The sequence below is a fragment of the Moorena sp. SIO3B2 genome (genome assembly GCF_010692525.1).
Taxonomy (GTDB): Bacteria; Cyanobacteriota; Cyanobacteriia; order Cyanobacteriales; family Coleofasciculaceae; genus Moorena; species Moorena producens.
In genome coordinates this window covers 1-40,656 of the sequence record NZ_JAAHHE010000003.1, presented here as the reverse complement: position 1 = coordinate 40,656, position 40,656 = coordinate 1, and the positions used below count along the sequence as shown (strand labels likewise).

General features: G+C 43.9%; 36 protein-coding genes, 1 tRNA gene and 1 pseudogene. 20 read left to right on the top strand and 18 right to left on the bottom strand.

The genetic code is table 11. The annotated features are described in order from the left end of the window. The first annotated feature begins 161 nt into the window (after positions 1 to 161). The 6 genes from F6K38_RS01405 to F6K38_RS01380 all read left to right on the top strand — a co-directional run bounded on the left by F6K38_RS01405 (position 162) and on the right by F6K38_RS01380 (position 6,464). The gene (locus tag F6K38_RS01405) at positions 162 to 521 is read left to right on the top strand and encodes a hypothetical protein (RefSeq protein WP_044494318.1); all 360 of its coding nucleotides are present in this window, start codon (positions 162 to 164) and stop codon (positions 519 to 521) included. A gap of 151 nt (positions 522 to 672) precedes the next feature. Beyond that, positions 673 to 993 (top strand): hypothetical protein, encoded by a 321-nt coding sequence (locus tag F6K38_RS01400; RefSeq protein WP_009149003.1) that lies wholly within the window; start codon positions 673 to 675, stop codon positions 991 to 993. Then, a complete protein-coding gene (locus F6K38_RS01395; protein ID WP_131827113.1) occupies positions 969 to 1,148 on the top strand; it encodes a hypothetical protein in 180 nt (59 codons plus the stop codon). Before F6K38_RS01400 ends, F6K38_RS01395 begins: the two co-directional genes overlap by 25 nt. A 1,092-nt stretch (positions 1,149 to 2,240) precedes the next feature. Further along, positions 2,241 to 3,233, top strand: coding sequence for a catalase family protein (locus F6K38_RS01390; RefSeq protein WP_202799236.1), 993 nt, complete (start codon positions 2,241 to 2,243; stop codon positions 3,231 to 3,233). Between the two features lie 35 nt (positions 3,234 to 3,268). Continuing rightward, positions 3,269 to 5,179, top strand: coding sequence for a LodA/GoxA family CTQ-dependent oxidase (locus F6K38_RS01385; protein ID WP_009149006.1), 1,911 nt, complete (start codon positions 3,269 to 3,271; stop codon positions 5,177 to 5,179). Between the two features lie 103 nt (positions 5,180 to 5,282). Then, a complete protein-coding gene (locus F6K38_RS01380) occupies positions 5,283 to 6,464 on the top strand; it encodes an FAD-dependent oxidoreductase (RefSeq protein ID WP_044494350.1) in 1,182 nt (393 codons plus the stop codon). Positions 6,465 to 6,557: 93 nt separating this feature from the next. Here the strand turns inward: F6K38_RS01380 and F6K38_RS01375 are convergent. From F6K38_RS01375 to F6K38_RS01350, 6 genes and pseudogenes are all read right to left on the bottom strand, one after another. Then, positions 6,558 to 7,477, bottom strand: a pseudogene (locus tag F6K38_RS01375) (IS1634 family transposase); the annotation flags it as partial. A gap of 850 nt (positions 7,478 to 8,327) precedes the next feature. Beyond that, the gene (locus tag F6K38_RS01370) at positions 8,328 to 8,963 is read right to left on the bottom strand and encodes a GTP-binding protein (RefSeq protein WP_009149018.1); all 636 of its coding nucleotides are present in this window, start codon (positions 8,961 to 8,963) and stop codon (positions 8,328 to 8,330) included. Between the two features lie 392 nt (positions 8,964 to 9,355). After that, the gene (locus F6K38_RS01365) at positions 9,356 to 9,727 is read right to left on the bottom strand and encodes a roadblock/LC7 domain-containing protein (RefSeq protein ID WP_009149020.1); all 372 of its coding nucleotides are present in this window, start codon (positions 9,725 to 9,727) and stop codon (positions 9,356 to 9,358) included. 261 nt (positions 9,728 to 9,988) lie between these two features. Then, positions 9,989 to 10,543, bottom strand: coding sequence for a protoglobin domain-containing protein (locus F6K38_RS01360; RefSeq protein ID WP_009149022.1), 555 nt, complete (start codon positions 10,541 to 10,543; stop codon positions 9,989 to 9,991). 648 nt (positions 10,544 to 11,191) lie between these two features. Further along, on the bottom strand, positions 11,192 to 11,743 hold the full coding sequence (locus tag F6K38_RS01355) for a GTP-binding protein (protein WP_267872075.1): 552 nt from the start codon (positions 11,741 to 11,743) through the stop codon (positions 11,192 to 11,194). A 214-nt stretch (positions 11,744 to 11,957) separates the two neighbouring features. Beyond that, positions 11,958 to 13,061, bottom strand: coding sequence for a saccharopine dehydrogenase family protein (locus tag F6K38_RS01350; RefSeq protein ID WP_009149024.1), 1,104 nt, complete (start codon positions 13,059 to 13,061; stop codon positions 11,958 to 11,960). 615 nt (positions 13,062 to 13,676) lie between these two features. Between F6K38_RS01350 and F6K38_RS01345 the strand changes: the two genes are divergently transcribed. The 5 genes from F6K38_RS01345 to F6K38_RS01325 all read left to right on the top strand — a co-directional run bounded on the left by F6K38_RS01345 (position 13,677) and on the right by F6K38_RS01325 (position 23,495). Next, entirely contained in the window at positions 13,677 to 14,273 is a 597-nt protein-coding gene (locus F6K38_RS01345) for a helix-turn-helix transcriptional regulator (RefSeq protein WP_009149026.1), read from the top strand. Between the two features lie 740 nt (positions 14,274 to 15,013). Further along, the gene (locus tag F6K38_RS01340; protein ID WP_009149027.1) at positions 15,014 to 16,372 is read left to right on the top strand and encodes a chloride channel protein; all 1,359 of its coding nucleotides are present in this window, start codon (positions 15,014 to 15,016) and stop codon (positions 16,370 to 16,372) included. 157 nt (positions 16,373 to 16,529) lie between these two features. Beyond that, positions 16,530 to 16,799: a nitrate/nitrite transporter NrtS gene (nrtS, locus tag F6K38_RS01335; protein ID WP_009149028.1), complete on the top strand. Its 270-nt coding sequence runs from the start codon at positions 16,530 to 16,532 to the stop codon at positions 16,797 to 16,799. Between the two features lie 157 nt (positions 16,800 to 16,956). Beyond that, the gene (locus tag F6K38_RS01330) at positions 16,957 to 17,778 is read left to right on the top strand and encodes an aminotransferase class IV (RefSeq protein ID WP_287251202.1); all 822 of its coding nucleotides are present in this window, start codon (positions 16,957 to 16,959) and stop codon (positions 17,776 to 17,778) included. A 488-nt stretch (positions 17,779 to 18,266) separates the two neighbouring features. Beyond that, the gene (locus F6K38_RS01325; RefSeq protein ID WP_287355921.1) at positions 18,267 to 23,495 is read left to right on the top strand and encodes a PAS domain S-box protein; all 5,229 of its coding nucleotides are present in this window, start codon (positions 18,267 to 18,269) and stop codon (positions 23,493 to 23,495) included. A 174-nt stretch (positions 23,496 to 23,669) separates the two neighbouring features. Here the strand turns inward: F6K38_RS01325 and ftsE are convergent, their stop codons facing one another. From ftsE to lpdA, 6 genes are all read right to left on the bottom strand, one after another. Continuing rightward, a complete protein-coding gene (gene ftsE, locus F6K38_RS01320) occupies positions 23,670 to 24,341 on the bottom strand; it encodes a cell division ATP-binding protein FtsE (RefSeq protein ID WP_009149044.1) in 672 nt (223 codons plus the stop codon). A 242-nt stretch (positions 24,342 to 24,583) separates the two neighbouring features. Then, positions 24,584 to 25,363, bottom strand: a complete 780-nt coding sequence (locus tag F6K38_RS01315; protein WP_044494355.1) for a WecB/TagA/CpsF family glycosyltransferase — start codon at positions 25,361 to 25,363, stop codon at positions 24,584 to 24,586. Between the two features lie 517 nt (positions 25,364 to 25,880). Beyond that, positions 25,881 to 27,035: a pyridoxal-phosphate-dependent aminotransferase family protein gene (locus tag F6K38_RS01310; protein WP_009149052.1), complete on the bottom strand. Its 1,155-nt coding sequence runs from the start codon at positions 27,033 to 27,035 to the stop codon at positions 25,881 to 25,883. Positions 27,036 to 27,446: 411 nt separating this feature from the next. Continuing rightward, the gene (locus tag F6K38_RS01305; RefSeq protein WP_009149053.1) at positions 27,447 to 27,731 is read right to left on the bottom strand and encodes a DUF5340 domain-containing protein; all 285 of its coding nucleotides are present in this window, start codon (positions 27,729 to 27,731) and stop codon (positions 27,447 to 27,449) included. A 66-nt stretch (positions 27,732 to 27,797) separates the two neighbouring features. After that, on the bottom strand, positions 27,798 to 28,685 hold the full coding sequence (trpC, locus tag F6K38_RS01300) for an indole-3-glycerol phosphate synthase TrpC (protein ID WP_009149054.1): 888 nt from the start codon (positions 28,683 to 28,685) through the stop codon (positions 27,798 to 27,800). 140 nt (positions 28,686 to 28,825) lie between these two features. Then, positions 28,826 to 30,256 carry a dihydrolipoyl dehydrogenase gene (lpdA, locus tag F6K38_RS01295; RefSeq protein ID WP_009149057.1) on the bottom strand — a complete coding sequence of 477 codons (1,431 nt, stop codon included), beginning with the start codon at positions 30,254 to 30,256 and terminating at the stop codon, positions 28,826 to 28,828. A gap of 634 nt (positions 30,257 to 30,890) precedes the next feature. On the opposite strand from lpdA, the gene F6K38_RS01290 reads away from it, so the two are divergent. Continuing rightward, positions 30,891 to 31,427 (top strand): jacalin-like lectin, encoded by a 537-nt coding sequence (locus F6K38_RS01290; RefSeq protein WP_009149063.1) that lies wholly within the window; start codon positions 30,891 to 30,893, stop codon positions 31,425 to 31,427. 847 nt (positions 31,428 to 32,274) lie between these two features. On the opposite strand, the gene F6K38_RS01285 is transcribed toward F6K38_RS01290, so the two are convergent. Together F6K38_RS01285 and F6K38_RS01280 are read right to left on the bottom strand one after the other, a co-directional pair. Continuing rightward, a complete protein-coding gene (locus F6K38_RS01285) occupies positions 32,275 to 33,054 on the bottom strand; it encodes a TrmH family RNA methyltransferase (protein ID WP_009149067.1) in 780 nt (259 codons plus the stop codon). Between the two features lie 17 nt (positions 33,055 to 33,071). Beyond that, positions 33,072 to 33,155 (bottom strand) — tRNA-Leu (locus F6K38_RS01280). A 320-nt stretch (positions 33,156 to 33,475) separates the two neighbouring features. Here F6K38_RS01280 and murA point away from each other — a divergent pair. After that, the gene (gene murA / locus F6K38_RS01275; RefSeq protein WP_008188237.1) at positions 33,476 to 34,873 is read left to right on the top strand and encodes a UDP-N-acetylglucosamine 1-carboxyvinyltransferase; all 1,398 of its coding nucleotides are present in this window, start codon (positions 33,476 to 33,478) and stop codon (positions 34,871 to 34,873) included. Between the two features lie 98 nt (positions 34,874 to 34,971). Here the strand turns inward: murA and thyD are convergent, their stop codons facing one another. After that, positions 34,972 to 35,889: a thylakoid membrane protein ThyD gene (gene thyD / locus F6K38_RS01270; RefSeq protein WP_008188239.1), complete on the bottom strand. Its 918-nt coding sequence runs from the start codon at positions 35,887 to 35,889 to the stop codon at positions 34,972 to 34,974. Between the two features lie 106 nt (positions 35,890 to 35,995). Then, positions 35,996 to 36,382, bottom strand: coding sequence for a photosystem II reaction center protein Psb28 (psb28, locus tag F6K38_RS01265; protein ID WP_287265417.1), 387 nt, complete (start codon positions 36,380 to 36,382; stop codon positions 35,996 to 35,998). Between the two features lie 409 nt (positions 36,383 to 36,791). Here psb28 and F6K38_RS01260 point away from each other — a divergent pair, with 409 nt between their 5' ends. The 4 genes from F6K38_RS01260 to F6K38_RS01245 all read left to right on the top strand — a co-directional run bounded on the left by F6K38_RS01260 (position 36,792) and on the right by F6K38_RS01245 (position 38,201). Then, complete coding sequence (locus F6K38_RS01260) at positions 36,792 to 36,980, top strand: hypothetical protein (protein ID WP_044494793.1); 189 nt, start codon at positions 36,792 to 36,794, stop codon at positions 36,978 to 36,980. Positions 36,981 to 37,142: 162 nt separating this feature from the next. Then, positions 37,143 to 37,337: a hypothetical protein gene (locus F6K38_RS01255; protein ID WP_008188242.1), complete on the top strand. Its 195-nt coding sequence runs from the start codon at positions 37,143 to 37,145 to the stop codon at positions 37,335 to 37,337. Positions 37,338 to 37,494: 157 nt separating this feature from the next. Further along, entirely contained in the window at positions 37,495 to 37,644 is a 150-nt protein-coding gene (locus F6K38_RS01250) for a hypothetical protein (RefSeq protein ID WP_154659913.1), read from the top strand. Beyond that, on the top strand, positions 37,641 to 38,201 hold the full coding sequence (locus F6K38_RS01245) for a Uma2 family endonuclease (RefSeq protein ID WP_008188244.1): 561 nt from the start codon (positions 37,641 to 37,643) through the stop codon (positions 38,199 to 38,201). Before F6K38_RS01250 ends, F6K38_RS01245 begins: the two co-directional genes overlap by 4 nt. Before the next feature lie 506 nt (positions 38,202 to 38,707). Here F6K38_RS01245 and F6K38_RS01240 read toward each other — a convergent pair. Further along, entirely contained in the window at positions 38,708 to 39,214 is a 507-nt protein-coding gene (locus tag F6K38_RS01240) for a PIN domain-containing protein (RefSeq protein WP_008188245.1), read from the bottom strand. Next, positions 39,211 to 39,456 (bottom strand): UPF0175 family protein, encoded by a 246-nt coding sequence (locus F6K38_RS01235; protein WP_008188247.1) that lies wholly within the window; start codon positions 39,454 to 39,456, stop codon positions 39,211 to 39,213. The genes F6K38_RS01240 and F6K38_RS01235 overlap by 4 nt, the downstream gene beginning before the upstream one ends. Positions 39,457 to 39,612: 156 nt before the next feature. Here F6K38_RS01235 and F6K38_RS01230 point away from each other — a divergent pair, with 156 nt between their 5' ends. The 3 genes from F6K38_RS01230 to F6K38_RS01220 all read left to right on the top strand — a co-directional run. After that, positions 39,613 to 39,786 (top strand): hypothetical protein, encoded by a 174-nt coding sequence (locus tag F6K38_RS01230; protein WP_154659914.1) that lies wholly within the window; start codon positions 39,613 to 39,615, stop codon positions 39,784 to 39,786. 190 nt (positions 39,787 to 39,976) lie between these two features. After that, positions 39,977 to 40,147, top strand: a complete 171-nt coding sequence (locus F6K38_RS01225; protein WP_287265415.1) for a hypothetical protein — start codon at positions 39,977 to 39,979, stop codon at positions 40,145 to 40,147. After that, a partial coding sequence (locus F6K38_RS01220) for a hypothetical protein (protein WP_287355919.1) occupies positions 40,144 to 40,656 on the top strand: 513 nt, incomplete at its 3' end. The genes F6K38_RS01225 and F6K38_RS01220, both read left to right, overlap by 4 nt.

Genomic DNA, 40,656 nt, shown 5'->3' with positions numbered 1-40,656 from the left:
CTATGGTCAACGGAAAAAACTAATATAGTTCATGACGGCTCAGAGACCCAAAGGGTTGAAAAAATTGCTAAATTTTTAGCCAAAGACCCTTTCGCTATGAAATATTTGAGGGTATGTACTAATAATGAAGGTGGTGAAACCAACTGTGGAACCTGCCCTAAATGCGTGAGAAGCTGCCTTTACTGATTTCTGGAAATTTAGAAAAAGCTATAACTTTTCCAGATAAATTACCCAGTAATTGGAACAGAATATTGCAAATTCAAGATACTCATGATCTAAGTCATGCTGTAGCAATTTTGAAGCTGGCGAAAGACGTTAATGCCGAACCAAAAATAGTAAACGCTCTTGATAGCAAAATAGAAAATGGTAAAGCCTATTTATTTTGCCAAGGCAAAACTATTGCTGGAGTAGTAGCTTCAATACTTCACGTTTATTTTATTAAGAAGCCATTTGATTTGGTCAAACAACCAATCAAAGACATTCTAAATAGCCTAAATTTATATAGCGCAAACCAGGGCTGAATGACACCCTGGTTAACCAGGGCTGTTTCAAAGTCGGACTCAAATGTGCTTGGTGGGGAGGTAACTTCTCAATAACCGCTGTGGGTTCAAACAGATGGGTATTGAGCTTGCCCCCCTTGTCAAGAGTGCATAAATCTGGTTCAAAAAAGATATGATTGAAAACCCCGTGCAAGTGAAAGATGACCAACTCAGCGACCTTCATGAGGTCGAGAAGCTGCGTGTGCTTGTCGGGCAACAGGCTGAAATGATCGCAGCTCTGGACAATAAAAATAAAGAGTTGACCAAGCGCATCGGTGAATTGGAGGAAGAGTTACGAGGGAAAAAAAAGCTGAATAAAAAGCCCCAACTAAGTGCGAGTAAGCGTGGGCGTAGGCAAGCAGCAGGAGCAACAGCACGGAGATCGAAAACGTCCGCGCCTCAGCTAAAGGTCGTAAGAAAGCTCGCTTCGTGGTGGACACCGAATGGAAAATAGAACCGTATTTAGTGCCAGACGGGGCAAGATTTAATGGATACCGAGAATATGATGTTCAAGAGCAATGCCATGAACGCAACAACATCCGCTTCTATTTAGCCGAATATGTGTTGCCCGATAGTGGGGTGATCAGCGCTCAATTACCACCACAGTAACGCAAGACAGGGCATTATGGGCCAGAACTGGTGGGATATATCTTGCACGAGTAATATCACAATCGAGTCACGCAACCGCTGATTCATGAGCAGCTATTGGAATGGGGCATCGAGATATCAGTAGGTCTTATCAATTTTAACCACGGATACTTCAGTTAGTCTAGGGTTCGCGAGCCGCATATGCTGGTGCTCGAAGCGTACGCACAGTTTGGGGTTAGCGTACGCACAGTTTGGGGTTAGCGTACGCACAGTTTGGGGTTAGCGTACGCACTGAATAATTTACCTAGTAAAGGATACAGCAATTTCTGGAAAGTACTTGACAAATTACTCTTTTGCTTAACTTGTCACCAATGCCCATTACCCATTACCCATTACCCATTACCCATTACCCATTACCCAGATTTAGTACAAATGTTCGGCAAAAGTGACATGCTCCCGATATGAGGTTTGATATGAGGTTTATGAGGTTTGATATGAGGTTTATGAGGTTTGATATGAGGTTTATGAGGTTTGATATGAGGTTTATGAGGTTTGATATGAGGTTTATGAGGTTTATGAGGTTTGATATGAGGTTTGATATGAGGTTTCATATGAGGTTTCATATGAGGTTTTATATGAGTTTTATAAGTTTACAAACACTTGTGATTAGAGTTAATCTTTATATTAAAGGAAGTAAAATTTCCTTTATTGAAGACAATTACGAGTTGTAAAACAAAAAGACCATTGTAGGAGATCACCTAAGATAGTTATGGGTAAGACATCTTGTCAATAAAACTGGCGTAGTTCTTAATAAAATAGACTTAGTATGCTTATTGATAATGCACTTTGTAAATATAGTATTTGCATATTAACAAAACACTATATTTACAAAATAAAAAGATGTTAAAAATAAAAAAAATGCGTTTTACCTACTAAAATATTATTTTTTTTATTGGCAACCCGTAACTTAGGTTACATAAAATATAAGCATCTCGATTATAATCTTGTAATGTTACAAAACGAGGTTTCATTATGCGTAAACCCCCTAGTTATGATAGTGTGAAGACTGCACCGACGTGCAATTGCGAAGAAAATCCAATCGAATGTCTCAAAATGATGTTTGTTGACATGGTGCAAATGGGACGGATTGAAGAGGGCCAATGTCCCGCCCGTCGCCCTGTTTTTCTGCGCTTGCATGGCGTTGCTCACGGAAGCTTAGAAGTTGTTTCTGACTTACCCGAAAACTTGCAGGTTGGTCTATTTAACAACCCCGGAAAAAGCTATCCAGTTTGGGTTCGTTATGCCAGCGATATACCCGATGGCGTACCCGACCTGAAAAGTACAGTGGGGATCGGGATTAAAGTTTTTGACGTTGAGGGAGAAAAAATACTTACTCCCGACGAACATGCTCCTACCATGGACTTGCTGTTGCAAAACATAGATATCTTTTTTGTAGATAATGCTAAAGATATGTGTGAATTTACACAAGCTAGTTTTAGTGGTGAAAGCGAACAATGGTTGAAAGAGCACCCCGAAACAGCAGAAATTCTTGAAGAAATGGCAAAGGAAGTGCCTTCTGTCCTCGAAACCAATTTGTGGAGCGCGATGCCCTTTCATTTTGGAGAGAATGATTTTTGCAAGTACAAATTAGTGCCAGAGGTCGTTCCAACTGGGCCCGATCCCGATTACGGCGACTCCAATTATTTACATGCGGATCTAGTGCAGCGACTTCAGAATGGGGAAGCAAAGCTGAAGTTTTTCGTTCAGTTGCGCACTAACCCTGGAACAATGCCCATTGATCGCGCAACCGTTCGCTGGGAGGAATCACAATCGTCCCCCATTCACGTTGCTACACTGGTTCTTCCCCAGCAAGATATCACCGCCCGAGGACAAGCAGAATATGGTGAAACACTATCCTTTCACCCGTGGCGCACCCTGAAAGCACACGAACCTGTTGGTTCTATTGCAGAGGCTCGGAAGGTTGCCTATCAAGCTTCAGCAGAGCTTCGACGCAATGTCAATGGCGAACCGATTGGAGAACCACAAGTAGTGCGCCCTGACACCGTTTGGCCGCCAGCGTCACAAGGGTGTCAACCTAATCAGTGAAACAAACAATACTAAAACTAAAGGAGTAACTAAGTATGGTAACAGATCAAACAATCGTTCGCGCTGCCATTTATCCTGGAATTGGAATTGCCCGCGTGGGAAACAGTACCGCTGAAGGTGAAGAAGGCTATTATATTGGACCAGAAGTTACCGATCCGGATCTAAAGGGTGTAAATAACCGTGATGACAGCGGAGCTATTAAACGTCAAGCTGCTCGATTCCGAATTTATGGTTACAATGCTGCCGGTGAAGTTGTTAAAGAACTTAAATGCACTGATACAAATACAGAGATCAAGTGGACTGTACATCTGGCGAATCGCAAAGCCCAATGGTATAAATTTGTCGTTGCCCTCGATATTCCCGAGTGGAACAATGTACCTTCCGAGCATCGCAACCCAGACATAAAAGGAACAGATCGAGAACAATTCGTGATTGATCCGGGCTCTCGCACGATTCAGGGCAATGATATATCAGGAGATGAGTACAAGTTTGACAGTGGCAAATTTATGGTCACTAGGACAGTGCCCTTAGGTGAGTTACGAACGGATGATGCTGGACGTTTGTTGGTCTTAGGGGGTTTTGGTAATTCCGGTTCGCCAACAGGCGCACCTATCTACAATCTAGATGATCCTGCTGGCTTTCTCAATCCTAATGAATGGTACGATGATATTTCAGATGGGCCTGTCACAGCCACGGTAAAAATTAATGGGGATCCTATTCCAGTGGAGTCCAGTTGGGTGGCTGTTGCTCCGCCTAACTATGCTCCTGGTATCGTTAGCTGGCGCACTCTCTACGACTTACTTGTCGATACCTATGTAGAATGTGGCTGGATGCCCATGCCGACAACAGCATCTTTTACCAAGGATATCTTGCCTGTGTTGTCGCGCCTGTCAAATTTACAGTGGGTCAATAAAGGGTTTGCCACCTTGTTTGGTAAAGGGTGTCCTATGGATTTTAGCGATCCTGAATTGATTCAGAAATTGGCTGACAAACCGGTATCAGAAGAAGACGATCTATATCACGAGCTACGGCAGATTGTATTTAACACGTTTCGTCCAAGTGAGACCGAGAGTACTACTCGCAGTTCCTGGCCATGGATTTACGGTGATGCCTTTGGTAGTGCCCCTGACAGCTCACCCCGGAACAATCTGGCTTTATCAAAAGTGCGGATGGAGTTGATGAGGTTGTGGGTTGAGGGCAAGTTTGAAAATGACTGGAATAGCTATACACCACCGAGCTGCCTAGATAATGTTGAACTCCAAGAACAGCCAGCAATGTTGGACAAAGCGGCTCTCCATTTCTGCTTAGCAGATGCTTTTCATCCGGGCTGCGAGCTGACATGGCCTATGCGTCACAGTACCATTTACTCAGCACCGTTCCGAATTCGTCATGCTGCAAATCCTACCAAACAAGATTACGGTAAGGTACTGACTCAGGATATTGTTCTGCGACCTGGAGGACCACTCTACACTCAAGGACCGGGAGACTTAACTCGATGGATGGGTATTCCTTGGCAAGCGGATACAGGTTTCTGTCGCTCGGGCTACGAGTATGAATACGACCCTTACCTGCCTACATTCTGGCCAGCTAATGTCCCCAACCAGGTTCTCACAGAAAAAAATTATGAAATTGTCGTCAGCGACACAGGGGAAGACGAAAAGCTCAAAGCTTTTTACACCCGAGAGCCCTGGCTGCGTGCGTTGCCATCAGACACGGTGGAGGCGATGTTATATATGGTTGAGCATTTTGCCCAACTGGGGATTATCGAACTCCGCGACGGCTTGGATAGTGATCCTAATATCCCATCAAAAATCTTTGTAGAGTCGCGAACTCTATTGGCAGCTTCGGAAACGGCTCGGTTAGCCCTGCCCCTAAATATCCGACGTGCTGGCTGGGCTAGTGTCGAGCAATTGGAGGCATTTCGGAGGGTTCGACTGAATAGGTAGGGCTTGCTGAATAAGTCTTGTGGTAGGGAGCAGGGAGCAGGGAGCAGGGAGTAGTTCCGGAGTGATTATCTATACCCTAGGGACATTTTTTGAGCGCATAAAAATGAAACTTTCTAGTGAATATGATGTTGCCATTGTCGGTGGAGGACCTGCGGGTTGTGCTACTGCTCTGGCTCTGAAACAGCAAGGAATTTCTAAAATCCTGGTAGTAGAGTCGGGTCGTTATGAAACTATTCGCATTGGCGAGAGCATTCCACCAGATACCCGTCTTCTTCTGGGTAAACTGGGAATATTGGAGGATTTTCTTCAGGAAAACCACGAGACTTGTTTTGGTAGTTGCTCTTCCTGGGGAGATGACGGACTGGGCTACAATGATTTTTTGCGTAATCCCTATGGTAACGGCTGGCATTTAGACCGGAGGCGCTTCAATGCTTTTCTAGCCCAGAAAGCGGTGGAAAGGGGAGTAAAACTGCATTGCGGGACGAAAGTTCGGAATTGCGATCGCATCCCTTCCCAAGGCTTCCAGTTGCAACTTGTGGGAGAGGACAAACAAACACGAGTGATCACTGCGAGTTTTCTTGTAGATGCCACCGGAACACGAGCCAGTCTGGTAAGAGGTTTGGGAGCCAGAAAGCTTTTTCTCGACCAACTGATTTGTGCGATCGCTTTTTTCGAGCTTCCCCCTTCCTGGCATTTTTCCAAACTAACTCTGTTAGAGGCGGTAGAATATGGCTGGTGGTATGTAGCCAAGCTCCCCAACAATAGGTTAGCAACGGTAGTAGCTAGCGAACCTTCAATTATCAAAGAAGCTCGATTGCACCGGATGGAGAACTGGCTGACCTACCTGAAAGAAACCAAACACATATCAAAAGAATTGGTTGATTGTTGTGCGATCGACAACCTTTCAGTCTCTTCGGCATCCCAGGCAAAAGCACAAGAGCCAATGGTTTGCACTGCGCCTTCATTCCGGTTAGACCAAACTACTGGAGATGGCTGGCTAGCTGTAGGAGATGCGGCTTCAGCTTTCGATCCGATTTCCTCCCAGGGTATTTATAAGGCTCTGTGGGACGGTTTGAAGGCGGCGAAGGCCATTACTTCCTATTTGCATGGAGATAGTAGGGGTCTGGAAGAGTACGAATCTCTCATTACCTCTCGATTTAATAATTATTTAACTCAGCGCAATTACTTCTACAAAATGGAACGACGATGGCCTGCTTCTCCTTTTTGGCAGCGACGCCAACAAAGAACTGGTTTGGAACAGGGTAATTTACTTGCTGGAGTTTAGATTAGTTACCGGTGCGCAACTGTTGAACTTCCTCTTTTTAGCCTACATTCCGCAGGTTTGTCAGACCAGTAGATAATATTGATGATGCTGTTGAATTTTTTGTTCAAGGTGTTTGAGGTCAGCTTCTTTTCTGGCTTCACTTTCGACCACCAGCCATAGCTGTTTGATCTCACCATAGGTAGTACAAACACAAGCTATAGGATATCCTGTTAATTGAGCCTGATTGAAAGCCTATTCAGACAACTGCTCCATTAACTGTTGAGCTGCTTTGATAGTTGCCGGGACTCGGCTGAGCCATTGGAGATCTCTCAACGATTGAAGGTTCTCCTCACTGTAAACCGCAGCATCGGCAACAAACAAAGCTTCACACTGCCATTGCTCCGGGAACTGTCTGATCAGTTGGGCAAAAATGGCTTGGTCTGGTTCATTGCGATCAGAATCTCGTAGGTATAATGGTAGATCAGCAATCCCCACTGCACATCAAATCCACCATGAATTTTTTGAGGTCAGGTCGATGGTCATAAGGAGTAACCATGAGTAATCGTGATTGCTGCTGGTTGTTTCTATAAAGAAGATCTCTTGGTCTGATCGCCTCGATCAACGTGAAAGGAACTTGAATCAAGGTGTAGACTCTGCCGATTTACCCCAAACTTAGAAGCCGCTTCTAGAGCTACTTTGACAAATAATTGAGTGAGTCGAAGTTCATAGAGTTGCTCTAAGACTCTTCCAAGACGGTCATCAAAGAGAAGCTTTGGTTCAATCCCCTCTCCCAAAATATGTTCGGTGGCTTTCCCTACAAAAAATCTTTCAAACAGGTTTTGGGGGGCACTAACTAAGCCCTTACCATTGATAATCATGGCTTTTAGCGCTACTGAGGCACTTAACTTTTCTTGAGGGTGGGTTCCTAGTTGTTGGTTAATTTGTTCTACTAGTCCCATCTGGTCAATGATACCTGCCACTAGGCCACAGTGGTCAAGATCTTGTACTCTTATTGAAGATGCTACTGATTTCATGCTTCAAAAATACCATAGTTTTCCTCTCCTACCTGCGGAATGTGGGATGTAGTTAAAGGCTTGCTCAAGAGTGGAAGAAATACAACAAATAACCATTGCTTCATAGAGTTTGCCCTTCTTCGCAAATAGTGAGATTTTAAAAGTTTCGGGAAGGTATTAAAAGCGTAGTTGCTCAATAGTATTGATAGCATTTTCCAAAGCCTGTTGAGATGTTGGTAGTTGACCTTGATGCTGCTACGTTAGCGCCAGTCCGTAGAGAGATTGCTATTTAGTTTCTGGTGTTTCAAACTCCTCAGCCTGGGCAGGGCTGTTTCATTTTCAATTTTTCGGTTCGCTGAAGCTCCCGAGTGGGAGCGGTTTCGCTCCTATTTTTCTATTATTAAACCCAAGAGTATAAAAAAACGGTGATTTGCTTACCATAAGACGCTTTGAGCCCCTCACCCAGGAATTTTAGGGTCGAGAATGAAACAGCCCTGCTCGGCCTAGGGGGGTGACATGCAAGCAGAAATCCTTACTGGGTAGTCATTTCAGTCCATAAGTTACAAAAGGTGGGCTTGACCTTGGCGAATTTAATTCGCCAAGGTCAAGCCCACCTAAAAGATACATGCTTTTTTGGGCTGATATTGGACATAGTTATAAGGGTTTGAGCTTCCAGAAAGCGATGCAGCAAGGGAACAGGGGGTTTCCCCCACTCGCGCTTTGCATCAAGACAATGAATCGAGGGTTAATTTCCAACTGTATCTTCCCTGAGCTCATTGGCCTCAAAGCCTTATATAGTAAGCTTTTTATGTCTCATGTTACCCCCTCAGTGCGCAATAGCTTAAGCTGATAGCTGATAGCTGATAGCTAACTAACCCCCTGATAAAAACTGGGGCTTCGGCCAATGATATTGGTTCTTAACAGGTAGCGGAGCTGCCTGACTTACCTTTTCTTTCCTAGCACTTTCAATAACACTCCCTTGGCAAAGCATCTGAGCCATCAAAATCATTACAGTTTCAAATACTGAGGTCTTATTATTGGGATTAACAGCCACAATTGGGGGTTGATTAGGATCGCCGATGTATGCCATGCGCATCATAATTTCCTCTGGAGTCCATGCCCCTGAAACATCAGTATGAGTCAGACCAATAATCATTGGAATAGTGACCCGCTCCTGCATAAACGATAAAATCTGACGAGCACTAGCAAAATCACTGCTTCGATTAGCTGCCATTAATAAAATATAGGCGTGAGCTCGGCGAATCAAAATATCCCACATAAAATCAAAGCGAGCTTGACCAGGAGTTCCATACAGGTGCAAATCCAAGTTTCGATTTAAGGGACGCAAACCAAAGTCTAAGGCAACGGTCGTTTTTTTCTTAAACAATGATGTGGCATCCGTAGCCGTTCGTTCTGTTTCAATAACCGCACCTTCGCTGAATGTTCTGACAAAAGTAGATTTGCCAGCCCCTATTGTTCCCGTTACTACAATCCGTATACTGTCCATTGGATTATGCTTCCCTAGCAAATACTACAGGTTATCAACTGTGCCAGTAGGTTGGGGTGAATCAAGGTAATTTGTTGACGATTGATGGTTGATGGTTGACGGTTGATGGTTGACTGTTAGTGGTCAACCTTGAACAAAAAATACCTTACATTGAATTTCACACACCCACTGACGTTATACCAATAATCCAGAATGCCTTGGCCGTAGGCCACGCTACGCGAACAACAATTTTTAAAAAAATTTACCATTTAATAATGGGTAATGGGTAATTAATCCTAGTCTTTAAATTAGCCATTACCCATTATCTATCACCCATTATCAATGACTATCAATTACTATAGTTTATCCCTTTTATCAACTATACTATTAGTATAGTAATACCCAGAAAATTACTATAGCAACATTGGTTTTAATTCAGCAAGAGTTCGTTTAATTTCTAACATCAATACTCCCTGCTTAGCTGCTTTACTAGCTAGAACCAGAAATACCGCTTCTTCACCACAACTGGTCAAAACGCTAAATCCCTCTTTCCCCTCAACATAGATCCGGTCAATGTCACCTCTAGCCAGTTCTGAGCCAATTCGCTCACCCAAGGAAAGCATAGCTGCAGACATGGCTGAAACCCGTTCTTCATCCATTTCTCCAGGCAGACTAGATGCTAACGGTAAACCATCGGTCGTGACTACAGCTGCTCCCTGAATATCAGCAGTGGATGTAACAAAATTATGGAGGATATACCCCAATTTTTGAGAATTAATCGCCATTGTTCCCTTACTCCAATTGCAGAATGTGTAATTCGGTTAGTTTGTGTTCCTCGAAACTGATAGCTGATATTTAAGTAGGAGTAGTGCCAATTTTCCAGAACTTATAGACTATTGATTTAGTTTCCAACAAAAACGACACGTAATCTAGCAATCCTATCGGAAACGTGAACAGTTACAGGTCTTACTCAGGACTCATAACTCTCCGAGTCAGAACTATTTTCTTGAGATTTATTGTTCACAAATGATTTAGGATTGCTATAGTTACATAGAGCTAGCGCCAGTACTAATCAGACGTCTAAATAGACCCTCTGTCCAGCCAGTTTCTTTGAGAACCGCTGCCGAACTCACTTCTACATAGGCTTGCTCAATGAAGGCTAAATCAATCATGCAGATCCGACTGAGGGCATCCCGCAAGGCTTCATCTTTACTATCAGTTTTTATCCGGTTAGTAAATGCCTGCACTACAATTGCCATGGCTGGGACGACATGTTGAGGAGCGATACCAATTTTCACATGTACCAAACCTATACGCCAACGACGTTCAGCATAGGCTTTTCCCCAGTCATCCATACCAGTGAACATTTCGTAAAACCATTGCACAAAGGTTACCCGTAGGCGCTCCATACGACCTTCCTTCTCTTTCATAATGGCATCCATTTCTTCATCATTACCTAAGTAAGTATAGAAATGATCTGCCATTTCAGAAGCAATTTCTTTTCCCCAATCTGCGTGTGATTTCAGAAGCGCTTTGTCTTCACTGGTCAAATTGACACGCTTTTCCATCTTGGTCATAAATTCCTGGGGATCTAAGCTCATAATTACTCCGATACAGGTTAAGCTAACTCTAATTGATTACTTGAATGTTTAGCAAAGCACCCCGATTTAATTTTAGATTATTCCAACACTATAGCAACATTTGTTTTTAAATATTATTATCTGAATAGATAATTTTGGACTAAAATATAATCCAGTATTTTAGTTGCATTTTAGCTTTTTAAATTTATAAAATAAAAGATTTACCAGTTTTTTTTGTATAGTTTTAGTGAAGTTTATAGTTTGGGTTTACCAGAATTTTAAACTATTCACTTCATCTATCGTTGAATGTACCTATAACCTAAACTCTTGGATGTTTAGTAGTTGATACTACATTTATAGGTAAACTCTATAACGTTTACTTACTAACCTTTTCAGAAAGTGATCCGTTCAATCCGGATCACTTTTTTTAGTGACGCTAATTAATGATTTATGTAGTTTTATAAACATAAATTACAGAACATGGCAATTCTTAGAAACGATAATCCTTGGGGCGAAGTATTCGGCTAGCAAATTTGGGAGCAAACCAAGAATTTATGTGCGAATGCTTAGCCCTGACAAACGTCCTTTCTTTTATGGGTTTCGACCTGACAGGGGTTGGTCACTTATTTGACAGTTATTTGAGCTGAACTGTACTAGCTACTGGCTGGTCTAGGAATCTAGGAGATCCATCAAAAGCACCAAAGCCTCAAGCACTGAGGTTCGCTGATTGGGATTAAGTATTACAGTTGGGGGTTGATTGTGAGGGTTGCTATAACCGAGAGTTCTGATAATTTCCTCTGAAGCCATTGCCCCTGGACAATCCATATGGGTTAAACCAATAATCATCGGAACATTTACTCGCTCCTTCATAAACAGGAGAAGCTCACGAGAGTGGTTCAAACTGCTGGGTCGATGAACCGGGACCAGTACAATGTAGGCGTGAGCTTCACGAATCAAAATATCCCACATGAAGTCAAAGCGAGATTGACCAGGAGTACCGTAGATATGAACATTTAGATTGTTACCAAAGGTAAGGCTACCAAAGTCAAAGGCAACGGTAGTTTTTTTCTTTAGCAGAAGTATTTCGTCGGTGGCTTTACCTTCTATTTCCACAGCTTCAAAATTACTTGCTGTCCTCACAAAAGTAGATTTGCCAGCTCCTACAGTTCCGGTTACTACCACACGGATACTTTTCATGGGATTTACTCCACCAAGGCTAATTAATACTGAGTAGATTTCTGTCTTAGCAAATTAGAAAGGGAAATTTGGCGGCGTAAGTCCTGTAATTTGAGTTATAGCAGTCGCCAGGGCAGTTAGGACATGACAAAAGTCTCACACCCTTTGTAAGCGCAAGAGTTTGACTTCTGACAAATGACTTCTGACAAATGACTTCTGCTATAAAGGAGGGTTATCAAAGCGAATTTGGTATCAACACTTAACCTTCAACAGTATTAATCTCAAGTCCTCGACTTTGTATAGTTTGCTCAAATAATGGCGTAGACAGGGCTTGTTCCACCGGCCAAACTCCCGGTTTATTGAGTTGACCAGTAAGCATCAGTTCAGCAATACTACCAGTACCGACCCCAGCAGCGACAGCAGTATTCTGATGGACTAAGGTTGAGCCAGCACGGGCTGATTTACCATCTTTGTAACCAGTAACCTCTGAGCGAATGGCAACACCAACGCCACTAATGCGATCGCTTACATCGGTCATGATGTGGCTGACATGGGACAAAAACTCGATTCCAGCGGGATTTTTCAGCCAAGATGAGGGGAAGATATGGGCGGCTATCCAGGTCAGATGATTATAAAAATCGGGAACTGAGCCAAATTTAGTGATGACGGTGTTAACAGGGAATGAGTCCACTAAGGTCAAGGCTTCTGGCATATCAAACCAGTAGACACCAGCTTTACCATAGGGAGCAGGGAATTGGATGGTTTCCCTTACGCTATAAGGTTTCACGGTTTGCCACTGATTATCAATCCAAGCTTCAAACGGTTCTTGCAATCCTAGGAAAGTAGTACGCATCACCGTCACTCCAGCACCACCAGAACCGGCAACTACATAGCTGAGGTGAATCCGTTCTGCAACATCTAACTGTTCTACATCGTGACGCACCATGCTATTGGAGATACCAGGAAAAATGCCAGAATTGACAATAGCGGTGACACCAGCAGCAGTAGCTTGTTCACGGAAGGCTAAGGCTTTACGGGTAAAAGCACGGTTGTCACTGACATCGAGATAGTTAACTCCTTGTTCGATGCAAGTGTTTAGGACAGTAGCGTCTCGGTAGAGAAACGGACCAGCACAATGGATGACTAGGTTGTGAGATGCGATCGCATTTCTTAACCCCTCCTGATCAGCTAAGTCTAGAGGGATAAACTGCACGGGGGGCTGTAACTGTTGTGGCAGACCTAGGTCAAGTTTACCCTGACGTCCGGTAATCGTAATTTTCGCCTGAGTATGGGCAAGTAAGTCTTGCGCTACACTGTTCCCGATGCGTCCTTTGCCTCCTAGGATTAAAACCTGGTCTGTCATTAGATTATGTCTGCTTGAATACTGATCGCAGTTCTATCTTACGGTTGCTAGTTTCACTTAATGTCATCATTGGATTCAAGTCTAATTGAATTGTGTCCATTGGGTTTTACTAAAAGTAAATTTTTGAACTCTAGGGATCCCTGTAGGAATTGTGATAATTTTTGATGCCATATTCCCTACGGTGCGCTTACAGTCGTCGAATTAAATTCGCCACGGGTCGCACCGCTCCCTACTCCCTACTCCCTACTCCCTACTCCCTTTAACACTATAGCAATTTTCAGGTATTGAAACGTAATAGAAGTCAGTCCGACTTTGGGGAGATTCTTTGCTATCTTCCCCATCTTTCCCATCTTCCCCATCGCCATCTTCATCAATTATCCCGATGTTGTGCAAACCCCTTCAGGGGATAGGCTTCACCTGCGCCATTTAGTTAAGTTTTGTTACAAAATTGCGACATCCGGCATAAACGGTAAGGCTTAATCCTGATAAGTATTAAAACCCTTAAAACTAGCAACTAACTACACTTTGCCGTAAATAACCTAGCTCCCCCAAACTGATCAGTGGGAAATCCCCTCGCCACAGACTATCCAACTTCTTTTAGAATAGGTCTACAAGATGAATACTATCACTAACTCTTTAGAAAGAGCCAATACTCAAGCACAACAGTTAGATCAGGTTTTATTACAAGGGATACTGGAAGGATTTATTGATGGCATTTTGATTCTGAGTACAAAAGGAAAGATACTTCATGCCAATGAATCGGCTCGTCTTCTGTTGGATAAACTCACACCAGACAGTAAAAAATCTAATTTGGTGCCTAAACAAATCTGGCGTGTCTGCCAAGCTTTGAAGTACAGTTTTAAGTCCTATCATTCTCAGGCAGTTATTATAGATTCTTATCTTACTACGAGTCAGTCAACTCCTGTTCGGATACGAGTTCGATGGCTCAAATTAGAGTTATCCAAAGAGCCTTTTATTTTAGTCACTCTTGAAGACCAACATCAATCCATTCAAAATCTAGTGCTTGCAGAAGTTTACCACTATGGTTTAACTCCTCGTGAAGCAGAAGTCTGGTTACTGCGTCGAGTCAATTACTCCTATAAAGACATTGCCGCTAAGCTATTCATTACCCTCAGCACAGTGAAGAAGCACATGAAAAATATTCATGCTAAACGTAAGCTGACAGCCGTCAGCTGTCAGCTGTCAGCTTAAAATAAACCTCGAACGGTCGAATTTAATTCGAGATTAATGAGAATTGAAAGGGGTGCATCTCAATGCATGCAATTAGGCAAAAATTCTAATAAAATCTCCATACTTCCCACACTCCCCGCGCCCGGGCCCCACACTTCCCGTCTTTTTTACAAATATGAGATGCACCCAATTGAAAGTCTGGGGAAAATCCCATCAGTAGAAGTAACTCACATTAAACGAATCCTTGCCTCTTTTCTTCAAAAACTGTTCGCGTAGCGCATTAGCTGAATGCTTACAGCTAAAACCTTAAGCCAGTGCTTTGCAGCTAGACCAATGATTTGAAGCGAGCAGTTGTGGACTAGCTGCTGCATCTGGCTTACCAATTAGAGGAGTTGCACTCGGAGGGTTTGTTGTAGTCTGTAGCAACACCCCCGACTCAGGCAAACTCTTGTCAGGCTTACCTCAATCAATGTTAGGTATTGAACCATCAGACTAGACGAGGGCAAAATTCCCCTAACCGATCACCCCCTATTCACCAAGGGTTTCTATTGTTAATGATAAGTCAGTTTTAAACGTTATGAAAACTACTTTATGCAAAAAACATTTTAAATTCATGCAAAATATACATTAAAGATTTTTTTATGTAAAAAGCAATTGAATTTCATGCACCCGATACATAGTAACTCTATCTATTTAAGTTATTGTTGTCCATGATGAAAAAATAACCAATTCTCGTAAAAGACAACTGGGTCATGACAACAATGACATCAGAGACGGCTCAAGTATCATCGGTAAATCAAAGGACTAATCAGACGGAAAAATCAGATAGCTACAATCAACCCGTCAAGCTAGCTTATATAAAGCTAATCCTCTGCGCTACAGGGATTGGCATTGCTGGCGGATTAGTAGCAACTAGTTACTATTTTGTCCTAGAACAGTGTTTGCATTTTGTTTGGCATTGGTTGCCCGAATTTCTAGAACCCTATTTCCCCAGTTGGATACCCTCTTGGAATTATGTGTGGATTGCCACTACCATTGGTGGGTTTTTCGTGGGCTTATCCCTGTACTTCTTGGGGTTACCCGGTGAAATGGCGTTGGTGATCGAAAAAGTTCACGATCCAGGTAGGATGGAGCCTCGTCAAACTCCTGGCATGATTGTGACCTCTCTAATTTCCATCACCGCTGGCGGGAGTGCTGGACCAGAAGCACCTTTGGTACAGATTAATGGTAGCTTAGGTAGCTGGCTAGGAGTCAAGCTTAAACTGGCAATCAGCCATATCCGGATATTGACCTTCTGCGGGATGAGTGCTGCTCTTGGTGCCTTTTTTGGTGCGCCGATCGGGGGGGCATTGTTTGCCCTAGAAATTCCCCACCGCCGGAGTCTGGAATACTATGAAGCCATCGTACCAGCCATTGTCGCGTCAATTTTTAGCTTCTCTGTTTTCCGCTTTGGTACTGGGTTAAATGTGGGAGGAATTTACCGCTTTAACCTTTTTGATACATTACCTACTCTGTCCTGGCTAAATTTAATTGAGGGTGGATTACTCGGGGTTGCTGGTGGATTAGCTGCTATCGTGTTTATCTATATCTTTCGCTTTACCAAGTCTTGGATTAAATCTATTGAACATCGCCATATTTTGCTAGCTACACTAGGCGGATTATCTATTGGGTTGATTGCTGTATTCTTTCCCCAAACCCTATTTTTTAGTGAGGAGCAAATTGAAACAGTGATTGAACAAGGTCCCACTTTGGGGGTAACCATGTTACTGGGGATTGCCTTGGCAAAAATGTTTGCGATCAGTTTTACCCTCCACGGTGGGTTTAGAGGCGGATTTATCTTTCCTCTATTTTTCATCGGTGCCAATCTGGGTTTAGCTATCTCCATCGCCTTACCCGAAATTCATCCCACCATTGCTATGCTTTGCCTGATGGCAGCGGTGAATGTGGCTGTCACCAAAACACCGGTCAGTAGCACGGTTATTCTTAGCGTTCTGTCTGATACATCGATTCTTCCAATTATTGCTATTGCTAGCTTTGCCAGTTTCTTGTTAACTACTAATATTTCTTTGCTGAAAACTCAGCGATCGCGTAGTCAGGAGGGTATACCAGTAATGGCTTAAGAAGACTTAAGTCTGAGTTAGTCAAGGATTTAGTCAGTCAACAAAATCAGTTTTTTTGTTGAGAAGTTAGCTAATTGGGTAATTAAGAGTCAACCGCCAAAAAAAACCATCAGTTAGGTAAAATTGTATCGTTAACAGCTTCCTAGATAGGTACAGGGTGAAATCTTTAAAAGAGTTCTGTCTAAGTGTTGTTGATCTCGAATTGATGCCAACTGCGCTGAGGGTGGCTTTGGTCGTTGGCTCAGTTCTGTTTGTGATCAATCATGGTTCTGCTCTCCTACAAGGACAGATGACTCAACAGCGATGGATTTCAGGGGGTTTAACCTATATAGTTCCCTACTTGGTCAACATTCATGGTCAGTACACCATGCGTTCTAGGCAAACCGCTCGAAGAGGAAAAGCAGATTATAATCGCAATTCTGGTTGATTACGATATAGCATTTATCAATTGGGTGAGGTACTTTCGTCTGGGGTTTTAGGGAGCAGTGAGCAGGGAGCATGGAGTAGAGGTAAGAGTATGGGGAATAGGAAACCCAGGCGCGTTGAGGGGGGGGATTTGAAAAAATTTTGTGTACCTCATAAGTATGGAAAACGCTAGAGTGATGTCAAAACCCTGCTTCTGGTACAATGGTCAGCTAATTGAGGGCAACTCCCTGAGCCTGACCATTGATGAGCCAGGATTTATCTATGGCGCTACAGTTTTTACCACCCTACGAGTTTACCATCAGTCATTAGATCACCCACTAACCCATTGGACTAATCATTGCCATCGCCTCCAATCGAGTTTACAAGCATTTGGTTGGCAACAGCCGGATTGGGAGCAATTGCGCCAAGGAGCACAATCACTGATCACCCTTTACCCAGTGCTGAGAATTACCCTATTCCCCGATGGACGAGAATTGATTATGGGTCGTCCTCTGCCAGCCAATTTAGCTCAGTGGCAAGAACAAGGCATCACTGCTTGGGTAGCTGAGTCCTCTTCGGTAAAATTTCATCGCTGCTTACCCACTCACAAGACCGGGAATTATCTATCTCCATGGCTGGCGAAGCAAATGGCGCAAAATATGGGAGCACAGGAAGCAATTCTGGTAGATAATCACGGGAATTGGCTGGAAACTAGCACAGGTAACTTATGGGGATGGAGAGATGGTCAGTGGTGGACACCACCAGTGGAAGCTGGAATTTTACCCGGTGTGATGCGATCGCATTTAATTGAGTGGCTGACTTGCCAAAATCAGAGAGTTCGTGAGGAACCTTGGTCACCCGAGTTGGTAGGACAGTTGGATGCGATCGCATACACTAACTGCGTGGTGGAGGTTGTTCCCATTCACCGGGTCATTCAAGAAAATTCTGAACGAGTTTATGACCCACTACACCCAGTTTTCCAAGACTTACGTAAGTATTAACTATTAACTTTTAATTGACGAAAAAATTCGTACTCTGTTTATTGATCAGGGGTTGCCTTACATTAGCTGATAGCTCAATGCTGTTAGCGTAGCGTGCGCCTAGCGCATTAGCTGACTGCTTACCTTTAGTCTAAGCTTCAGACGTTCAAAGTAGTTGTTTTTACGGTATACACCCAATGATTATTATCAATAATTTAATTAGGTATGGATAAATCTACTTATCCTGCTATCTGTTGACCATTTTTTTGTAGCTAAAAAAATCTCTGCAATTACAATTACCAAGTTTTAAATTTGGTGCTTTCTGATTCAACCAATAGATTAGATTCGGTAAATTTCAGGATATAGCTATAGTAAAAATCCGTATTTATACGGTAAATTAATTTATCAAAATTGTGTAAATTCAATACATCTATTCAGAATTACAAGACAATTTTCGTAATAAATATATCGAAATGGCCCCTAGAGGGTCTGGGAGATAATATCTCGGTATGCCCTACTCAATGGTTTTTGTCTGGCTAAATTTTATCATAAAAACTGTTCCAATTAGCGATACAGATAGAGCAATGAGTGGTATCTATGACCTACAGTTAGTTGTTCTATCCATTGCTATCGCCTCGATTGTGACCTATAGGGTGCTGATTTTAGCTGGACAAGTAAAAACCTCACAAAAGCCTACCCGTAAAGGTTGGCTGATTGGTGGGGCAATGATCATGGGAGTTGGGATTTGGTCAATACACTTTTTGGGAATGCTAGCATTCCGGTTTCCGATCCCCATCACTTATGATACGCCCATGGTACTGCTTTCTTACTGGGTAGCAGTGCTAATCTCTGGTGCCGTACTCTATAGTGTCAGCCCCATCACCAACCTCAGACAGTTAATGGTGGGCAGTGTGGTAATGGGATTAGCGATCGCATCCGTACCCTACCTGCTGATCGCTGCCATGGGAATACCAGGGCTCATTCACTACAACCTCCTTTTAGTTGCCCTATCCGTTGTTATAGCCAGCTTGACATCCTTTTTCATCTTGTGGCTATCTTTTGATGTGGGGGTAGGAACCGGAAAATTCCTTCATGGGTGGAAGCTTTGCTGGGCAGTGCTCCTGGGATTAGCCATTACCGCTGTAAACTATACAACCATGATGGCAGCCAAGTTCACCGTTACTCCACCATTAGACACTGGGTTTTCTCCGACATTAAATACTTCGGTAGTAACAAGCACCATAGGGATAACTAACCTAATCATCTTCAGCCTCACCTTACTTGCCTCATATTACGAGCAGAAAACGAGTAAAGCACTGCAAGCTCTTAGACAAGAAGCATTGCAAGAGAGCGAAAGGCTATTCCGGATGGTGATTCGAGAAATGCAGGTCGGGGTATTGCTATTCGAGGCAAAAACCGAATTCATGCTCTTTAATCAAGCGGCTCTCGATATATTGGGCTTCACCGAAAGTGAATTGTTGGATAAAAGTCCTTTTGGTTCGGATTGGACTATCATTCACGAAGACACCACTCCATTCCCCACCGAAAGTCGTCCCATCCAACAGGCAATTAGCACCCGTAGACTGGTAAGAAACGTGGTAATGGGTGTCCATAATCAAGCTACTGAAGATTGGGTATGGTTACTAGTGAATGCCGATCCCCAGGTGGGGGTGGATGGGTTAGTAGAGCAAGTCATTTGTACCTTTAGTGATATCACCAATCGCAAGCGAGCCGAGGAAGCGCTGCGGCAAGCTGAAGCGAATTACCGTAGCATCTTTGAGAATTCAGTAGAGGGCATCTATCAGATTACACCGGATGGACGCTTTATTAGTGCCAATCCAGCCTTAGCGCGAATCTATGGCTATTCTTCCCCAGAAGAACTAGTGGAGTCGATTACGAACGTTTCAAAGCAAATTTACGTGGACACTGAGGCTCGTAACGAGTTTACTAACTTGCTAGCGAACAATGGCGCTTTATCATCCATTGAGGCTCAGGCTTATCGCAAAGATGGTAGTGTAATCTCGATTTTGGAAAATGTGCGCCCTGTCCGAGACACTAATGGCAATTTGCTCTACTACGAAGGCTCTGTGGAAGACATTACCGAACGCAAGCGAGTTGAACTGGCCTTGCTGGAGAGAGAGGAGCAGTATCGGTCAGTGGTGGAAAATGTGCAAGAGGTTATTTTCCAAACCGATGGGGTTGGGGTATTTACCTTTCTCAATCCAACTTGGACAGAAATGACGGGCTTTTCTGTAGCAGATAGCATTGGTACTAACTTTATTTATTATCTCCATCCTGATGATCGTCACACTAACATAGAACTGTTTCAATCCCTAATTACCCACAAACAGGAGTATTATCAGCAGGAACTAAGGTATATTACCAAGGATGGGGGCTCAGGCTGGCTCGAAATTCATGCCCAATTAACCCTAGATCCTGACAATAGTATCACAGGGACTTCTGGCACTATCCGAGATATTACAAATCGTAAATTAACCGAGTCACATCTGAAAGAAAGTGAAAAACAACTGCGTCAAGTTATTGATTTAGTGCCTCATTTCATTTATGCCAAGAACCGAGATGGAGAGTTTCTTCTAGCCAACAAAGCAGTTGCGGAAGCTTATGGTACGACAGTAGATGATTTACTATACCATCGGGATGAAGATTTTGCTCAATCCTTCCTAAAATCCTTCGAGTTTAGAGAGGCGGATTTGCAGGTATTGGAGAGTGGAGAACCGACACACCTTCCAGAAGAGACGATCATCTATCCTGATGGAGAAAAGCTTATCATCCAAACTACCAAAATTCCCTTCTCCTTAGCAATTGCCCACATGCCAGCGGTATTAAGCGTATCGATTGATATATCTGAGCAAAAGCAAGCCGAGGAAGCATTACACCAGCAACTGACTCGTGTGATGCTACTCAAACAGGTGACCCAAGAAATCCGCCAAAGTTTAAAGACTAAACAAATTTTTCAGACCACCGCCACACAAATTGGTCAAGTGTTTCAGGTGAACCGTTGCACCATTCATACCTATGTTTCCCAACCTTATCCTCGCATTCCTACAGTTGCTGAGTATTTAGAAAAGGGTTATCTATCGATACTGGATTTAGAAATTCCGATTCTGGGGAATCCTCATTTAGAGCAGTTGTTAGTCCAAGACCGAGCCATCAGTTCCCCTAATGTTTACGAAGACCCCCTTCTGAAACCGATGATCCCAATAAGTCGGCAGATTGGAGTCAAATCCATGTTGGTAATTCGTACTTCCTATCAGGGGGAACCGAATGGTGTGATTGGAATACATCAGTGTGATGAATTTCGTCAGTGGAGTCTGGATGAAATTGAGTTACTCGAAGCCGTCGCTGACCAAGTAGGGATTGCTATTGCTCAGGCTCACCTGCTTGAGCAAGAAACCCGCCAACGAGAGCAATTGACTGAGCAAAATTTCGCCCTAGAGCAAGCTAGAAGAACTGCCGAAGCGGCCACTCAGGCAAAAAGCGAATTTCTGGCAACCATGAGCCATGAAATCCGCACTCCTATGAATGCCGTGATTGGCATGACGGGTTTGCTACTGGATACAGACCTAACCTCCCAGCAACGAGACTTTGTGGAAACTATCCGCAATAGTGGGGATAGTTTACTCACCATCATTAATGATATTCTCGATTTTTCAAAAATTGAATCTGGAAAGCTGGAGTTAGAAGAACAACCGTTTAATCTGATCACTTGCATTGAGGAATCCTTAGATTTGTTGGCGGCAAAAGCAGCTGAGAAAAAATTGGAGTTAGCCTATCTATTCCATCCCAACACTCCACCCATGATTGTGGGAGATGTGACTCGGCTGCGCCAAATTCTAGTCAATTTGTTGGGGAATGCGATTAAATTTACCCATATCGGGGAAGTGTTAGTTTCTGTAACTGCCCGAGAACTTAGCATAGGGGAATTGGTTGATGGCAAAGAAACAGAACACAGTAATACTGCTAACTACTCCTACCCGTTGGCCTCTGCTCCTGACTACGGAAAACATTACTCTTTGAGTTTCCCTACTCTAGCCAATGGAAAGGACTACACTCTACAAGGAGGATTTGACCAGACGGGCTATATCAACGGGGTCAGGGGAGCTAAAGGAACACAGAACAATACCAGAGACAACACGAGAGTATTTTCACCGCCTCACCCCCAGATTTCTTCCCGCAACCCTCACACTGCCAGATTTCGTTCCGCCTCTACTCAATCTTCGATCTACGAAATCCAATTTGTGGTCAAGGATACTGGGATTGGCATTCCTGAGGATCGGATCGACCGCCTCTTCCAGTCCTTCTCTCAGGTGGATTCCTCCACATCTCGCCAATATGGAGGCACAGGTCTTGGTTTGGCCATTTGTCAACGGCTCACCACCATGATGGGTGGGAAAATTTGGGTAGAAAGTCAAGTTGGTCAAGGCTCTAAATTTTATTTCACTGTATTGGCTAAACAGCCTGATCCGATCGAGGAACCTAAGCTGCCAGTATCTCAGCCATTGTTAGAAGGAAAGCGGCTGTTGATTGTAGATGATAGTGCGACCAACCGCACGATTATCTCCGAGCAAGCTAAGTCTTGGGGTATGCTTACCCAGACAGCAGCATCAGGTAGAGAAGCTCTCGATTGGCTCAGTCAGGGGGATAAATTTGACATTGCCATTCTGGATGGGTATATGCCTGAGATGGATGGTTTTACCCTAGCAACGAAAATCCGCCAGCAGTCTGAGGGTCAAGCCTTGCCCTTGGTAATGCTGAGCTCAATGAATCAATCAGATACAAAGCATCATCAGAGTCAGCTAGATATTGCAGCTGTCTTAAACAAGCCTATTAAGCAATCTCAGCTTCACGATGTTTTGACCCAGGTGATGAGCGGACAGCCGATCAAGATTAAGCGAACACCTGCTCAACACCTAAAACTTGACACCGAAATGGCTCAAAAGCATCCTTTGCGGATTTTGTTGGCTGAAGATAATATCGTTAACCAGCAGTTAGCCCTGCAATTGTTGAAACGGATGGGTTACCGGGCTGATGTCGCGGGGAATGGATTAGAAGTACTCCAAGCTCTTAGTCGTCAGCCCTATGACTTGGTTTTGATGGATGTCCAGATGCCGGAAATGGATGGCTTAACTGCGACGCAACGCATTTGTGAACAATGGCCAGCTCATTTACGCCCCTGGATTATTGCCATGACTGCTAATGCCATGGAAGGGGATCGAGAAATGTGCCTGAGTGCAGGAATGGATGATTACATTAGCAAGCCTATCCAGGTACCAGAGTTAGTCCGTGCCTTGAGTCAATGTCCGCACTATCGTCAACCTTCCAACCCAGTAGTAGCTGATCAAGCTGTTGACTTTTCGGTTTTGCAATCCTTGATCGACAGTATCGGAGAACGGGGGGCCGAATGCTTGCTTGGTTTGATTGAAATTTACTTAAAAGATACTCCGAGGTTAGTGCAAAACATGGCTCAAGCAATTAGTGAAGAAGAGCCAAAAGCCATGGAAATTGCGGCTCACACATTAAAGTCTAGTAGCGCTACCCTAGGGGGTATAAATCTCTCCAAACTGTGTCACGAACTGGAAAGTCTGGGCAGGTCGGAAACCATCACTGGAGCAGCGGAAATTTTTGCGCAGCTTGAGTCTGAATACCAACAACTCAGAGTAGGACTGACTAAGAGTGCTAAGAAAATTGAAGAACAATCCTTGAGTCCAGTGCTCTAATAGACCTCTTGCAAAAGTCTTTTTAGAATAGTGTTTGCGTCAATTATTGTCCACTGTTTCCTGTTACCATATCCGCTGTTACCGACAACTGCCGCGAAGTCTAATGTATAATTAAAAATTATGGGGTAAGGTTAGGGAAACCAGCAAACAAATCGTAATCGTAAACTATTGCTTCTAAAAAGGACAAGACAAACGTCCTTCTCGCAGCTGTACTACTGGCTGATTGGAGATTCTGACTAAGTTTTCATCATGAGTTGTGACAATAACTGTAGTGCCTAGGTGATTGAGTTTCCTGAGAATGTTTAATACCTGCCAAGAATTGTCGGGATCGAGGTTACCTGTTGGTTCATCAGCTAATATCAAGGGCGGTGTACTAACAATGGCACGAGCCAGGCTTACCCGTTGTTGTTCTCCTCCTGAAAGTTGCTCTGGAAAACAGTTGGCTTTGTGTTGCAAACCGACTAATTTAAGGGTTGGTGTTAGGCGTCGCTTAATTTCTTTGCGAGTGAAACTCTGTGCCCACAGAACAAAAGCGATATTCTCTGACACAGTTCGCTTGGGAATTAGTTTGTAGTCCTGAAAAACAATCCCCAGGCGACGGCGTAGGAATGACAAGCGATCGCCTCGTAATTGCCCAACATTGAATTGATCGACAAATACTTTCCCTTGGGTGGGGCGCTGTTCACCATAGAGTAACTTTAGCAATGTGGATTTACCAGCACCAGAAGGCCCTGTGATAAATAAAAAGTCTCCTGACTTGACTTCTAGATTGACGTTAAACAAACCTCGGTTGTTGGGATAGGTTGTTGTTACTCCTTGTAATTTGATTATCGCTTTCTGGGTCATTAGGGATTAGGGAAAGATAGGGAAGTGTGGGAGGTGTGGGAGGTGTGGGGAGATGGGGAGATCCGGAGATGGGGAGATCGGGAGTCAGATGAACAACTGGCCTTCCACGGGGCTAATAAGCTGCGGACGCAAGCTTGAGCACACAGCCGATCCCCATTAGCGATCGCATAAAAACAATACGAAACAATACTAATGGTGCGAACTAATCCTTTGAGGTCTATTGATCAGGGATAGGGATTAGGTTATGCCAACCTTTGACCTAAGGCTTTGAGAGCAAACTGAGGGAAAACCATTATTCTTTGAGCTAAGGCTTTGAGAGCAAACTGAGGCAGAACCATCATTCGCCGCCAACGGTGGGGTTCTTGATACAACCGATATAACCATTCAAGATTATTGTTCCGGAACCAGGCTGGCGCACGGGTTTTAGCCCCTGACCAGATATCAAAGCTACCACCAACACCAATCCAAGTGGATTGGGGACACAGGTGGCGATTCTGGGCAATCCAAAATTCTTGACGTGGTACACCTAAGCCGACTAATATGATTTTGGGCTGCTGTTGTTTTAAGGTCAGCTTTAATTCTTCCTCTGCTTCTGCACTGAGGTAGCCATGACTAATTCCTGCGATCGCTAATTTTGGAACTCTCTTCTGCCAAACCCTAGCTGTTTTTTGGACTACATCAGGGGCTGCCCCATAGAAGAACACTGGGCAAGATTCTCCGTATTGTCCAGCCTTGACCAGTAAAGACTGAGCTAGTTCAATTCCTGGACAGCGCTGCTTTTTTTTTCCGTGGAGTCGTAAGTAAAATATAATACCTGCCCCATCAGGAATCACTAGTTCTGCCTGCTTGATAACGGCAGCTAGCTCAGGGTTGCGCTCTCCCTGGATTGCCATTTCAGCATTTAGAGTTACCACATGACTACCTAGACCTTTGGTGAGACGATCATCTAAGTAATGACTATAGTTGTCTAAAAGGTGAACGGGTAACCCCAAGACAGGAAATTGTTCAGCTGTTTCAAACATTGGCTTTTGCATACCCTCACATCACCCATGTATTTTATTCTACGTAAGACCAGTTAAACCCTTCGGCTCTTCCGAACTTGTTATGGTAATTGGAATTTAACTGATGCTGAAATCATTACTGGGCATTGCTTTGAGAGTTAAAAAACTTTTGATCAAGTCAAATTTTTTTTCCCAGTCAGGGCATAACAGATTTGGGCGGTTATTTAGGATGATCTCTTATGGCAGAGCCAAAACTTCTTTAATTAACTCCTTAGGATTTCGTACTGATCAGGAAAACTTGGGAATTGGGTTGGGAATTGGGTATGTGATTGGGTCCTAATTGAGAATTGGGATTTGATGGTGCTGTTGAACTCAATTAGGAATTATTCCCCCATCCTTGCTGAACTTAGGTGGCGGAAGTTTCATTAACAATTAAAAACACTATTAGGAGTTGTTCGCGTAGCGTGGCCGTAGGCCAACGGTTGACCTTTTAGCGCAGAACAGAGTCAACCGTCAACCGTCAACCATAAACTGTTAATCAGCTCTTAGCAAAGACACTAGCAGCAGCAGCAATACCTGCTCCTGGTGTCATGGATTGGTGTCCTAATTCCTGAAGGGTGGCTTCGAGAGCACCAATGACAGTAAGAATATCTTGCTCACTGACAAAACCTAAGTGACCAATGCGGAATATTTTTCCTTTATAGTTGTCTTGTCCCCCAGCTAGAGCAATGTTATAGCGTTTTTTCATCACAGAACGGATTTGTTCGGACTCTACTGATGTGGGAATCACTGCAGTTGCGGCTGGGCTAGCATACTCATCAGAACCAAACAAAGGTAATGATAGGGCTTTGACGGCGGCACGAGTTGCTTCCATCAGACGCTGGTGACGGGAAAATATTGATTCTAACCCTTCTCTTTTCATCATGCCCAGTGCAGTTTGTAGGGCAATGACTAGGTTCACTGGCGGGGTAAAGGGATTGCTGTTTTTAGCAGTAGATTTCTTGTAAGTCCCCAAATCTAGGTAAAACTTGGGCAGGGTAGCCGTTTTGTAGGCTTCCCAAGCTTTAGGACTAACACTGACAAATCCTAGTCCTGGGGGAATCATGTATCCCTTCTGGGAACCAGAGCCTACTACATCGAGACCCCACTCATCAATGGGTACATTGACTGCTCCAAGACTGGTAACTGCGTCAACAATAATTAGGGCTTCCCCGTGGTCTTTGACGTAACGATTTATGGTTTCTAAGTCGTTGAGAACGCCAGTAGAGGTTTCAGAGTGGGTGACGATTACGGCTTTGATTTGCTTTTCGGTATCAGCTTCTAGCTTTTCGCGAAACTGCTCCGGATCTAAGGGCTTACCCCACTCGGCGGTAATGGTGTCCACTTCCAGACCAAAAGCAGTACTGATTTTTCCCCAACGATCGCCAAATTTACCATTAGAACCAACTAAAACGCGATCGCCTGCACTGAGGAAGTTAATAATGCCAGCTTCCATGACTCCGGTACCGCTAGCGGTTACAGTCAAGACATCATTTTTGGTCTGGTGTAGCCATTTGAGGTTTTCATTGACCTCTGCCATGATTTCGCTAAATTCGGGACTACGGTGTCCGATCGGGTGTTTGGCCATGGCCAGTAATACTTGTTCTGGTACTGGCGTCGGGCCAGGAATCATTAGTTTGAGCTTGTCTTCCATCTGTAGTTAGTCTTGGTATCTAGGGTTGTTGTGATCTGATGATTGGTTAGTTACTCTGAAGTGACCGATTAAGTCTTGGATCTTACCGGACAAAACCGGAAATTCAAGGTTAATTTAGGGGTTAATTTGGCGTTTCACCACCGGAGCATGGGAGCGGTTATCCCCACCCATGCTTACACGACCAACCCAGCCGCGCTAGATTTAAACTTGCCTTCAAGTCTTTGTATATTGACACCCTGCAGTTAGGACACTCTTTAGTTCGGAGCCATAGCGAGCATGTGTTATTGATGCCGACAGTGGGAGTAACGCTCCTCAGGAGTAGGTAACAATCTCAAAATATATTGGCTCAAATGAGATACTCTGACTAAATTTCTTAGTTTTTTTTTATGAAGTTGACAATTTGTTGACTATTTAATGGGGGAGTCTTCCTGCTGAATCCGGTAAACCATTTGTTGAATCATGGGCATCCAACTTGACGCTGTTGAGAGACCAGCGATACTCCATGGGCAAGTTGGCTCGCTGACAGCTTTGTTCTAATTGCTTCTGTTGAGCTCGGGCTTTACGCAGAGTACTGATCAATTCATGAACCTGCTCTCGCAATTGGGGGTTTTGACTGGTAGCAAATGCTGTTTGGCGCTCTAGCAGTTGGAGCAGCAGTTCGTAGTGAATATAAGATGGAAGGGGAATTGGATCCATGAAATTTGCTGTACCTCGGTGAGTCTGAGTCTGCCATCACAATTGACTATTTTTTTGGGCTATGGGTCACTGATGGCTAAACAAGCTGGCAATAGCAACTGCTGGGTCTGGCTGTTTTACCAATGACTCACCAATCAGGACGGCTGTGGCTCCGGCAGATGCTACCTGATCAAGGTGAGCGTTGGTATGAAGCCCTGATTCACTGACTACCAGAATGCCACGTTCGAGTAGTTGGTTACCCCTTGCTGCTAGTATTTGACAGGTTGTTTGTAAATCGACGGAAAAATCTTCCAAGTTACGATTGTTTATACCTACTAGGGTAACGCCATCGAGAGATAATACTCGATCTAATTCAGATTGGGTATGGACTTCGATCAAGGGGGTGATCGACAGAGTCTTAGCAATTTTGATAAAGTATTGCAGGTCTTGATCGGAAAGGATGGCTGCAATCAATAAAACTGCATCTGCTCCGTGACTACGAGCCATGTACATTTGGTAGGGATAGATGATGAACTCCTTACACAGCAAAGGCATGTCTACAGCAGCACGAACTTTTGCCAGGTTTTCCCAACTACCCTGAAAGAATTTTTGATCGGTCAGCACTGAGATCGCACTAGCACCACCTTGGCAGTATGACTGAGCAATGGCTACTGGGTCAAAATCTTCTCGAATAACCCCCTTGCTAGGAGATGCTTTTTTGATTTCTGCAATCAGGGCAGGGCTAGTCTTTCCTGATTTTAGGGCTGCTAGAAAGTCTCGGGGGGGTGGTGCTGTTTGTACTCCCTTGCGCAACTCCACTAGGGGCAGACTTTCCCGCATCTGGTCAATTTCTTTCTCTTTGTGCCAGACAATTTCTTCGAGAATATGGTGGGGTTTATCGTCTGGTAATGCAACTTGATAGTGCAGGGTTTGGATTTTAACTGCTGGATTAGGTGGGCGTCGGCGAATTTGCATCAGTAGTTTTATATAGTCCGTGTTTGGCGTCAGTCCCTCAGTGCGTCAGTCTCTCAGTGCGTCAGTCCCTCAGTGCGTCAGTCCCTCAGTGCGTCAGTTTCATAATCCTTTGTTAATTAGCAATTAACAAAGGATTATGACTAATGAGTTACAGCTCGTTTGTAAGCTTCGTCGAGTACTTCTGAGAGAGTGGGGTGAGCATGGACTAGGTAGGCGAGGGAGTTGACGGATTGTCTGTTTGCGATCGCATTTGAGGCTTCGTGAATTAAGTCGGAGGCGTGGATACCTAGGATGTGGACTCCTAGCACTTCCCCGGTATCTTTACGGTAGATCACTTTCGCTACCCCATCTGCTTCTCCTTCTGCGATCGCTTTAGAATTCCCCTTAAAGTAAGATCTTACAACGGATACTTCAAAGCCTTCTTCGGAGGCCAATTGTTTGGCTTGTGGTTCGCTCAGGCCGACGTAGCTGATTTCTGGATGGGTAAAGGCGGCTGCGGGTATGCTGCGATAGTCTACGGTGCGCTGACGTCCACAGATATTCTCTACTGCGACAATACCTTGAGCGGATGCGGCATGGGCTAACATCATTTTCCCAGTGGCATCACCAATTGCCCAAAGATGGGGCACGGGTTCCCCTGCTGAAAGTACTGCCATGGTGTCATCTACGGGAATAAAACCGCGCCGGTTTGTTTCCACACCTACGGCATCTAGTCCTAGGTCTTTGGTGGCGGGAATCCGACCTGTAGCGACCAGACAAGCATCGACTTCGAGCACATCGACTACTTCCTTAGTTTTGGCATCTGCTAGTTCAATTACCACAGGGGAACCGGGAGTTACTTTCATCGCTAGCACCCCAGTGTGGGTTTCAATGTCCCGAGGTTTGATCAGTATTCGTGTGGCTAGTTTGGCAATATCAGGGTCAAAGGTTGGCATCAGGTTGTCTAGGGCTTCGATCATGGTGATTTCACATCCTAGTGCTGTGTAGACATCGGCAAACTCTAGACCAATGTAACCACTGCCCACGATTGCTACCCAATCTGGCAGCCATTCTAGTTTTATGGCATCATCACTGGTAAATACGGTTTTGCCATCAATCTCAATTCCTGGGGGTACAAAGGGAATTGAACCAGCGGATATCATAATGTCTTTAGCTGTGATCGTTTTTTCACCATTGTCTGTAACAACGGTTACTTTTTGATTACTAGCAACTTTACCCCAGCCTTTGATAATATCCACACCCAAGCGTTTTAGGCTGTTGGTCAGGTCACCACGAATTTTACTGACTAGATTGCTGGCATGATTTGCGATCGCATTTCGGTCAAACTCAACCCCAGCTACTTTAATCCCAAGGGCATTGAGATGATGAGCGTCCTGTAGCTCTCGCACTCTACCTGATGCGGCTAATAGAGCTTTAGAAGGGATGCAGCCCCGGTTGACACAAGTTCCGCCCATGTCAGCGGCTTCAATAATAGCGGTTTTCAGACCACAGCTAACTGCGTGTAAGGCAGCACCATGACCCCCCACACCAGCACCGATAATCACTAAATCGTAATCAAAGTCTTGACTCACATCTATCTCCTGAGTTAGATTGGCTATGCTTCGTCCTTATTATTTTCAACTTGAGCAATCCACGATTGCAAGTGCCCAAGTATTAAGATTGGGAGGATGAAGTATGAAGTATCAAGGATCCCAAAGGGAATAGGGAACAGCGGATCTGGGAACAGCGGATCTGGGAACACGGAACACGGAACACGGAACACGGAACAGGGAACACGGAAAAACTCCTGTGTACCTCATTAGGCTAGAAACCGCTATAGAAAAAATTTTAGCTAGCCCCAATCCCTTAATTGTTATTAGTTACAGGTCATAACTATAGATTTTTTTCAACTTACTTAAGTTAGATGGGGTGCATGTCACTTATGCAGAGCATTTGTACTCAAGCTATCGCCCCTTCATCGCTCTTTTTTTATTGAACCATAAAACCCCGAATCTGTTTCCCCTCTTGCCTCTTGCCTCTTGCCTCTTGCCTCTTGCCTCTTGCCTCTTACCATTGAAATACTGAGCATATATTGAACCATCACCTGTCAAAAATAATATTTTTTTTATAACTATAAAATTTCCTTAAATAATTCAAGATTTTGGCTAACATACCTGCTAGATTCTGGAGGGTTACAAATCCTTTAAAAGATTGAGGTTTTAAGTAATGTTTAAGCGATTTTTTCAGTTGATTGGACTATTGGCTGCAGTAGTCTTGCTGAGCACAACACTAGGGGTTTCTCCTGCCCAAGCCCAAGTTATTGATGGCCCTGTAGGACGGACAACCACTGAATTTTATAATTTCCCTGAGGCCAGAACATTAGGTCCAATTACTGAAATCACCGTTCATCACGGCTTTATTATTGATGGCTTTAAGGTAAGTTATGCCAATGGAAAATCATTTCAGAATGGGGGTACTGGTGGCGGAGAGACCACCATTTCTTTTAGTGCAGATGATCCATTAGTAGAAGTAGATGGTTACGTTGCCGACTATTCATATGCTGGCAACAAACCCTTAATTGCCCAATTAACATTTAAGACTCTTAAGGGCAAGAGCTATGGTCCGTTTGGTACTATGCAAGCAACATCAAACCGAAAGCCATTCACCTTGAAAGCTGCCCAACCCACCATTCAATCATTCTTCGGCAGCGCCAGTGGCTATCTCACCTCTTTGGGAGTCTATATCGACACCGGGTGTGAATAAACTGGGGATAGTTATCATCCGTATTCCCATCTTGTTGGGTAACCGGGGATAGTTCTTAATAAACCCTACTTTATTGTTCTTGTTGATAAGGCAATTTATAAAAATAGTGTTTTTGGAATTCCAAGAACACTATTTTTTATAAAAATCATAAAATTAGATGTAGATGCCTTTAAAGTAAGGTGGTTTAACTAAGCTGGTTGAGTTTTGTGTAAGCTATCAGCTATCAGGTATCAGGTATCAGGTATCAGGTATCAGGTATCAGGTATCAGCTATAGCAGTCGCCAGGGTAATTAGGACATGACAAAAGTCTCAAACTACAGTATGGCAAGAGTTTAACTTCTGACTTCTGACTTCTGACTTCTGACTTCTGCTATATCAGCTATCAGCTTTTGAATAAAACAGGTAAGCATCGGTTTAATCTGAGTTACATCTTTTGTAAGCATTCAGCTATCAGCCAAAGGCCTTTGGCCACGCTTGGCGAACAGCTATCAGCTTATGGGCAAGCTACACCGAACAGCTTTTGAATAAGCGATGCAGCTTCGGAACAGGGGGTTTCCCCCACTCGCGCTTTGCATTAAGACAACAGCTAAGCATTCGTTTAATAGTCACGAAAGTCACAGCGCTTGTGGCCTGTGCCACAAAGCTGACGGCTGAATGCTGACAGCTGAATGCTTACTTTTAAATAAAACAGGTAAACATTGGAATAATGCTGAGTTACCTCCCAGCCTCGAAGCCTGTGCCACAAAGCTGACCACTGACGGCTGACGGCTGACGGCTGACAGCTGACGGCTGACGGCTGACAGTTTTGTCAGTCAACCAGCCCACCTCAGACTGAGACTAAATACTTTCAAAAACGTTGCCGTTTAGCTTCGTACAACATCAAGGCAGCAGCAATGGCTACATTTAAGGATTCTACTCCTGGCATCAGGGGAATATTCACTTGCTGATCTGCTGTTTTTACCAAGTCTTCCCTAAGTCCAGCTGCTTCATTGCCCAGGAGTATTAAGCTAGGACAGCGCCAATCTATGTCCCAGTAACTGACCTTAGCATCTGGTACTGTGGCCACTACTTGTATCCCTTGAGCTTGAGCTTGAGCTACGAGGGTGGGCAAATGGGGGGTAACTGCCATGGGCAGACGGAACCACTGACCGACTGAGGCTCGCAATACTTTAGGATTATCTAGCTCTACACTATCGGAACTTAGCCACAATCCTTCCGCACCAGCGGCTACCGCAGTTCTAATGATTGTTCCAAGATTTCCTGGGTCTTGTATGGTTTCTAGAGCCAGCCCTAGGGAGAGGGAATTGAGGGGTTTCGGGGAAAGGGGAAGACGGGTTGCTGTGGCTACTACTCCATCTGGCTCAACTGTAGTAGCGATCGCTTTTAGTACAGACTGACTTACCACTTCCACTCTTTGAGACCGAACGGAAGCATCTTGGGATAGTTGTGGATGAGCTTCAAGCCATTCTGATGTATAGCAGAGGGTGACTAGGGGATAATCTACGGCACAGGCTTCTGCCAACAGGTGGGTTCCCTCCAACAGAAATAGGTCTTGCTGCCGACGTCCTTTGACTCTGTGCAGCTTCCGAATTTCCTTGACTAGGGGATTCTTGGTGCTTGTGAGCATACCAGTTTGGTTAATTATGCGGAACCCGGGACTTGAACCCGGAAGTCCTTGCGAACACTAGAACCTGAATCTAGCGCGTCTACCAATTCCGCCAGTTCCGCGTTTGTTGGCGCTATAGCAATCGTTGGTGATTCCGAGAGTGGTCAGTCCTGAGTCATAACTGTCACGGTTTAGGATTCAACTTAGGGTTGCTATGGGGGTTGCTCTATTAGCTCACCGGTTTTTTAGTATACAGCATTTACTGCTATTGTGGACAAGTTTCTTGTCGATAGCCGCAACGCCTGAAAATTTACCGGTTTACATTGCCAACTTCTGAGTATAGTGGAAAACCTGACATTTGATCAAGATACGTGGAAAACTAGACATTTAAAAACTTTCAGGTAAAATCAAAACCAAATTTAACATTTCGCCAGAAATTATAATGATTTTGGAGGATAGACCCATTAATCACTCTCAAAGCCCGATAAATCCCCCATCTCTGTCCCAGGAAAACGAATCGGTTCTCAAGATTTGGGGTAGAGCGTCTCTCCACGGACAGGTAAAAATTAGTGGAGCTAAAAATTCTGCCTTGGCAATTATGGCAGGGGCTTTACTGTGTTCTCAAGATTGCCGACTGCGTAATGTGCCCTCCCTAGTAGATATCGAGCGTATGAGCCAGATTCTTGCTGCTGTGGGAGTGAAGCTCAAACGCAGTGGTGACATCTTAGACCTAGATGTCAGCCATATCGGACAATCAAAAGCTCCCTATGAGTTGGTGAGCCAGCTGCGAGCTAGCTTTTTTATCCTCGGTCCGATCCTAGCGCGATTGGGAGTGGCACGGATACCACTGCCTGGTGGCTGTGCTATTGGTGCTAGACCAGTAGACCTCCATGTCAGGGGTCTACAAGCTATGGGCGCTCAGGTTCATATTGAGCATGGCATTGTCAATGCTTATGTGAAAGGAACAGGTAACAACAAGCTAAAGGGGGCGAAAATCTACCTGGATTACCCCAGTGTGGGGGCAACGGAAACTCTGCTGATGGCAGCGACTCTGGCAGAAGGGGAAACCACCCTTGAAAATGCAGCTCAAGAGCCAGAAGTGGAGGATTTGGCGAATTTCTGCCGAGCGATGGGAGCTCAAATTAGTGGTGCTGGTACTAAAACTATTAGTATCTCTGGGGTTTCTAGTTTACATTCGGTGGATTACCCAATTATTCCTGACCGGATTGAGGCTGGAACTTTCTTGGTAGCTGGGGCAATTACCCACTCTGAACTGAGCCTTTACCCAGTAATACCGGAACATTTAACTGCTGTGATTGCTAAGCTACAGGCAATTGGTAGTGAGGTGATGGTTGAGGCACCCAATCGGTTACGAATTATTCCTAATAAACTAAGGGCAACGGATATTGAAACCTTGCCTTATCCTGGATTTCCTACGGATATGCAAGCCCAGTTTACGGCGTTGCTGGCTCTGAGTGAAGGAAACTGTGTTGTTAGCGAAACGGTTTTTGAAAATCGGCTGCGTCATGTTGCCGAATTGAATCGCATGGGGGCGGATATACGGGTTAAAGGGAATAATGCGATTATCCGAGGTGTGCCAATGTTGTCGGGAGCACCAGTAGTGGGTACGGATTTACGGGCATCTGCTGCACTTGTGGTCGCTGGGTTAGCGGCAGAAGGAATAACTACGATTCAAGGACTCCGTCATTTAGACCGGGGTTATGAAGACTTGGAGGGGAAACTGCGACAACTTGGTGCTAGAGTAGAACGGGTTCCGGCTCAGATAGAGGAAGAGGAACTTCCTCCGACTCCCACTAATGCCATGACTGCAACACCGTAGTAGTTACCGTAGTAGTTATAGTCATTAGTTATTAGTCATTAGTCATTTAGAAATTGTTAATTGTTAATTGTTAATTGTTATCTGTTATCAATTAACAATTAACAATTTTCAGTTTTCAATATGTCTACTAGAGCTTGTTTTACTGTGGAATACTGATATTCCCATCCATAACTAGTGGTTCGTTTGGGTAGCACCTGTTGACCTTCCAAGACTACTATGGCTCCTTCTCCCAAAAGGGCTTCTAGAGCAACACTGGGAACTGGTAACCAGGAGGGACGATTGAGAACATCTCCAATGGCTTTACATAGTTCGGACATCAAGACAGGATTGGGAGCTGTGGCATTGAAAATCCCTTCCATGTCTGGTCGGGTTAGGGCAGCTATGATTAAGTTCACTAAGTCATCTCGGTGAATCCAAGAAAACCATTGGCGACCGGTACCGATTGGCCCTCCAGCAAACATTTGAAAGGGGGGTATCATTTTCGCTAGGGCACCGCCATTGCCCAAAACTATACCAATGCGCAGAATCACTAGTCGCACATCTGCATCTTGGACTTTCTGGGCTTCCCCTTCCCAGGCTTGACAAACCTCTGCCAGAAAGTCCTCTCCAGCAGGACTTGTTTCATCAAAGGTTACTGTTTCACTAGTGCCGTAGTAACCAATGGCAGAAGCGTTTACTAATACCGTGGGTTTAGGGTCAGCAAGGGCGATCGCTTCCACTATTTTTTGGGTCCCTAATTGGCGGCTATTGAGGATGTCTTCCTTACGGGCTGGTGTCCAGCGCTCCTCAGCAATCGGGGCTCCGGCTAAATTGACTACACCATCACAGCCTGCGATCGCATTTTGCCAATCCCCTGATTCGGTGGGAGTGTAGGCAATAGTTTCTATATTGGGAAATTGCGCCGTAGCTTTAGCTGAGTTACGGGTTATAATTAAGGGTTGATGTCCTTCTTCCTGTAGACGCTCCACTAAGCGGCTACCGACAAATCCTGTTGCTCCAGTAATTGCGACTTTCATACTTCATCCTTGATACTCTATATCGTGTCTGATACCATACTCATCGGTTAGGCTAACACGGGGATACGGGGACGGGAAGACGGGGGAAAATGTTTAGGATGGGTAATTATCCTTCAGTTGATGGTTTGGTTTCACCGTAAGCCATGCCGTTGGCTTCAGCGTACCGATTCATGAAGCGCATGAAGCGTTCCCAGTGGTCGTCTTCGTCAATTTCAACTTTACACTCCACTCCTGCTAGCTCATCTCCTTCTGGACCACCGAAGCGAAATTTTATTGAGGAAGGAGTCATAGCAATGACCCCTTCTTCGTCTGTTAAGACCATTGATTGAGAAAATCGGTTTCTATAACTGTTGAATTGTTCAATAGCCTTTAACTTTTCAAAGGTCATCAAGACGATGCGGGCTCCTGACCGTCGGTTTTTTCTGAGGCTGACGTCACTCAGCTGTTCATAAATACCGTCAAAGAATTGGATGGATGGTGTTGAGGAGTTCATTTTAAATATAAAAACATGGTTAAATTTTAGTATATCGCCTGAGGAGGGGTTGACAAAATTATTTTTATAGGTACAAGGTAATCGGGAGTCGGGAGTCGGGAGTCGGGAAGAGAGCTTGTAGGGTGGGCAAAGAAAGTTTGGTTATTTTGAGTCGTTTAGATTAGATTACTTTGCCCACCCTACTTTAATTGGTATTTTTTTTGACTCTTCCTAAGCAATAATTTTGGAGATTATTTCCAGTTACTTGAGGATGTTGAAGTATAAAATCTAGGTATAAAATTTAATTTATAAATAGTTGATAAACAGTATTGGTGATTGTTCATAATATTAAAAACTAGTTTTCTATCTTTACTCTTGCTCTTAAGTCCCTGCTCCGAATTCCCTAAAAACAAACGAAGACTAACCACAAATGAACCGCCGCCGCATTCTCAAAGCTGGACAACCTTACAGCTTTAGCCAATATTTTGACCTTCCCTTTACCCTAGAAGATATTTTGGCTGAATTTGACTGTACCTTTGTGCGATCGCATATCGATCTCCCTCGTCCTCCCCTTCCCGAAGCGATCGCATTTATCCTTGGATTATACTTAAGGAAGTAAACTATGAAGTAAACAAGGTGTTAAAATCTATGGCAAAGAATACTCAAAGTCATTTTGCCCCCTACTTAAAACATAGAGGGAAAACTGTTGAAGAACAAATTATAGCAATTCTCTATCCCATGAGGTAGGGATCCCCCTAAATCCCCCTTAAAAAGGGGGACTTTGAGGCTGAAAAGCGTACCTCATAAATCCTATAAACGCTATAAACTCAATCAACCTGCTCTGGCATGGCTAAGAAAACGCCTTGAAGAGGAAATCACTCAAGAAGAAGCTAAAATTCGACAGGAAGATTTAGAAAATTTTAAACAAATTGTTGATAGTTTTCGTCCAGAAGGCTCTAAACTATATAGCTACTAATGATTGTTTTTGTCGATACCGGCCTTTTAGGGTTGTTATCTTCTCCCAATGACAAATTAGAAGCACAACAATGTCAGCAATGGCTTTACTCTCTTTAACTGAATCCTAACACCCGTTCACGCCACACCCAGTAAGGCTAATCATAATTCCTCTATCCTTGATTAACTCTTATCTCTTGCCTCTTGCCTTTTGCCTCTTGCCTCTTGCCTCTTGCCTTTTGCCTCTTATCTGTTCCCTGTTACCTGCTCCCTACTCCCTACTCCCTTTATTCTATACTAATAGTGTCACTGTCTTGAAACTGTCATGATTGCTGATAAAAGTCCCAATTACATTTCCAAAGAAGACTATCTATCCTACGAAGAAGATAGTGCCATCAAACACGAGTATATTGATGGAGAAGTCTATGCCATGGCTGGGGCGAGTGATGCCCATGTTACTATTGCCCTTAACCTGGCTTCAGCCTTAAGAAATCATGTCAGGGGCACTGGCTGTCGGGTTTATATGGCAGATATGAAAACTTATGTTGAAGCATCCAATAGTTATTATTATCCTGATGTTATGGTGACTTGCGATGCCAGAGACCGAGAATTGAGCAATTATAAAAAATATCCTTGTTTAATTGTGGAAGTTTTATCTCCCAAGACTGAAGCCTTTGACCGGGGTGACAAATTTTATAATTATCGAAAATTAGACACCTTGGTGGAATATGTTTTAATTAGCCAAAACCATCAGCGGCTAGACTGCTTCCGCCGAAATTCTGAGGGAATTTGGACATTGCAATTTTATGATCCGGGCAGTGAGATTAATCTAGAAACTGTGGATTTTAGGACTAGTCTTGAGGCTTTGTATGAAGATGTAATGTAAGCCGTCAGCCATCAGCTGTCAGCCTTCAGCCTACAGCCAAGGGATTATCCGAGGGAGAAGCTACGGGAACGGGCATTAGATGAAAGCAATCAGATATTCAAGGTAAATTTATACCTTACTCCTTTTTTTTTACAAATATGAGATGCACCCATTGATGGGTGTTGTGGTGGCATAAGCCAAAAACCAATAACTTTGTATAATGGATTTATAGAAAGTTATTGAACATACTTCCTAAGACTTATGCGTGACCTATAACAACTGATAAAAAATATTCAAGAACTACTAGAAGACGATCAAAACATTATTGCCGATATCATTGAAGTATTCAAAAAACAGTATTTAACAGAAAAACCGGCATCTCTTAATCCTCTGTAATTAGACAATCAACCTTTTATTGGTATGGGTCGTGATCGACAAGATACTCAAAATAGTAGCGAATGGGTGAGAAGAATTAGACAACTTACTCCCTAAAACCCAAGAAGGATAAAATCCTCCCTCTTTTAAGATTATAATGTACTTTCTTCGTCGGTAGCTTGGAGAATTGCTTGGTACAATTGAGGACTAATACGAAAGTCCATTGTTTCAATCAATTGATCCATTAATGGTTTAACTGCCGGAATTAAATTACTTTTCTTGGCTTGCACGAGAATGCCCAGTAAGCCCACAATAGTTAGCCCCAATTCTTGAGCAACTGCTCGTCCCCGTCGCTCATCCATCAGTAGCAAATCGGCATCCATTTCCAATGCTAATATGATCGCTTCTGCTTCACCTAAATCGATGGTTTCTTGACTTTCCTGAAGTGTGAAAACTTGCTGCTTATCTGAAACAGCATGAGTTTTAATCCAAGATAAGGTTTGAACTTCTACTGTTCCAGGTACAATTTTTCCGATACCAACCATTTCATTGTAGACAGCAACGGGAATAATCACAGAACCATATAAGCGATGCAAGAGGTTAAGTTGATTGATGCCTGCTAGATTAGTAATCGGTGATGTATCGCTAATAATAATCACAGCAAACTCATCGATTGTAGGGTTTTAAGGTCTGCTTCAAAATCAGCAACATCATAATTCAAATCTAAACCGCGCTTGGCCAGTTCATGCTGAAACTCAATCACAGTTAAACCCGTCCAGGCACGGACTTTGCCACTGCTAATTTTGTCTTGCTTATAGAGCATCAGCGCAATTTCAAGTTTGAATTCATCCTCAGTCATTTGGCTAGCTTGGACAATATCGTCAGGGATAACTACACTCATAGCTACACTATTAAGTAATTGATATATTATGAATAGTTACTTTAATTTTATCATAAATTTCAACTGAATCATAACACCCGTTCAAGCCACACCCAGTAAAGCTAATCATAATTCCTCTATCGTTGATTAAATCTTGCCGTCTTGATGCAGTCGCTCATGGGGGAAACCACGGCAGTTGCTCATGGGGGGAACCCCCAAGACCGCACTGCCTCCCCAAGACCGCGCTGCATCGCTCTTGCCTTTTGTCTTTTGTCTCTTATCTCTTCCCTGCTCCCAACTCCCGATTCCCGACTCCCTAAAACCCAGAACTTTCTACCTCACCCCATTTAAAAATACTGTAAAATTATAGTAGTTAACTGACTACGCCCCCACAACTAGTTATGATCAAAGCAATTACTGCTAGTGGAAAAATCGATCCATCAGGTCAATTATCCTTAGACTACCCAATTGAATATACTCCCCCTAAGCCAGTAGGAGTAATTATTATGTTTGACGAAACAGATGGGGAGGTAAATAGGTTTTGGAAGTCAGTAACTATCAACAGCAACCACTCCTGTCAGCTAAACAGTTGCAAGAGGGATTAAAGCAGGCGTTGACAGAATCGGGGTATGATTCAAGGGAGAAAATTATCGAGCTTGTGCAGGAGATTAAGCAGGAAATTGCTCAAGAAAGGAAGACTAACCACAAATGAACCGCCGCCGCATTCTCAAAGCTGGACAGCCTTACAGTTTTAGGCAATATTTTGACCTTCCCTTTACCCTAGAAGATATCTTGGCTGAATTTGACTGTACCTTTGTGCGATCGCATATCGATCTTCCCCGTCAGCCCTTCACTGCTGCTATTGAACCCCTGCTGCACCAACTCCAGCGTAACCGCAAGCGCATTGAGCTGATCAACGAAACTGCCCGTCGCGAAGCCCTGATTGCACCAATTCTGTTTGAAGTAGTCGATCTAACTAATCACCGCATTTACATTGAATATTCCATTGCCGTTAGCGAACACCTGCGGGGAACTTTAGATTATTACATTGCTAACCATAACCTGATTGTGATCGAAGCCAAACAATCTGATCTGGTACGGGGCTTCACTCAACTGGCGGTGGAGTTGGTTGCCCTTGATCAGTGGATCGAGTCTGACCAGAGAATTTTGTATGGCATTGTTACCACCGGAGAAGACTGGCGTTTCGGTACTTTTAATCGC

Coding starts and splice junctions, on each gene's coding strand:
- F6K38_RS01405 (WP_044494318.1), top strand. CDS start 162: ATGCGTGAGAAGCTGCCTTTACTGATTTCTGGAAATTTAGAAAAAGCT.
- F6K38_RS01400 (WP_009149003.1), top strand. CDS start 673: ATGATTGAAAACCCCGTGCAAGTGAAAGATGACCAACTCAGCGACCTT.
- F6K38_RS01390 (WP_202799236.1), top strand. CDS start 2,241: ATGATGTTTGTTGACATGGTGCAAATGGGACGGATTGAAGAGGGCCAA.
- F6K38_RS01385 (WP_009149006.1), top strand. CDS start 3,269: ATGGTAACAGATCAAACAATCGTTCGCGCTGCCATTTATCCTGGAATT.
- F6K38_RS01380 (WP_044494350.1), top strand. CDS start 5,283: ATGAAACTTTCTAGTGAATATGATGTTGCCATTGTCGGTGGAGGACCT.
- F6K38_RS01370 (WP_009149018.1), bottom strand. CDS start 8,963: ATGGACAGTATACGGATTGTAGTAACGGGAACAATAGGGGCTGGCAAA.
- F6K38_RS01365 (WP_009149020.1), bottom strand. CDS start 9,727: ATGGCGATTAATTCTCAAAAATTGGGGTATATCCTCCATAATTTTGTT.
- F6K38_RS01360 (WP_009149022.1), bottom strand. CDS start 10,543: ATGAGCTTAGATCCCCAGGAATTTATGACCAAGATGGAAAAGCGTGTC.
- F6K38_RS01350 (WP_009149024.1), bottom strand. CDS start 13,061: ATGACAGACCAGGTTTTAATCCTAGGAGGCAAAGGACGCATCGGGAAC.
- F6K38_RS01345 (WP_009149026.1), top strand. CDS start 13,677: ATGAATACTATCACTAACTCTTTAGAAAGAGCCAATACTCAAGCACAA.
- F6K38_RS01340 (WP_009149027.1), top strand. CDS start 15,014: ATGACATCAGAGACGGCTCAAGTATCATCGGTAAATCAAAGGACTAAT.
- F6K38_RS01330 (WP_287251202.1), top strand. CDS start 16,957: ATGGAAAACGCTAGAGTGATGTCAAAACCCTGCTTCTGGTACAATGGT.
- F6K38_RS01325 (WP_287355921.1), top strand. CDS start 18,267: ATGCCCTACTCAATGGTTTTTGTCTGGCTAAATTTTATCATAAAAACT.
- ftsE (WP_009149044.1), bottom strand. CDS start 24,341: ATGACCCAGAAAGCGATAATCAAATTACAAGGAGTAACAACAACCTAT.
- F6K38_RS01315 (WP_044494355.1), bottom strand. CDS start 25,363: ATGTTTGAAACAGCTGAACAATTTCCTGTCTTGGGGTTACCCGTTCAC.
- F6K38_RS01310 (WP_009149052.1), bottom strand. CDS start 27,035: ATGGAAGACAAGCTCAAACTAATGATTCCTGGCCCGACGCCAGTACCA.
- F6K38_RS01305 (WP_009149053.1), bottom strand. CDS start 27,731: ATGGATCCAATTCCCCTTCCATCTTATATTCACTACGAACTGCTGCTC.
- trpC (WP_009149054.1), bottom strand. CDS start 28,685: ATGCAAATTCGCCGACGCCCACCTAATCCAGCAGTTAAAATCCAAACC.
- F6K38_RS01290 (WP_009149063.1), top strand. CDS start 30,891: ATGTTTAAGCGATTTTTTCAGTTGATTGGACTATTGGCTGCAGTAGTC.
- F6K38_RS01285 (WP_009149067.1), bottom strand. CDS start 33,054: ATGCTCACAAGCACCAAGAATCCCCTAGTCAAGGAAATTCGGAAGCTG.
- murA (WP_008188237.1), top strand. CDS start 33,476: ATGATTTTGGAGGATAGACCCATTAATCACTCTCAAAGCCCGATAAAT.
- thyD (WP_008188239.1), bottom strand. CDS start 35,889: ATGAAAGTCGCAATTACTGGAGCAACAGGATTTGTCGGTAGCCGCTTA.
- psb28 (WP_287265417.1), bottom strand. CDS start 36,382: ATGAACTCCTCAACACCATCCATCCAATTCTTTGACGGTATTTATGAA.
- F6K38_RS01260 (WP_044494793.1), top strand. CDS start 36,792: ATGAACCGCCGCCGCATTCTCAAAGCTGGACAACCTTACAGCTTTAGC.
- F6K38_RS01245 (WP_008188244.1), top strand. CDS start 37,641: ATGATTGCTGATAAAAGTCCCAATTACATTTCCAAAGAAGACTATCTA.
- F6K38_RS01235 (WP_008188247.1), bottom strand. CDS start 39,456: ATGAGTGTAGTTATCCCTGACGATATTGTCCAAGCTAGCCAAATGACT.
- F6K38_RS01230 (WP_154659914.1), top strand. CDS start 39,613: ATGGGGGAAACCACGGCAGTTGCTCATGGGGGGAACCCCCAAGACCGC.